This is a genomic window from Bradyrhizobium sp. ORS 375 (assembly GCF_000239775.1).
GTDB lineage: Bacteria > Pseudomonadota > Alphaproteobacteria > Rhizobiales > Xanthobacteraceae > Bradyrhizobium.
The window spans coordinates 1-56,584 of the sequence record NZ_CAFI01000156.1; the positions used below are offsets into that span (position 1 = coordinate 1).

Below are 56,584 nucleotides of genomic sequence, written 5' to 3' on the forward strand. Positions count from 1 at the left end.
TGTTTGCGAGGGACGAACTGATTGCAAAGCTCGGGCGATATGGCGCCGCGAGAATGCGATGTCACGTCGTCCTGATTGCGTTCGTGCTGATTGCGTTCGCCCGCGCTGTTTGAGATGTGAATCGGATGTCTCCCCATCGTCGTCCCGGACAAGCCGTGACGCGCGCCAGCGCGGCGCGGCGCCGATCCGGGACCCATACGCTGCGGCGATCGTGATGGGCAAAAAGCCAATGACCAGCCCTGCCTCAAACCACTCCCTGGGGGTATGGGTCCCGGCTCAAGGCCGGGACGACAGAGGTGTGCGTGGATGCAGCTCGGCGCTTCCCGAGCAATGATCAGGTCCAGACAGTTCTAATCAAACTTCTCTCCAGCTGTCGCGACCCCTGCGAGCGGCGAACAGCGTGACAACCGGATTTTCCGCAACGCTTAGTTGCCAGCAGATGCGCGCAACGACGATTGATCTCCGGCGCGTTCGATTGTCGGCATCGGCTTGCGGCAAAATTTACCACCCATATGCACGCCACTTGGCGCGGAGCGCGCTCACGCTAGAGTGAGAATAACAATCAGCTCTCAGCGAAACGCCCCATCATGTCGATCTCCGTCAAAGGCCGGCTGGCCATTGTCGCGCTCATTGCGCTTGCCTGTTTCGCAAGCTCGGTTCTGAAGCTTTATCTGGAGCTGCTTTGCATCTCGCTGCTTGCGAGCTTTGCCATCGTGGGCGTGCTCGCCTGGGTGTTGGACAGGCTCGCCAGCCCGCGCCATCGCGGCCCGGAGCGACGACGCCGGCACCGCCGCCGCTACGTCGGACTGGTCGAACAGTCTCAGCCGCTGTCAGTGACGCGGGCAGATCGTGTCGATCCCCCTTCGGCCGCGGAGCGCCTGTGATGGGCTGGAGGCGTGTGATCGGACCGGCGCTGCTCCTCTCCATGGTTGGCAACGCGGCAGCGGGCGGAGAGCGCCCTGCCTTCTCCGTCGTCGATCGTCCGTCCCAGGACGGCCGCTGCGTCGACGACACCGGCCGCGGCGATCTTGACCGATCGGAGGCGGCCTGCCTCGCACAGATTCCGGAGCTCGCGCAGCGCAGCGGAGCGAGCCTGAAACTGACCTTCCGCAATGGACGCACGCGCATCTATCGCAACCAGGATGCCAAATGCACCGACAGCAACGACCAAGGCTGCGTCAAGTATCAACTGACAGGTTACTTCCCTGATCATGGGCTGCTGCTGATCGAGCGTGGCCGGCCGGAGGGCATCGACTGGCTGCTGGTACGTGCCGATATCGGCGATGAGATCGGCCTCGTCGCGCCGCCGCATTATTCGCCGGAGCGGCGCTGGCTGGCAGCGGTCACATCGCGCCTCGGCTCTTCCGGGCCACCCGACGGCATCGACATCATCCCCGTCAAGCGTGATCGGACGCTGAAGGATTGGCACTACCGCACGCCGGAGGACAGCAAATGGCGCTACGAGTTCGACCATTGGGACGGCGAGGACCAGATCATCCTGTATGCGAAGCCGGTTGGGGACGAGGCGACGCCGCGGCCGGTGGCGATCCAACGGAAGAAGAGCGAGTGGCACTTCAAATAGCTTCGCTGATCGCGTCGATCCGCCGCCCCTATCTCAGCCCTTCGTCCGCGGCCGCTTCGCCTCGAGCGCCGTCAGATACGTCGCCATCATCTCAGGCAGAGCCGCAACCACCACGTCGCGGCTCCGCGGGTCCTGCTCGCGCGTGAACAGCAACGTGCCGAGCACCACAGCATCGAAGGTGGCGGCGGCCTGGGCGCCCAGCTCCACGCCAAGCTTCGCGCACATCACGCGGTCGATCACCGCCCTGAACTCGGCATGCATGGTCTTGTCGTGCAGATCGAGGGTGGCCAGCGCATCAGGATGGCGCACGAAATAGCGGATCGCCCAGCCGATCAGCTGCTCGATGACGTCTGCCGGCGACATGGCCGCCCACTCCGCATCGCTTCGCTGCTGCACGCGATCGAACGCCGGCTGCAGTTCGGCATCGTGTCGCTCGGCCAGCGCATCGAGCATCTGATCCTTGTCACGGAAGAAATGGTAGACCGAGCCGATCGAGGCGCCGGCGCGCTGGGCCGCGGCGTGCATGCTGACGGCGGCAATCCCGGACTCGGCGATGAGCGCAGCGGCCGCGTCGAGCAGCTGCTCGCGGCGCTCGCGTCCGCGCGCCTGGCGCGGTGCGCGCGCCGCGCTCCGTGCCGAAGCCTCCGAGGTCGTCTCATCTTTCCGCCGCACGTGGTCGCGCTCTCGTTCGGATCTTCCAGGCGCCCCGTACCGCGCCTTCTAGATCAGCCACGGGAAATTTACTAGACGATATTTTCTAGATATGTTTGTCTAATTCACGTGCCGTCAAGGGGATGATGCTCTGCTGGTTCCCGAAGCCGTGATCCCACCAGCGGGCAACCGCCGTCAGGGTTCGCTGGCGCTGATGTGTGCCGACCGTCCTCCAGACCCGGACGAAAGACGATCGACGGCGTTTGCCGCCGGTCGGATCCAACGACCGTCAACCCTGCCTCGGGCCAGAACGTGCAACCATGATCTCATCCACGCGATCTCCAAGCCTTCATCGGGCCCCCGGCCTCCGCCCGCTGGCATTGGCAGGCTGTGCCGCCATCGGGCTCCTGCTTGCGGGCTGTGACCAGAAGACGGCGGTGACGACGACGCCGTCCCGGATGGTTCGGACCGAGGTGGTCAAACTGTCTGAACGGCGGCAATCGATCACGCTGACCGGCGACGTGCAGGCGCGAGTGCTGGCCGAGCTGTCGTTCCGCGTCAGCGGTCGGGTGACCGAGCGGCTGGTCGAGGTCGGCGCGTACGTCAAGGCCGGGCAGGTGCTCGCCAGGATCGATCCGGCCGAGCAGCAGGCGGATCTCGATTCCGCGCAGGCCGCCGTGGTGGCCGCGGAGTCGCAGGTCAAGGTCGCGACCTCCAATTTCAACCGGCAGCAGACCTTGATCACGAGCGGGTTCACGACCCGCGCGTCGTTCGACCAGGCGCAGGAGACCTTGCGCACAGCGGAAGGATCATTGGAGGCCGCGAAGGCGCAGCTCGGCACCGCCAAGGACGCGCTGACCTACACCGAGCTGCGCGCCGACGCCGACGGCACCATCACGGCACGCAACATCGAGGTCGGCCAGGTCGCGCAGGCGGCGCAATCGGTGTTCACGCTGGCGCATGACGGCAACCGCGATGCTGTCATCGATGTCTACGAGGCGGCGCTGTCGCTGAAGTTCGACGACAGCAAGGTGGCGCTGGCGCTGCTGTCGGATCCGTCCGTCACCGCCAAGGGCACCGTGCGCGAGGTGTCGCCGACCATCGATCCGAAATCCGGCACCGTTCGCGTCAAGATCACCATCGAGAACCCGCCGCCGGAGATGGTGCTCGGCAGCGCCGTCAGCGCCACCGGCTTCATCAAGCCGGAGCAGCGCATCATTCTGCCGTGGAGCGCGCTCAACGCGTCCGGCAAGACACCAGCGGTGTGGCTGGTCGATGCCGCGAACAAGACCGTGTCGCTGAAGCCGATCACGATCGAGGATTACGAGACCGGCGCCATCGTCGTGTCCGGCGGGCTGAAGCCGGGTGATCGCGTGGTCACCGAGGGCGGCAAGCTCCTGAGCGTCGGGCAGCAGGTCAGCTTCAACGAGGAGGCGCGGTCATGATGATGCCGATGCGTTCGGTGTTTCCCCTGCTCGCGCTCGGCGTGCTCGCCGGCTGCAACGAGAAGGCCGAGGCGCCCGAGCCGGTCCGGCCGGTGCTGTCGATGAAGGTCGAGCCGCAGGCCGCCAACGCCGCCGCCGTCACCGGCACCATCGAGCCGCGCTACAAGGCTGATCTGAGCTTCCGCGTGCTCGGACGGCTGATCGCCCGTCCCGTCTATGTCGGCGACGCCGTCAAACAGGACCAGGTGGTCGCCGCGATCGATCCCGCCGCGCTCGAACTCGCGGTGCGCGCCTCTGCCGCGGAGGTCTCGCGCAGCCAGGCGCAGCTCACCAATGCCACGGGCACCGAGGGCCGCCAGCGCACCTTGCTGGAAACCGACGCAACGACCAAGGCTACGCTCGAAAGCGCCGAGCAGTCGCGCGCGGCCGCGCAGGCTTCGGTGATCAAGGCACAGTCCAATCTCGCCAAGGCGCGCGAGCAGCTCGGCTACGCCCAGTTGAAGGCGGATTTCGCCGGCATCGTCACCGCCGTCAGCGCCGAGGTCGGCCAGGTCGTGTCGCCCGGCCAGAGCGTGGTCACGGTGGCGCGGCCGGATATTCGCGAAGCCGTCATCGATGTCGGCGACGACATCGCGAGCGGCCTGCAGGCCGGCACGCCCTTCACGGTGCGGCTGCAGGTCGATCCGAGCGTCAGCGCCACTGGAAAGGTGCGCGAGATCGCGCCGCGCGCCGACGCCACGACGCGCACGCGCCGCATCCGCATCACGCTGGAAAACCCAGCTGAGATCATGCGCCTCGGAACCACCGTCACGGCCAGCATCGACGCCGAGCAGAAGATGGTCATCCGCCTGCCGCGCTCGGCCGTGCTGGAGCAGAACGACAAGCGCTTCGTCTGGCTGGTCGATGCCGCGAGCAAGACGGTGAAGCGGCAGGAAATCACGGTCGCCACCAACGAGGACGGCAGCCTGCGCGTCACCGGCGGCCTCGACGCCGGGCAGCGCGTCGTCACCGCCGGCGTGAACAGTCTCAAGGATGGCCAGCCCATCCGCATCGATCAGGAATCTCAGCCGTGAAGTCCTTCAATCTCTCCGACTGGGCGCTCGAGCACCGCTCGCTGGTCTGGTACTTCATGATCGCCTTCATGGCGGCGGGCCTGTTCTCCTACATCCACCTCGGACGCGAGGAGGATCCGTCCTTCACCATCAAGACGATGCTGATCCAGGCGAAGTGGCCGGGCGCCTCCGCCGAGGAGATGACGCGCCAGGTCACCGACCGCATCGAGAAGAAGCTCGAGGAGCTGCCGGCGCTCGACTACACCAAGAGCCTGACCGTGCCCGGCCAGACCACCGTGTTCGTCAATCTGCGCGACACCACCAAGGCGCGCGACGTGGTGCCGACCTGGCTGCAGGTCCGCAACCTCATCAACGACATCAAGGGCGACTTCCCCTCGGGCGTGATCGGGCCCGGCTTCAACGACCGCTTCGGCGACGTGTTCGGCAACATCTACGCCTTCACCAGCGACGGATTGAGCCAGCGTCAGCTGCGCGACCGTGTCGAGGAGGTCCGCGCCAAGGTGCTGACGGTGCCGAATGTCGGCCGCGTCGACATCGTCGGCGCGCAGAACGAGGTGATCTATCTCGAATTCTCGCCGCGCAAGGTCGCCGCGCTCGGCATCGACCAGCGCACGATCCTGAACGCATTGCAGGCGCAGAACGCGGTGTCGCCCTCCGGCGTGCTGCAGGCGGGACCTGAGCGGATCGCCGTGCGCGTCTCCGGGCAGTTCACCTCGGAAGAGAGCCTGAAGCAGATCAACCTGCGCATCAACGACCGCTTCTTCCCGCTCACCGATGTCGCGACCATCACGCGCGGCTATGAGGATCCGCCGACATCGCTGTTCCGCTTCAACGGCCAGCCCGCGATCGGGCTTGCGATCGGCATGAAGGCCGGCGCAAACCTGCTCGATTTCGGCGAGGCGCTGAAGGAGGAGATGACCAAGGTCGTGGCCGATCTGCCGGTCGGTGTCGGCGTGCATCTCGTCTCGGACCAGCCGAAGATCGTCGAGGAAGCGGTCGGCGGCTTCACCAAAGCCTTGTATGAAGCCGTCATCATCGTGCTCGCGATCTCCTTCGTCAGCCTCGGCGTCCGCGCGGGCCTCGTCGTCGCGATCTCGATCCCGCTGGTGCTCGCGATTACCTTCCTGTTCATGGCCTATACCGGGATCTCGCTGCAGCGCATTTCGCTGGGCGCGCTGATCATCGCGCTCGGCCTGCTGGTCGACGACGCGATGATCGCCGTCGAGATGATGGTGGCGCGGCTGGAGGTCGGCGATTCCTTGCGCAAGGCGGCGACCTACGTCTACACCTCGACCGCCTTCCCGATGCTGACCGGCACGCTCGTCACCGTAGCCGGCTTCATTCCGATCGGCCTCAACAACAGCGCCGCCGGCGAGTTCACCTTCACGCTGTTCGTCGTGATCGCGGTGTCGCTGGTGGTGTCGTGGATCGTGGCGGTGCTGTTCACGCCGCTGCTCGGCGTGACCATCCTGCCCGCATCGCTGCCGGCGCATCACGCCGAAGGCGGCCGTCTGACACGGACGTTCCGCGCCATGCTCAACGCCTGCATGCGGCATCGCTGGACGACGATCATCGTGACCGTTCTGATCTTCGGCCTGTCGGTGTTCGGCATGGGCTTCGTGCAGCAGCAGTTCTTCCCCTCCTCCGACCGCAACGAGCTGGTCATCGACTTCAACCTGCCGCAGAACTCCTCGATCGCCGAGACCAATGCGCAGATGGCGAAGTTCGAGCAGGAGGCGCTGAAGGGCGATCCCGACATCGACCATTGGTCGACCTATGTCGGCTCCGGCGCGCAGCGCTTCGTGCTGTCGTTCGACGTGCAGCCCGCCGACGTGTCGTTCGGCCAGATCATCATCGTCACTAAGAGCCTCGAGGCGCGCGACCGCGCCCGCGGCAAGCTGCAGGCGTATCTGACCAAGACCTTCCCCGGCACCGACGCCTATGTGCATCTGCTCGACATCGGCCCACCGGTCGGCCGCCCCGTGCAGTACCGCGTCAGCGGGCCCGAGGTCGCCAAGGTGCGCGAGATCGCGCAGGAGTATGCCGGCGTGATGCGCGGCAACAGCCATCTCGGCGCCGTCATCTTCGACTGGATGGAGCCGTCGCGGGTCGTGAAGGTCGACGTGCTGCAGGACAAGGCGCGCCAGCTCGGCGTCACCTCCTCCGACATCGCGAACGCGCTGAACGGCGTGCTCGACGGCACCTCGATCACCCAGGTGCGCGACGACATCTACCTGATCGACGTGCGCGGCCGCGCCCAGGCCAAGGAGCGGCAGTCGCTGGAGACCTTGCGCGACCTGCAGCTGTCGGGCTCCAACGGCCAGTCGATCCCGCTCGCCGCGCTCGCCACGCTGCGCTACCAGATCGAGCAGCCGGAGATCTGGCGCCGCTCGCGGCTGCCGACGCTGACCTTGAAGGCCAGCGTGATCGACCAGGTGCAGCCGAACACGGTGGTCGATCAGCTCAAGCCGGCGCTTGCATCGTTCAACGCCAAGCTTCCAGCCGGCTACAAGGTCGTCACCGGCGGCGCGGTCGAGGAAAGCGCCAAGAGCCAGGCGCCGATCGTTGCGGTCGTGCCGATCATGCTGTTCACGATGGCCACCATCCTGATGCTGCAGCTGCAGAGCTTCCACAGGCTGTTCCTGGTGTTCGCGGTGGCGCCGCTGGCGCTGATCGGCGTCGTCGCGGCGCTGCTGCCGAGCGGCGCGCCGCTCGGCTTCGTCGCCATCCTCGGCGTGCTCGCGCTGATCGGCATCCTGATCCGCAACTCCGTCATCCTGATCGTGCAGATCGAGCATCTGCGCGACGAGGGCCGGCCCCCCTGGGAGGCCGTGATGGAGGCGACCGAGCACCGCATGCGGCCGATCATGCTGACGGCCGCCGCCGCCTCGCTCGCGCTGATCCCGATCGCGCGCGAGGTGTTCTGGGGCCCGATGGCCTACGCCATGATGGGCGGCATCATCGTCGGCACCGTGCTGACCTTGCTGTTCCTGCCGGCGCTCTACGTCGCCTGGTTCCGCATCAAGGCGCCGGAGCAGACAGCGACACAGGAGGCCGAGCCGCACGGGGCGTGAATCGCGGATAATTGCACGGGATAATCCGCCGCGTGGGTTAACCGCCCCGCGGCGGCCGGTTAGAGTCGGTCTCCATGGAGAGATGCGAATCATGACCGATCCTCAGATCGTCTGCCCCTCCTGCCGCACCGAGATCAAGCTCACCGAGCAGCTCGCAGCGCCCCTGATCGCGGAGACGCGCCGGCAGTTCGAGAAGCAGCTTGCCGCCAAGGAAGCCGATTTCGGCCGCCGCGAAGCGCAGCTCAAGGCCGCGCAGGAACAGATCGCGCAGGCCAAGGCTGCGATCGACCAGCAGGTCGCCGCCAAGCTGAAGGCCGAGCGCGCGACAATCGCGCAAGCGGAAGCCGAGAGGGCGCGGCAGGCTGTCGCCGATGAGATGGGCAACCGCGACCGCCAGCTCGCGGAGTTGCATCAGGTCATCGTCAACAAGGACGCCAAGCTCGCCGACGCGCAGAAGGCCCAGGCCGAGATGCTGCGCAAGCAGCGTGAGCTCGACGAGGCCCGCCGCGAGCTCGATCTCACCATCGAGACCAAGGTGCAGGAGAACCTGGTCGCTGTGCGCGACAAGGCCCGGCTGGAGGCCGAGGAATCCCTGAAGGCGAAGGTCGCCGAGAAGGAGACCCAGATCGCCGGCATGCAGCGCCAGATCGAGGAGCTCCGCCGCAAGGCCGAGCAGGGCTCGCAGCAGCTGCAGGGCGAGGCGCTGGAGATCGAGCTGGAATCGCAATTGCGCGCGCGCTTCCCGCGCGACCTCGTCGAGCCCGTGCCGAAGGGCGAGTTCGGCGGCGACGTGATCCATCGCGTGGTCGGCCCCGGCGGCCAGGCCTGCGGCGCGATCCTGTGGGAATCCAAGCGCACCAAGAACTGGAGCGACGGCTGGCTGGTAAAGCTGCGCGACGACCTGCGCGCGGCCAAGGCCGACATCGCGCTGATCGTCTCGACCGCGCTGCCCAAGGGCGTCGACGGCTTCGACCTGATCGACGGCGTCTGGGTCGCCGAACCGCGCTTCGCGTTGCCGCTATCGCTCGCGCTGCGCCAGTCGCTGATCGACGTCGCCTGCAGCAAGCTCGCCCAGGAGGGCCAGCAGACCAAGATGGAGATGGTCTACGCCTATCTGACGGGTCCCCGCTTCCGCCACCGCATCGACGCCATCGTCGAGCGTTTCACCGAGATGCAGTCCGACCTCGACCGCGAGCGCAAGACCATGATGCGGCTCTGGGCCAAGCGCGAGGAGCAGCTGCGCGGCGTGCTGGATTCGACGGCGGGATTGTATGGCGACCTGCAGGGCATCGCGGGACGCGCCATGCAGGAGATCGAGAGCCTGGATGTGCTGCTGATCGAGAGCAAGAGCCAGGCGGCGGAGTAGCGCCGGCGCCGACCTACTTCACCGGCCGCTTCTCGAGCTTCCGCGCCAGCGTACGCCGATGCATGCCGAGCCTTCTCGCCGCCTCGGAGATGTTGAAGTCGGTGTCGATCAGGGTCTGGTGGATGCGCTCCCATTCGAGCGTCTTGATCGAGGTGGCGCGCTCGGCGAGCGCGACCTGGGCGTTGCCCTCGGCCTTGCGGAAGGCTTCCTCGATGTCGTCGGTATTCGACGGCTTCGCAAGGTAGTGGCAGGCGCCGAGCTTGATGGCCTCCACGGCCGTGGCGATGCTGGCGAAGCCGGTGAGCACGACAATCAGCATCTCCGGGTCGTGCGCGTGCAGCTTCTCGACGCAGACCAGGCCGGAGGCGCCGCCGAGCTTGAGGTCGACGACGGCATAGCCGAACGCCTTGTCCTTGATGATCTCATCGACCTGTTCGAGCGAGCTCGCGATCACGGCCTCATAGCCGCGCCGCTCGAAGGAGCGCTTCAGGGTGCGCGCGAAACCGTCGTCGTCCTCGACAATCAGAAGAGAGCGTTCAATCTCCACTGGGCTCTCCAATCGCAAGCATCGAGAGCGGCAATGACAGCCGCACCGTGGCCCCGCGTCCCCGGTGGTTCCAAGCTGAAACGCCACCGCCGAGCTTGCGGATCACATTGACCACCAGGAACAGGCCGAGGCCACGGCCCGGACGGCCTTTGCTCGACTGATAGGGACGGCCAAGCTGCGCCAGCATGGCAGGATCAAAGCCGGGCCCGCGGTCGCTGACGCTGAGCAGGAGCTGATCGCCGTCGCGCTCGACGACGAGTTCCACCCACTCGCGCGAGACTTCGAAGGCGTTGTCGAGCACGTTGACGATCGCCTGCTTGAGCGCGACGTCGGAGACGATCGTGGGATCCGAGCCGAACTCGTTACGGACCATCAGATTGCGTGCCGAGCGCGCGGCGCTCCATTCGGCGACCAGCGAGGTGAGAAACGCCTTCAAGGTCGTCGGCGCCGAGCCCTCGCCACGCGCCTGGCCGGCCGACACCAGGATGTCGGTGACGATCGACTTGCAGCGCTGCACAGCCGCTTCCATCTCGGTGAAATCCTCCGCCAGCGCCGGATCGGCCGAGATCGCCGTCATGCGCCGCCAGTCATTGAGGATGACCGAGATCGACGCCAGCGGCGTGCCAAGCTCGTGCGCGGCGCCTGACGCGAGCAGGCCCATGCGGATGATGTGGTCCTGCTCGGCGGCATGCTGGCGCAGGTCGGCGAGCTTGGCATCGCGCTCGCGCAAGTTCCGGTTGATGCGGGTGACGAAGACGACGAGCAGCACAGCATCGAGCGCGAAGCCGACGAACATGCCGGTGATATGCAGGGCGAAGGGATCACTGACGTGATGTTGCGGCAGCGCCAGCGGCCGGTACTCGATGGTGAGCCAGACGAAGCTGAGCACGGTCAGCGCGACCAGCGACCAGGACGAGCGCGCATCGAGCAGCACGGCGCCCAGCGTGACCTGCAGCAGATAGAGGCAGGTGAACGGATTCGACGCGCCGCCGGTGAGGTAGAGCTCCGACGTCAGCGCCACGACGTCGAGCATCAGCGCGATCAGCAGATGCCGGTTGCCGACGTCGTCGCGCCTGCGCAGCCAGATGTGGCTGGCGACATTGAGCGCCACCAGGGCGCAGATGATCGCGGCCATCGGCCGAACAGGGAGCGCGATGCCAAACCAATAGGTGACGAAGGCGATGGTGACGATCTGACCGACCACGGCGATCCAGCGCAGCTGGATCAGCAGCACCATGTTCTTCCGGTTGGTCGCGTCCTTGGTCGGGACGGGGGCGTGGATCTCGGGCGTGGCGATCGCCGCTACGGCGCCGATCGGCAGGTTCGGCGCTTCGTTCATGGCGCGGCGTCCAGGACCGGCGCTGATGTCAGCAGGCCGCGTCTGCTCACAATGGCGACGCCCCGCTCTTGCCGATGTCCCGCTGCCGTTGAGTCCATTCCGCATCCTGCGCTGTCGCCACCCTGGCATTGCCGCGCGCGCGGCGGAGCCGCTGCCCGCCGGCTGCGGCCAGCATCAGGGCCAATGTAAACCAGGTCAGCGCGTAAACCAGATGGTTGTTCGGAAACGCGATCACGGTCAGGCCACCGACCGGATAGCCGCCGGAATTGAACGTGGCGTCGGCATCGACGAAGAAGGGCGCGACGTCGGACAGGCCGCGCGCCGCCGCGATCGCCGCGACGTCACGTGAATACCAGCGATTGGTCTGGGGATCGTTGTAGCGCAAAAAGCCGCCGCCGGGTTCGGAGATACGCAGCAATCCGGTCACGGTGACCGGACCATCCGGGTTCCCGGCGCTGCGGCTCGCCGGATCGCGCCGCTCCGAGGGCACGAAGCCGCGGTTCACCAGCACGACACTGTCGGCCATCTGCAACGGCGTCAGCACCCAGTAGCCGGGCCCCTCGACCGTGAGCGCCTGGACCAGCGTCTCGCGGTCGTTGAGAAAGCGGCCACTCAAGGTCACCCGCTTGTATTCATCGTCGCTGCGATTGATCGTCGGCCACGCGGCGCGCTCGGGCAACGGCACCGGCGCGGCGTGAACGCGGCGCTCGACACGGTCGATCAGATCGAGCTTCCAGGCGCGGCGCTCGACCTGCCAGACGCCGAGCGCCAGCAGGATCACGACACACGCCACCCACGCCACGCCGATCGCGATCGTCGCCGGCCGCCACCCGCCCGGCGCGTCACTCTCCCCTGCCCCATCGGCAGGAGCTGACATCACGGCGTCGAACCCATCTCGTGCACCGGCATCATGTTGGTGGTCAGATGATGCATGACCCAGAGCGAACCCGAGAGCGCGATCACCACCATGATGATGGTGAAGATCAGCGCCATCATGGTCCAGCCACCCTCGGCCTTGGTGTTCATGTGCAGGAAGAAGATCATGTGGACGACGACCTGCACGGCCGCGAACGCCATGATGATGAGCGCCGTCACCTGCTTGTCGAGCGAGCCGTTCATGACCAGCAGGAACGGGATCGCGGTCAGGACGACCGAAAGGCCGAAGCCGATCAGCTGGCCCTGTCGCGTGCCGGCATGATCGTCGGCCGAGTGGTGTGCGTCCGCGTGGGCGTGGACATCCGAGCTCATCGCAGCATTCCCATCAGATAGACGAAGGTGAAGACCCCGATCCAGATCACGTCGAGGAAGTGCCAGAACATGCTGAGGCAGACCAAGCGGCGGCGGTTGGCCTCGATCAGGCCGAAGCGCTTGACCTGCACCATCAGGGTGACCAGCCAGACCAGGCCGAACGTCACGTGCAGGCCGTGGGTTCCAACCAGGGTGAAGAACGACGACAGGAAGGCGCTGCGCTGCGGCGTCGCGCCCTCATGGATCATGTGCGCGAACTCGGTCAGCTCGATGCCGAGGAAGGCGAGGCCGAACAGGCCGGTCACCACGAGCCACGCCTGCATCGCACCGACGCGGTTCTGCTGCATTGACAGCATCGCGAAGCCGTAGGTCAGCGACGACAGCAGCAGGAACGAGGTGTTGACCGCCACCAGCGACAGGTCGAACAGGTCCTTCGGCGCCGGGCCAGCGGCATATTTGGTACCGAGCACGCCATAGACGGCGAACAGGATCGCAAAGATGAGGCAGTCGCTCATCAGATAGATCCAGAAGCCGAGCATCGTGCTGCTGCCTTCCGGGTGGTCGTGCTCGTCGACGACGTAGAAGACCGGCTCGCCGGCCTTCATGGTGCCTGCTGCGATCGTCATGACTTGGCTCCTGCCGCGAGCAGCTCGGTGCGGGCGCGCTCGACGCTCACGACCTCATCGGCGGGGATATGGAAGCTGCGGTGATAGTTGAAGGTGTGGCCGATCGCGACCGCCAGCAGCGCGGCGAAGCTGCCGGCCGCCATCCACCACATGTACCAGATCAGGCCGAACGCCATCGTCGTGCTGAGGCCCGCCAGGATCACGCCGGTGCCGCTGTTGCTCGGCATGTGAATCGCCTTGAAGCCTGTAAGCGGACGGACGTAGCCGCGGCGCTTCATATCCCACCACGCGTCATTGTCGTGAATGACCGGCGTAAAGGCGAAGTTATAGGCCGGCGGCGGCGATGACGTCGCCCACTCCAGGGTGCGCGCATCCCAGGGATCGCCGGTGGTGTCGACAAGCTGTTCGCGGCGCAGCACGCTGACGGCGATCTGGATCAGGAAGCTGGCGATACCCAAGAGGATCATGAACGCGCCGATGCCGGCGATGATGAACCAGATCTGCAGGCTCGGATCATCGAAGGTGCGCAGGCGCCGCGTCACGCCCATCAGGCCGAGCACGTAGAGCGGCATGAAGGCGAAGTAGAAGCCGACGGTCCAGAACCAGAACGACATCTTGCCCCAGAACGGATCGAGCTTGAAGCCGAACGCCTTTGGGAACCAGTAGGCGATGCCGGCGAACAGGCCGAACAGCACGCCGCCGATGATCACGTTGTGGAAATGCGCGACCAGGAACAGGCTGTTGTGCAGCACGAAGTCGGCCGGCGGCACCGCGAGCAGCACGCCGGTCATACCGCCGATCACGAAGGTCAGCATGAAGGCGACCGTCCACATCATCGGCAGCTCGAAGCGGATGCGGCCGCGATACATCGTGAACAGCCAGTTGAACATCTTCGCGCCCGTCGGGATCGAGATGATCATCGTGGTGATGCCGAAGAACGAATTCACGCTGGCGCCGGAGCCCATGGTGAAGAAATGGTGCAGCCAGACGAGATAAGAGAGGATGGTGATGACGACGGTGGCGTAGACCATCGAGGTGTAGCCGAACAGCCGCTTGCCCGAGAAGGTCGAGGTGACTTCGGAGAAGATGCCGAACGCCGGCAGGATCAGGATGTAGACCTCCGGATGGCCCCAGATCCAGATGAGGTTGACATACATCATCGGATCGCCGCCGAAATCATTGGTGAAGAAGTTGGTGCCGACGTAGCGGTCGAGCGACAGCAGCGCCAGCACCGCGGTCAGCACCGGGAAGGAGGCGACGATCAGCACGTTGGTGCACAGCGAGGTCCAGGTGAACACCGGCATCTTCATCATGGTCATGCCGGGCGCCCGCATCTTGACGATCGTGCAGATCAGGTTGACGCCGGATAACAGCGTCCCGACGCCGGCCACCTGCAGGGCCCAGATGTAATAGTCGACGCCGACATCCGGACTGTAGGACAGGTTCGACAGCGGCGGATAAGCGAGCCAGCCGGTGCGCGCGAACTCGCCGACGAACAGCGAGCACATCACCAGCACGGCGCCCGCCGTGGTCATCCAGAAGCTGAAATTGTTGAGGAACGGAAACGACACGTCGCGCGCGCCGATCTGCAGCGGCACGACGTAGTTCATCAGGCCGGTGACCAGCGGCATCGCCACGAAGAAGATCATGATCACGCCGTGCGCCGTGAACACCTGATCATAGTGGTGCGAATTGAGATAGCCCTCGGAGCCGTTGAAGGCGATCGCCTGCTGCAGGCGCATCATCAGCGCGTCGGCGAAGCCGCGCAGCAGCATGACGATGCCGAGCACCATGTACATGATGCCGATGCGCTTGTGGTCGACCGTGGTGAACCACTCCTTCCAGAGATAGCCCCACAGGCGGAAATAGGTCAGTGCGCCCAGCAGCGCGAGGCCGCCGAGCGCGACCATCGCGAAGGTGCCGACGATGATCGGCTCGTGCAGCGGCAGCGACTCCAGGGTCAGCCGGCCGAAGATGAGCTTGGTGAGATTGGCAGTGTCGAACATGATGTGATCCTCGCGAATCCGAACGTCAGGAATTCGACTTGGAGGTCGGCAACGGGATGAACGATGCCTTGGAAGGCCGCATCAGGCCGGGCCGTTCCAGCCCGCGACCCTGCAGCGGCGTCCAGTCGAGCGGTGCCAGAACGGTGGGCGAGGAGTCCTCGGCCATGCGCGTGACCTGGTCGCCCGGCAGGCAGACGCCACCGGCGACGAAGCTCGGCTCGGCGCCGAACACGGCGCCGCGGCCGGCGAACTTGTCATAGGCGAGCGGCAGCGTGTTGCGGACACCGGCCATGCCCATGCCGCCCTTGGCGTCGATCGCCATCATCTCGCTCATGCACATCTTGCCGGTCTCGACGCACATGTTGAGGATGGCGCGGAACAGGTCGTTGTCGACGGAGGCGTAGTAGCGCACCGGCTCGTTGGCGCTCGGGCGCTCCAAGGTCAGATATTCCGGCTTGCCCAGCGAATTGCCGCTGGCCTTGGCGTTCTCGACCCAGCTCGAAAACTCCGCATCCGACAGGCCGTGGAAGGCGAAGCGCATGCCGGAGAAGCCGGCACCGCTGTAGTTCGCCGAGAAGCCGCGATAGACGCCGGGCTTGTTGATGACCGCGTGCAGCCGGCTCTGCATGCCCGGCATCGCATAGATCTGACCGGCGAGTGCCGGAATATAGAACGAGTTCATCACGGAGGACGAGGTGATGCGGAAATCCAGCGGCCGGTTCACGGGCGCGGCGAGCTCGTTGAGGCTGGCGATGCCGTATTCGGGATAGATGAACAGCCACTTCCAATCGAGCGCCACGACGTTGACCTCGAGCGGCTTGTCCTGCGGCGTCACCGCGCGATCCGCCGAGATGCGGCCGAGCGTCCGATAGGGATCGAGCAGATGCGTGCCCATCCAGGTCACGGCGCCCAGGCAGATGATGATCAGCAGCGGGGCGGCCCAGATCAACAGCTCCAGCTGGGTCGAATGGTCCCAATCCGGCGTGTACGTCGCGGACTGGTTGGACTGGCGGTAGCGCCAGGCGATCATGGCGGTGGCCACCATCACCGGGACCACGATCAGCAGCATCAGCACGGTGGCGATGATCACGAGATCGCGCTGCTGGGCGGCGACGTCACCGGAGGGCGAAAGCACCACCAGATTGCAGCCGCCGAGCGCGAGGCCCAGCGGTAGCAGAGCCAATATCTTCCAGTAACGCACGATTGACCTCGTCGAAGCACGGATCTCTGAACAAGGCCTCACGTAGCGACCGGACGTCACGCCCAACATTGGACAATTTGTCCAATACCGGACCAAGCCCCGGGCAGACATTTACGGGCTCAAATAGAGTGCGAGAGGACTGCGAGCAGCGATGACACAGGCAGCGGCCATGGACGACGAGACCGATCTCTCCCGCAGGCATGAGGCGAACCCGGGCGAGATCGCGATCGGGGTCATCATCGGCCGCACGTCAGAGTTCTTCGACTTCTTCGTCTACGCCATCGCCTCGGTGATCGTGTTTCCGCGGCTGGTCTTCCCGTTCGCCGACGAGCTGACGCAGACGCTGTATTCCTTCGCGCTGTTCGCGCTGGCCTTCATCGCCCGGCCGTTCGGCAGCGTGATCTTCATGGCGATCGACCGCCGCTACGGCAAGAGCGCCAAGCTGATCATCGCGCTGTTCCTGCTGGGCACCTCGACCGTCGCGATCGCCTTCCTGCCGAGCTATTACACCGTGGGCGCCGGCGCGATCTGGCTGCTGGCGCTGGCGCGCATCGGACAGGGCCTCGCCTGGGGCGGCGCGTGGGACGGACTCGCCTCGCTACTCGCGATGAACGCGCCGGAGCATCAGCGCGGCTGGTATGCGATGATCCCGCAGCTCGGCGCGCCGCTCGGGCTTATCGTCGCCAGCACGCTGTTCGCCTTCTTCGTCGGCCATCTCTCGGCGGCGGACTTCTTCGACTGGGGCTGGCGCTATCCGTTCTTCGTGGCGTTCGCCATCAATGTCGTGGCGCTGTTCGCGCGGCTGCGCATGGTGGTGACGCCCGAATATGACGAGCTGTTCCACTCCCGTGAACTGCAGCCGGCCAGCGTCGCCAACACCATCCGTCACGAGGGCCGCAACATCGTGATCGGCGCGTTCGCACCGCTGGCGAGCTTCGCGCTGTTCCACATGGTCACCGTGTTTCCGCTGTCCTGGGTGTTCCTGTTCACCAAGGAGACGCCGGCGCGCTTCCTAGTCATCGAGGCCGTCGGCGCGGTGTTCGGCGTTGTCGCGATCATCGCCTCCGGCATGCTCGCCGACCGCATCGGCCGCAAGTCGCTCTTGATCGGCTCGGCGATCGCGATCGCGGTGTTCTCCGGCTTCGCGCCGCAGCTGCTCGACGCCGGCCCGGTCGGCGAGACCGTCTACATGGTGCTCGGCTTCATTCTGCTCGGCCTGTCGTTCGGCCAGTCCTCGGGTGCGATCGCCGCCAACTTCGCCCGCACCTATCGCTACACGGCGTCCGCACTGACGGCGGATCTGGCGTGGCTGTTCGGCGCGGGATTTGCGCCGCTCGCGGCGCTGTTGCTGGCGTCGTATTTCGGCCTGCTGTCGGCCGGCGGCTATCTGCTGTCGGGCGCGGTATGCACATTGCTCGCGCTGTGGCTGAGCGCGCCAAGGCAGCTGCAGCAGACGTAAAGACGCGAGCGGCTCACGAGCCCCGCCATTTCCGCTCCGCCTCGTCCCACGCCGCCAGCGGCTGCAGGTCCGGCACCCACGCCAACCCAGTCTTGGCATCCGACGACACCGCCTCCGGCGTCACGACCATGTCGAGCAGCGCCGGGCGATTGGCCAGCGCGCGCTCGATCGCAGGGCCCAACTGCTCCTCCGTCTCGACGCGCTCGGCATGCATGCCGAAGGCGCGGGCCATGGCGGCGTGATCGGCGAATTGCAGTTTCGTGCCGACGACCTTGCCATGCGTGACCGTCTGGTCATGCACCTCGATCTGCCAGGCGCCGTTGTTGGCGACGACGATCAGCACCGGGGCCTTATGGCGCACGGCCGTATCCACCTCGATTGCATTGAAGCCGAACGCGCCGTCGCCGGTCGCGACCACCACCGGCTTGTCGGGACAAGCGAGGCTCGCCGCGATGCCATAGGGCACGCCGATTCCGATGCAGCCGAACGGGCCGGGATCGAGCATCACGGGCGCGCTGAGGCCGACGCGGGCGAATGAAAGGAAGTCGCCGCCATCGGTGATGACCACGGCGTCGTGGCCGATCGCCTCCTGCACCGCTGACAAGACCCGGTTCGGATGCAAGCGTCCGTCCGAGCCGGACGCCGCCGTCGCCATGCTCTGCTTCAGCTTGGCGGCGCGCTCCTGATGCGCCGCGCGGAGCTTGCTCGCCCACTGGCGGTCGACGGCCGATTCGCGATTGCCCGCGAGCGCTACGATCGCGCGGAGCGTCTCGGCTGGCGACGCCAGGATCTCGGCCGCGCCTCGCCGATTGTCGCGCAGCTCGCTGGCCGTATCGCTGATGCGTACGAACTTCGCATCCTTGAACACGGCGGGCGAGCCGTAGGCGAGCTGGAAGTCGAGCTTTCGTCCGACCGTGAGCACCACATCGGCATCGCCCATCACGGCGCCGCGCATCGCACCGACCACGGAGGGGTGATCGTCAGGCACGAGGCCCCTGCTCTCGCCGGTGTCGAGGTAAACAGCGCCGAGCCGGTCGAGCAAGCCGATCAGCTCCGGTCCGGCACCGCGCGCGCCGCGACCGGAGATGACGAGCACGCGCCGGGCCGACCACAGCAGCTCAACGGCCTTCTCGACCTCGGCCGGATCCGGCCGCATCGCCGCGCGCGGCTTCGGCGCGAGATGCTCCTCGAGCTGCAGCGCCTTCGGGACGAGCCCGCGCAACGTATCGACCGGAAAATCGATGAACACCGGTCCGGGCTCGCCGCCATCGCCGAACGCGCGCGAAATCGCTTCGTCGAGTTCCTGCAGAACCAACGAGGGCTCGCGCACGGTGCGGGCATAGCGGGTGATCGAGCGCACCAGCTGGGTGTGATCCATGTCCTGCAGGCCGCCGCGATTCTCTTGCGGCCGCGGGTTGCCGCCCGACATGACCAGCACCGGGGCGCGCGAAACGTGGGCATTGGCGATGCCCGTGATCGCATTGGTCATGCCGGGTCCCGCGGTGACCAGGGCGACGCCGAGCTCGCCGGTCAGCTCCGCATGCGCCTGCGCCATGTGGACGGCTGCGCGCTCGTCGCGCACGTCGATGATCTGGATGCCCTCGGCGTCGAGCCGCATCCAGATCGGCATGATATGGCCCCCGCATAGCGCGAACACGCGGCCAACGCCGCGGCGCTTCAGCAGGCGGGCGATCAGGGCGGCGGCACTGTCGGGAGAGATTGTCATCGGACCACTCCGGTGGACGAGATTGCGATCAGCCCGGCGCCAGCCAGGCCACGAGCAGCGAGACCGTGAGGACTGCAAAGATGTGCGAGACGAGGATCGCGCCCGAGGTGACACCGGCTTCGAGGCCGTAGAGCTTGGCGATCGTGAACGGCCCTGAGCCGATCGGCAGCGCGCTGAGGATGACGGCCGAATGCGACCACAGCGGCGGCATCGCGAACACATGGAAGGCGAACAGCGCGGTCACCGCCGGCTGCATCACGAGCTTCAGCGCGACAAGAATGGCGATCGATGTCGCGTCGTGCGTGACGACGCGCTCCTGCGCCAAGAAGAGACCGATGCAGACCAGTGCCGCTGGCGAGGCCGCGCCGCCGAGCAAGGTCGTGAAGCTCATGAACGGCGCCGGCAGCGCGAAGCCGCTGAGCCCCACTGCGAGCCCGGCCACAGGTGCGATGAACAGCGGGCTGGTCAGCAGCGAGCGCGCGACCTTGGCGATGGTCGCCCCGAGCGTCGCGCCCTTCTGCAGATCCATTTCGACCATGACGATGGCGAACAGGAACAGCACGCAGGCCGTGAACAGCGTCGCGATGATCGAGGCCGGCGCGCTGTCGGGACCGAACACCAGCAGGCACATCGGAATGCCCATGAAGCCGACATTGCTGTAGCCCGCGTCCAGTCCCCTCGATGCTGGCATTCGCAACACGGCGACCGCGCAGCCGGCTGATGATGAACCCGGTCGCAAACGTCGCGGCGATGCCGCCGCAGAACGCGCCGATGAATCCGAACTGGCTGACCTGCTCGACGCCGATCCTGGACATCGCCGTGAAGATCAGCGCCGGCAGCGCCAGGTAGACGGCGAAGCGGTTGAGATTGTCGGTCGCGGTGCGATCGAACACACCGAAGCGTCCACACAGGAAGCCGGTGAGGATCAGCGCGAAGATGGGAAGAGCGGAATTGAGAACGGCCTGCATCGCAGCTAACTATCAGACTGCAGCGCATCGCAGCCACTCACCTTACGAAAATCTCTTCTTCAATTCGCGATGCAGGATCTTGCCGGTGGCGTTGCGCGGCATCTCGGCATCGGTGATGAAGGCGTAGCTTCGCGGCCGCTTGAAGCCGGCGAGACGCTCCTTCGCCCAATCGACCAGCTCGCACTCCCTCAGGGTCATGCCGTCGCGCGGCACGATCACCGCATGGACGCGTTCGCCCCATTTATCGTCGGGCAGGCCGATCACGGCGATGTCCTTGACACCGGGATGCGCGCCGACCAGCGCCTCGACCTCGGAGGGGTAGATGTTCTCGCCGCCGGAGATGATCATGTTGCTCTTGCGGTCGGCAAGATGGATGTAGCCGTCGGCGTCGCGGCGCGCCATGTCGCCGACGGAGCAGTAATCCCCGCGGAACGCCTCTTTCGTCTTTTCCGGCAGCCGCCAATAGCAGTCGAAGGTATGCGCGTTGGAGGAATAGAGCTCGCCCGCCTCACCGTCCGGCACCTCATTGCCGGCCTCGTCGAGGATGCGGATCGGCGCGGCGCCGACGCATTCGCGGCCCACCGAGCCGAGCTTGGTGAACTGCTCGTGCGGATGCAGCATCGTCACCCAGCCGGTCTCGGTGGCGCCATAGAGTTCGTACAGACTCGACTTCGGGAACATCTCCATCACCTCGCGCTTGGTCTCCGGGCGCGCCGGCGCCGAGGAGATCATGAGCTTGGTGACCGCGCTGAAATCGTGCTGCGCGCGGACCGCGCGCGGCAGGTCGAGCATCATGATGTAATGCGTCGGGACCAGCGAGGTGAAGGTCGAGCCGCCGTCGGCCAGCGTCGATACCGCGTGCTCGGGATCAAAACTCTTGCGCGAATAGATCGAATTGACGCCGCCGATATAGCCGAACGCGCCGAAGAAGTTCAGCGAGTTGGCATGGCACATCGGCATGACCAGCAGCGTGCCGTCGTTGCGGCTGAGCTTCAGCTCGATCTCGGTCACCATCGACAGCAGCACAGCGCTGCGATGACTGCGCAGCACGCCCTTGGGCTTGCCGGTCGTGCCCGACGTGTACATCAGCGTCCAGGGATCGGACAGCGCGACCTGCTGGTCCGGCTCGCGCGACGACGCCGCCGCAATGATGTCTTCATAGCCGCGATAGCCGGCCGGACGCGGCCTCGTGCCGAAGTGGATGAAGCGGTCGTCCGCGATACCGAGATCCTTGCGCGTCTCTTCGACCAGACCGACGAGTTCGTCCTGGACGATGACGGCGGCCGCTTCGGCGTTCTGGACGATGAACTGCACCTCCGGCGCGGTCAGGCGGAAGTTGATCGGCAGCGCGACCAAGCCGGCCTTGGCGGTCGCCGCGTAGATCTCGCACCATTCGGCACAGTTGTAGGCGAGGATCGCGACGCGATCGCCCTTGGCGAGACCGAGGCCGAGCAGCGCGTTAGCCAGCCGGCAGGCGCGCTCGTTCCACAGCGCAAAGCTCATCGCGCGCTCGAGGTCGCGGGCACCGGTGCGCTCCGGCGACATGCGGGCGTGAGCGGACAGCATCTGACCGAAGTTCAAGAGATCTCTCACTGTCGGCTCCTCCCTGCCCCTTACGGCCGGTGAATTGCAGTCTCGACGCGTGGCAGCGACAACGAACCGAAGCCGCTGCCACGGGTCACGTCAGCTCTTGCGCTCGGCCTTCCGGCTCGCGCAGGCGTACATGTTGATTTCCATGCCGACGGGGACTTCGACGATCTTGGGGGCAGTCCAGCTCATGCTCGTTCTCCCGGAGAGGATGATCATCGCCGCGCAACCGACGGCCGCCTGCATCTCCGGCAACTCTCCGCACCCGGCGATCGCAGGCATGACACGCAAACCTCGCCACATTGGGCGATACACGGAATGGCTCGATCAGTTCGTCTGCTTGGTAATTCGGACCAGGGTCTGGTCGACGAAGCTCTTGATGTCCTGATCCGGCTTGCGAAACAGCTCGCGCTCAACCGTCAGCATCCGGCCCGGGATGTTCTTCTTGCAGACCTCTCGCAGGAAAACGCCGCCCACCGGCTGCTCGCCCGCCGTGGGCTGCAGCTCCTTGCAGTCCCAACCGTCAGCGCCATAGCGCGACTTCACCTGGTTGCCGAGCAGGAACGCCTTCTTGCGGATGTAGAGCCGCGCCTTTGGATCGGTCTCGATGTTGAGTCCGGACACCGTGGCCTTGTCGTCGATCACAGCCGTGAGCAGCACCGGGTGGCCGGCGACCTTGGTGCCGTCTTGGCTGGTTTCGGGATCGAACTCGAAGCGCACCGCGCGCCGCCCCTGCTCATCGGCCGGACAGTCGCGCCAGCCCGACCATGCATCGAGCTTGCGGTCTGGCGCCCCGGCGCAGCTGAGGTTGACATAGCCTTCGTTCGGCAGGTTGCCGACCGGCATGCCGACGGTGATGTCCCTGAGATCGTAGCTCGGCACGGCCTGCGCGGAGGCGGAGTGCATGACGAAGGTCAGCAGCAGTGTCGCGAAGATCGCAATGCAGGTGGAGCATTTCATCTCGATGGCTCGCTTGCAGGCTGGGTCGCATGGGCCTTGTAGATGTCGCAGACGCGCGAGGTGTTGCCGAAGAAGGCGGTGCACTCGTCGTAGGTCGGCTCGCCCCGTCCCTTGATGTGCGCGAGCACGTAGTCCGCGACCGCCTCGATATCATTGGGACGCAGGAAGGTGCCGCCCTCCGGGGGCATGCGCTCGCCGACATCCTGGCGATTCATCTCGTAGCACTTGGTCGTGTCGTAGGAGCCACGCGCGAAATACGGCATGCCCGTCCCCGGGCGTCCGCAGGTGACGGTCTCGATGATGTGCTGACGGTCGAGCTCGGTCTTGCGCAGCGACAGCGCATCGCCGCCATAACCGCCGCCGCCATTGCCATGCCATTTGTGGCAGCCGACGCAGTTGGCGCGCTTGAACACCGCCTTGCCTGCCTCGGTCGGATCGGTAGGCGCAGCAGACTGAGCCGAAGCGAGCGAGCTGGAGAAAAGAACGAAAGCCAACGCTGCCGCGGACGTGATCGCACTGAATTTCATCTGATCTTCTTTTCAAACGCGAAAACGGGAGGAGCGGAGGCCGAGGCCTCCGCTCCCTGATCGACTTACAGCGCGAAGACGTAGAGCATCGAGCCGGGCTGGATCTTCTTCAGTTCGGGCGTGGCTTCGATGAACCACTTGTCCCAGGCGCCGCCGAGACCGACGAGGATTGCGACATATTGCTTGCCGTCGACCATGAAGGTCACGGGAGGCGCGTTGACGCCGCCGCCGGTGTTGAACTCCCACAGCTTCTGCAGCGTCTTGGCATCGAGCGCCATCACCTCGCCCGAGGGCTGGCCGGTGAAGACGAGATCGGGCGTCGACAGCATGCCGCCGAGATTCGGGAACGGCGTCTCCATCTTGCCGGCGATCTTGCCGGTGGTGACGTCGATCGCGGTCACGCTACCCGTGATCTTGAACGGCTGGCTCGGCCCGCCGCCGGTCCAGAACTCGCGCGGCTTCAGCTTGTCCTTGGTCGCCTCCTCGACGGTGATCCGATTGCAGCTCTCGATCACCGGGATGTACCAGAGCTTCAGATCCGGATTGTACGAGGTCGGCGGCCAGTTCTTGCCGCCCATGTTGCCGGGACAGATGTCCGCGACCTTGTTCTCGCGATGCGGCGTCACCGACGCGTTGTAGCGCTGCACCGGGTTCTTCGGATCATACTCGATCGGCTTGCCGGTCTCGGGATCGAGGCCCTTGGTCCAGGTCACCTTCTTCACGAACGGCAGGCCCCACAGGAACTTGCCGTTGGTGCGGTCGATCGCATAGGCGAAGCCGTTGCGGTCCGCCTCCAACGCAAGCTTCTGGACCTGTCCGTTCGGCGTGGGCACGTCGACGAGGACGTTCTCGGCGACGCTGTCATAGTCATACGGATCGTTCGGCGTGTGCTGGTAGTGCCACTTGATCTTGCCGGTGTTGGCATCGAGCGCCAGCGAACTGTCGGTGTAGAGGTTGTCGCCCGGACGATAGGCGTTGTCCCAGTCCGGACCGGGGTTGCCGACGCCCCAGATGATGGTGTCGGTTGCCGGGTCGTAGGTGCCGGTTACCCAGGTCGAGCCGCCGCCGGCCGCAGCCGCATCGTTGCTGTCCTTCCAGGTCTCGCTGCCGGGCTCGCCCTTGGCCGGAATGGTGTGGGTGCGCCAGACTTCCTTCTGCGTGCCGAGATCGGTCGCAGCGATCCAGCCGCGGATGCCGTATTCGGCGCCCGCGACGCCTGAGATCGCCATGTTCTTTACGATCAGCGGCGCGCCGGTGATGACCTCGCCCTTGTCGGGATCGGCGACCTGGCGCTGCCAGGCGACTTGCCCGGTTTCCTTGTTGGTCGCGATCAGACGGCCGTCGAGCGTGTGCGAGACGACGAGATTGCCCCACAGCGCGACGCCGCGGTTGTCGACGCCGCAGCAGGCGATCGCGCCGGCCCAGTCATGGTCCGTCTTCGGATCCATCTTCCAGACCAGTTGGCCTTTGCCGCCGCGCGCATCGATCTTGTAGACCGAGCCCCAGCCGTCGGTGACGTAGATCATGCCGTTCTCGACGATCGGCGTGCCCTCGAGACCGCCATGGCTCCAGATGCCGCCGCCCTCGACGCCGCCGAGATGCATGGTCCAGGCGACCTTGAGGTTCTTGACGGTGTCCTTGTTGATCTCCTTCAGCGTGGAGAAGCGTGTGCCCGAATAATTCTTGTGATGGTGCAGCCAATTGCCGGCTTCCTTGTCGGCATTCAGCAAGCGCTCCGGCGTCATCTCGTCGGCGGCCTGCGCCGGCGCGGCAAGATTGAAACAGGCAAAGGCGGCGCTGGCCAGCAGCACCGCCCGCAGGGTTGTCCTGACGTTGATCCTCATCGTTTCCTACTCCCGTCTTGATGATGCGTTCGAACGAAAACCGCTCCGCCAACCGCGCAGCGAAACGGCAGCAGTCGACAAACAAGCTTCAGGGGGACTTGCGAACCTCGACCTCCGTTTCGATGGATCCTGCCTTCTGAAACACGATGGTGCATGTGAAGCGCTTGCCGGGCTCGAGCGGCTCCCGCGTCTGCAGCAGCATCACGTGATAGGCGGTCGGCAGCAGCACCAGCGTGCTGCCCGCGGCGATCGGAATATTGGGGATGGAGCGCATTGCCGGTGCGCCTTCGCCGCGGTCGACGGTGTGGCGCTCGGAAAAATTGGCGATCGGACAACGCACGCGCATCAACGCTTCGGGCGCCGAGGTCTCGTTCTTGATCGTGAGAGACAGAGGAATGTCGCGACCGACTTCGGGTGCTGCCGGCACCCAGGCATCGGACAGGCTCAAACCTTCTCCGGGCGCAGCCAATGCAGGCGCGAACGCAAGGCATGACGCGAACATGGACGCCAATCTCGCGCGCCGCACCGCCGGCATGAGCCGGGAGTGCACGCTGCCCTCCGAGGGAGCCGAGCAGCATTGGTCGCGCTTCGAACGAGCCGGTTGATCCGACACCGACGCCCTCCCCGGAATATCGGAGCCGTTGAAGCCTGGCTCCTTATTTCTGAATTCGTACTCTGAATTCGAATTCGTCGCAAATGGATTTTCGCGTTCGGCGTGGTATTGTTCCCTTGAACGTGATGCCCATGCGAATCGTGCACCCTGCCCCCTCCCTGGTCGACCAGGTCGTCGAAGCGATCACTGACGAGATCGTCAGCGGCGTGCTGACGTCCGGCTCGCGACTGATTCAGGATGATCTCGCGCGGGCCTACGGCGTGTCGCGACAACCGGTTCAACAGGCGCTGATCCTGCTGCGCGGCTGCGGCCTGGTGCAGAGCGCGCCAGGACGCGGCCTCATCGTGGCGCCGCTCGACCCGGCCTTCGTCCGTGACCTGTACGAGATGCGCGCCGTGCTGGAAGGCCTGGCGGCTCGGCTCGCGGCCGAGCGAGCCAGCGAACGCGCCGCGCATGAAGGCCCGGCCTATATCGCTGCCGGCCATGAGGCGGTCAAAAGCGGCCTGGTCAGCCGCAAAATCGAGAGTGACATCGCCTTCCACCGCTTCCTGAGCGGCCTCTCAGGCAACACGCTGATCGACGAGACGATGGCGCCGCATTGGCCGTACCTGAAGCGGGTGATGTCCGACGTGCTGCAGAAGGAGCAGAGCATGTCCCGGACGGTCTGGGACGAGCATGAGGACATTCTCGCAGCCATTATCGAGGGGCGCAGCGCCGAGGCCGAGCGGCTGAGCCGCGATCACATTGCGCGCGCGGCGGCAGTCTTCATCCATCATCTGGAAGCGCAGCAGGGCGACAGGCCGAAGCAGCGGCGCACGCTCGCTGGACGAAAGACGACGCTATGACGGATCGGACACGCGACATTCCCGATCTGACGCAGGAGGTCGCGTGCCGCCGCTGAAGGCCCAGCCGAACCTGACCGAGCGCGTCTACCAGCGCATCCTCTCCGACATCGTCGGCGGCGAGTTGCCGGAGTCCGCGCGGTTGATCCAGGACGATCTGGCGCGCGACCTCGGCGTCTCGCGTCAGCCGGTCCAGCAGGCACTGCTGCTGTTGCGCAACCAGGGATTCGTGCGCGACGCGCCGGGCCGCGGGCTCGAGGTCGCGCCGATCGACACCGACTTCATCCGCAATCTCTATGAAATCCGTGCCGTCGCCGAAGGCCTCGCCTGCGGACTCGCAGCGACCCGCGGCGCCGAGCGCGCGGCCGAGGAAGGTCCCAGGCTGATCGCGGAAGGCCGCCGTGCGGAGCGCGAGCACTCTGTCGAGAAGCTGATCGAGGCGGATGTGAAGTTTCACGAGTTCCTCTACGAGATCTCGGGCAACTCGGTGATCCAGGACACGACCCAGCCGCATTGGCTGCATCTGCGCCGGCTGATGGGCGAGGTGCTGATGCGCGACGAGACGCCGCGGCGGATCTGGGATCAGCACGAGGACATCCTCAACGCGGTGATCTCGGGCGACGCGCACAAGGCCGAGGACCTCGCCCGCCAGCACATCACGCGAACCGCCACGGTGTTGCTGGCGCGGCTGTCGAAGCAGCGCGACCGCGTGCCAGTCGCAACGCCGTCCTGACGCACTCCGCCGCGCCGGCGATCAGGAACTTCGCTGTCCGGTCGAACGTTCTGGCTAAAGCGAGATCTTCATCTCCAGATCTTGGATCTTCAAGGAGCGTCGGCAGCCGCCCACGCCAGCCGACGGATCATCCGACGTGAGCAGCAAGGCAACCGCACCGACGTTCAGCCCCGCCGCTGACATCGAGGGCGTCTCGGACCAGCAACGGCAGGAGATCAAGGCGCAGAGCCGGCCCAACGCGGCGCTGATCCACGAGACCATTCGCGCCGAAGGCGAGAGCGAGCTCGAGCGGCGCTGGTGGGCGATCTTGTTGTCGGGCCTCGCCGCGGGCCTGTCGATGAGCCTGTCGCTGATCGTCCAAGGCGAGTTTCACGCCTTCGTTTCCGACGAATCGGTGCGACGGCTGTTCGCGCCGCTCGGCTACACCGCAGGCTTTCTCGTCGTGGTGCTCGGCCGGCAGCAGCTGTTCACCGAGAACACGCTGACGCCGATCCTGCCGCTGCTGCATCATCGCGATCTGAAGACGCTCGGCCAGGTCGCCCGGTTGTGGGGTCTCGTGCTGACAGCCAATGTCGTGGGGACGTGGGCTGCGGCCGCTGCGCTGGCTCATACCGACGTATTCGAACCGCGGATCATCGACGCCTTCACCGAGATCAGCCGCCACACGATCGACGGGCCGTTCTCAACCACCTTCATGCGCGCCATCTTCGCCGGCTGGCTGATCGCGCTGATGGCTTGGCTGTTGCCGGCGATCCGCAGCGCCCGCCCACACATCGTCATCATCATGACCTATCTGGTCGCGCTGGGACAATTCGCGCACATCGTAGCCGGATCGGTCGAGTGCGCCTTTCTCGTGCTGAAGGGCGAGGCCTCGCTGGCCGACTATGTCGGCGTCTTTTTCGTCCCGACCCTGCTCGGCAATGTCGTCGGCGGAACGACCCTGGTGGCTCTCCTCAACTACGGCCAGGTCGCAGCCGAACTGGATCAGGATTCCTGACGACCAGCGCCTCAGGCCGCAGGCAGCGCGAATGAGAACGTGGCGCCCCCCTGGGGTTCGTTGCTCACGACCAGCTCGCCGCCATGCTCGCGGACGATGCCGTAGCTGATCCAGAGCCCGAGCCCCGTCCCCTCCCCGACGCGCTTGGTCGTGAAGAACGGCTCGAAGATGTGGCTGAGATGGTCCTTGTCGATGCCCGGACCATTGTCGGTGATCCGGAACGCAATCTCGCTGCCCTGACGCGAGGCCGCGACGACGAGACGCGGCAGCTCGGTCGATCGCATCGCATCGATCGCATTCTCGACCAGATTGACGATCACCTGATGCAGCTGGCCCTCATTGCCGGAGATCCACAGATCCGGCTCGACCTCGATCTGGATATCGACACGATGCTGCTTGGTGCGGCCGGCCCACAGCACGGCCGTGTTGATCAGCCGCTCGATGTTGACGCGCTCGACCTCGCCGAGCTTGGAGAACGACAGGCGCCGCAGGTTCTTGACGATCTCGCTGATCCGCACCGCGCCCTCCAGCGTGCCTTCGATCAGCGGTCCGAAATCCTCCAGGATGGCGTCGATGCGCAGGTCGTTGCGCAAGGCGGCGGCCTCGTCGGAGAGCGGCTGCTCGTGGACCGCGTCGAGGTAGCCGACCAGCGCGGTCCGGTAGCGCATCAAGGTGTGAACGTTGCCGTAGACAAAGCTGATCGGATTGTTGAGCTCGTGCGCGACGCCGGCGACGAGGCGGCCGAGGCTCGCCATCTTCTCCTGCTCGACGAGCTGCCGCTGCGCCCGCTGCAGCTCCTGATGCGCCTTGTGCAGCGCCTCGTAGGCGCGACGCAGCTCGCCGATCGGACGGCCTGTCAGCACCACACCGATAAACCGGCCGCGATGATCGTGGCGCGGCGAGCTGTTGATCGCGAACAGGTCGGAGCTGACCCCATCCGCGACAAATCGCAGCTCGCCATCGACCACCTCGGCGCTGCTGCGCGGCTTCAGGAGCGCCGCGAGTTTGCTGCGGTGATCGAGGTCGATCATCTCGGCGAGGTTGCGTCCGGCGATCTCGTCAAGGGTGCGGCCAGACGTCCGCTGGAACGCCGAGTTGGCCTGCTGCACGTGCCCCCGCGCGTCGCAGACGACGAGAATGTCAGAGACCGACTCGATGACATTGGTGACGAAGGCCTGGGCCTCCTCGAGCTCCGCATTCTTGTGCTCGAGGTCAACCTCGTAGCGCAGCAGGTCGGAATAGACCTCGTCCATCTTGCGGATCACTTCGATCCACACGCCCTCGCGCTCGCTGTCGAACTCCAGCGTGCTGCTGCTCGCGATCAGCTTCAGCAGCGTGTCGGCGCCGGATTCAGGAGAGTGCGTGGCCTTTGCCATTTTTCTTCAGATCGTATCTCGACAGCTTGTTGCGGAGGCCGACCCGGGACAGGCCGAGCTCGCTCGCGACGCGGCTGATGTTACCCTCGTATTTTTCGAGGCAGCTGACAATGATCGTCTTTTCGAGATCCTCGACCCGGTCCTTGAGGCTGCCGCTGCCGTTCAGCTTGCCGTTGACGGCGGCGGGTGCCGTGCGGCGGGCGCTGCGGCGACCCGCGAACGGCGTGCAGCGCAGCTCGTCGGCATCGGCGAGCACGGCCATGCGCTGGATCTCGTTCTGCAGCTCGCGGACATTGCCCGGCCAGTGGTATTTCGAGAACTCCTCCAGCGCCGCCGGCGCGAACCGCAGATGCGGTCGGTTGAACGAGGTCTTCACCGCGGACAGCACGCCCTCGGCGATCAGCGGAATGTCCATGGGACGCTCGCGCAGCGAGGGCATATGCACCGGGAACGCGGCGAGCCGATAATACAGGTCGCGTCGGAAGCGGCCGGCCTCGACCTCGGCTTCCAGGTCGCGATTGGTGGCGGCGACCACGCGGACATCGACCTTGCGCACGCGCTGCGCGCCGAGCGGCCGGATCTCGCTCTCCTGCAGCACGCGCAGAAGTTTGACCTGGAACGCCGGCGAGGTCTCGCCGATCTCGTCGAGGAAGATGGTGCCGCCGTCGGCGACCTCGAACAGGCCGATGCGGTCCTGATAGGCGCCGGTGAAGGCGCCCTTCTTGCAGCCGAACAGCTCGCTCTCCAGCAACTCGTCCGGCAGCGCGCCGCAGTTCTCGACCACGAAGGCCTTGCTGGCGCGGCCCGAGCCGTAATGGATCGCGCGCGCCAGCAGCTCCTTGCCGGTGCCGGACTCGCCGGTGATGAGCACGGAGATGTCGTAGTCCGCCGCCCGGCGGCCGAGCTCGATCACATTGCGCATCGGGCTTGCCGCCGAATGCACGATGCGGTCGAAATCATACAGCCTCTTCGCCGCGCCGCGTTTGACCGAGACGACCTTCTTGATGTGATCGGGCGTTGCCTTGACGTCGACGCCGGCGGTTTCGGTCTCCTTCTGCAGCCGATAGAGCTGCACCGCTTCGCGCACGATCTCGATCAGGCGATCCGGCTGCCAGGGCTTTGTAATATACTGGTAGATCCCGGCCTCGTTGAGGCCGGCGATGATGTCCTCGGAATCCGAATAGCCGGAAATGATCATCCGGACAGGGTCGGGCCACATCTCGCGGACGCGCTTCAAGAAGCTGACGCCGGATTCCTGCGGCATGCGCTGGTCGCAGATCACCGCATGCACGATCTCGCCTTCGAGCAGCTTCTCGGCATCGGCGGTGTTGCCGGCGCACAGCACTTCGAAGTCCTGGTTGAGGACGCGGCGCAGCGCCTCCTGCGACCGGACTTCGTCGTCGACGACCAATATGGTTCCCTGAATTCCCATGTCTCAGCAGATCCGCGGCAGCTGCTCGCCCGACAACCAGTCGACAATGCGGCCGCCGCCGAAGCTCGTCGCCATCTGGACGAAGCGATGGTCATCGGCCACGGCTTCGCCGATGTCGGCTGCGTCGCGTCCGAGCGGATGCGCCTTCATCACAGCGAGCACGGCTGCCGCTGCTTCGGGGGCGACCACCGCAACCAGCTTGCCTTCGTTGGCGACGTGCAGCGGATCGAGCCCGAGCAGTTCGCAGGCCGCGGCGACCGCCGGTTTCACCGGAATGGCCTCTTCCTGCAGCCGGAAACCGAGATTGGACTGCTGGGCGATCTCGTTCATCGTCGCCGCGAGCCCGCCGCGCGTCGGATCGCGCATCAGCCGGATACCCTGGCCGCCAGCCGCGACCATGGCGGCGACCAGACCGTGCAGCGACGCCGAGTCGGAGACGATCTCCGTGTCGAAGGTCAGGTTCTGTCGCTTCGACATGATGGCCACGCCGTGGTCGCCGAGGCTGCCGGACAGCAGCACGCGATCACCCGGGCGAGCCTTGTCGGCGGAGAGGTCAAGACCTTCAGGAAGCACACCGACGCCCGCGGTGGAGATGAAGACGCCGTCGGCCTTGCCACGCTCCACCACCTTGGTATCGCCGGTAATGATCGCAATGCCAGCTTCACGTGCGGCCTTGCCCATCGCGTCGGCGATCAGCCTCAGATCGGCGAAGCGGAAGCCTTCCTCGATGATGAAGCTCGCCGACAGATACAGCGGTCTCGCGCCGGCCATGGCGATGTCGTTGACCGTGCCGTGCACCGCGAGAGAGCCGATATTGCCGCCAGGAAAGAACAAGGGCGACACGACATAGCCGTCGGTCGTCATTACCATGCGGCCGGCGGCGACGTCGAACGCCGACTGGTCGTTGCCGCGCGCCAGCCATTCGTTGCCGAACGCCTCGTGGAACAGGCCCGAAATCAGCTGCGCCATCGCGCGGCCGCCGGCGCCGTGCGAGAGGTCGACACAGCCGTTCTTCAGGTCGAGCCGACGCTGATGCATGCTCATGAGGCGAGCCTCCGCTGATGGTCGCGAAAGCGGCCATAGGTCCAATGCGCCGCGCAGGCGCCTTCCGACGACACCATGCAGGAGCCGATCGGCGTCTCCGGCGTGCAGGCGGTGCCGAACAGCTTGCAATCCACCGGCTTCTTCAGTCCACGCAGAATAGCGGGACATTCGCAGGCCGGATTGTCGGCAACGACGAGCTCCGCCATCGCGAACCGGAGTTCTGCATCGAGATGCGCGAACGCCGGCCGCAGCTTCAAGGCGCTCGCTGGGATGCTGCCGAGGCCGCGCCACTCGAACTGGTCGCGCAGCTCGAAGATCTCGGCCACTTCCCTGATCGCGCGCTGGTTGCCGCTGCCGTTGACGGCGCGGCGATACTGGTTCTCGACCTCGTGGCGGCCGTCATTGACCTGCTCGATCAGCATCAGGATCGCCTGCATCATGTCGAGCGGCTCGAAGCCGGCGATCACGACCGGCTTGCCATCGTCACGCGCAAACGGCGCATAGGGCTCGGTGCCGATCACGGTCGAGACGTGGGCGGGACCGACGAAGCCGTCGATCTCGATCGGGGTATCGCTGTCGAGAATCGCGCGCATCGCCGGGGGCGTCAGCACGTGGTTGCAGAATACGCTGAAGTTTGCGAGCTGCTTTTTCTCTGCCGCGCGGATCATCACCGCGGTGGGCGGAGTTGTGGTCTCGAAGCCGATGGCGAAGAACACGACTTCGCGGCCCGGATTCTGCTCCGCCAGCGCAATCGCATCCAGGGTCGAATAGACCATGCGGATGTCGGCGCCGCGCGCCTTGGCCCTCAGCAGCGAGGAGCCGCGCGAGCCCGGGACGCGCATCAGGTCGCCATAAACGCACAGGATGATTTCGGGCCGCTCGGCCAGCGCGATCGCCATGTCGATGCGCCCGGCCGGCAGCACACAGACCGGACAGCCGGGGCCATGGATCATGCGCACGTTGTCCGGCAGCATGTCCTCGAGGCCATAGCGCGCGATCGCATGGGTGTGGCCGCCGCAGAACTCCATGAAGCGGTAGGCCCGCGCAGGATCCGCCTTGGCGCGGATGGCACGGGCGAGGCCGACGGCCAGCTCCTTGTCGCGAAACTCGTCGGCGTATTTCATGATGCCACCTCCGTTACCGCCGCGCCCATCTGCCGGAGCAGGTCGAGCGTCTCGCGCGCCTCCTCCGGATCGATCTTGGTCAGCGCATGGCCGACATGAAGAATGACGTAGTCGCCGACGGCGATCTCCTCGATCAGCGCGACCGAGACCTCCTTGCTGACGCCGTCGATCGACACGATCGCCATGTCGTCAGGCAGCAGCTTGATCACCTCGGCAGGAATGGCCAGGCACATCAGACGATCCCTCCAGATTGCTTTTCTTGCTCGATCACTTGCAGACCCGCGACCCAGGCCTGCCCAAGGCTCAGGCCACCATCATTGGGCGGCAGCCGCCGCGGCAGCCGCGCATCGACGCCGACGGCGCGACAGCCCCGCACGATCTGCTCCGACAAATGCGCGTTGAGGAAACAGCCGCCGCCCAGTACGACCGTGCTAAGAGCGGTCGCACGGGACGCTGCCGCGATCCAATCGACACAGGCGGCAGCCAGCGTGCCGTGAAACAGGCCTGCGGCCTCGACCGCGTCCAACTTGCTGTTGATCAGATGAGCAAGGAGCGGGCCCAGCGACAGCACGCGATCGACGATGGTCCAGCCGTGCTCCAAGACCGCGGGGGTGCGCACCAGCGCCTCGAGCTTCATCGCGGCTTCGCCTTCAAAGCTCTGTTTCGCGCAGACTCCAAGCAATCCCGCCACGGCATCGAACAGCCGCCCGGCGCTGCTGGTGACAGCAGCATCGGCGCGGCCGAGCAGCATCGGCAGATGGCACGCCTGCGGCTGGCCCGGGAAGCGCATGACGATCTCGTCATCGCGTCCGAGATCGTGCAGCACGGACGCCGCCATCCGCCACGGCTCGCGCGCGGCGCGGTCGCCGCCTGGCATCTTCAGCGGCGCCAGATGGCCGAGGCGTTGGAAACTGGCACCGTCACACAACAGCAGCTCACCACCCCAGGCGCCGCCATCGCTGCCGTAACCGTAGCCGTCGAGCACCAGCGCAAGCGCAGGTGTCCGCAAGCCGCGCTCTGCGATCACGGACGCGGCATGCGCATGGTGATGCTGCACGGCGAATGTCGGCAGACCGGACCCTTGCGCGTACCGCGTCGATGCCATGTCGGGATGCAGGTCGTGCGCGATCGCCACCGGCGTGACGTCGAGGATGGAGGTGAGATGGGCGATCGTCTCCTCGAAGAAGCGCACCGCCGCCGCAGTGTCGAGATCGCCGAGATGCTGCGACACGAACGCCTCGTCGCCGCGGATCACCGTCACCGTCGCCTTCAGCTGTGCCCCCACCGCAAGGAGGGGCGGCAGGACGCGGGGCAGCCGGATCGGCTCCGGAACATAGCCGCGTGCGCGGCGGATGAACCGCGGCGTCCCCGCTACCACGGCCACGACGGAATCGTCGGCGCGGATGACAATGTCTCGGTCGTGCGTCACGATCAGATCCGCGATGCCAGCAAGATCGGCCAGTGCCTCGCGATTGTCGGTCAGCAGCGGCTCGCCGCTGGGATTGGCGCTGGTACAGACCAGCGCCCATGCAGTGCCGTCACCACAGGCTTTCAGCGCGTGAAAGATCAGATGATGCAGCGGCGCGACCGGCAGCATCACGCCGAGTTTGGCAAGGCCGGGCGCAATCGATGGCGCTAGGCACTGGCGCGAACGCACCAGAACGATCGGCCGCGCCACCTGCTCCAGCACCCTACGCTCGACGTCATCAAGCTCGGCAATCTCGGTCGCTGCATCGCCCGACGCCAGCATCACGGCAAATGGCTTGCCGTCGCGCTGCTTGCGTGCGCGCAGCCGCTGGACGGCGCGCTCGTCGCGCGCATCGCACAGCAGCTGATAGCCGCCGAGGCCCTTGATCGCGACGATCCCACCATCTGCCAGCGCCGCCGCGATGTCGCGGATCTCGTGGCTGAGACGCGGTCCGCAGTCCGGGCAGGAGATCGCCTCGGCATGGAAGCGCCGCCCACTCTGATCCTCATAGTCCACGCGACAGGCCCCGCACAACGGGAACCGCTTCATCGCCGTAGTCCGACGATCGTAAGGCAGGCGCTCGGCGATCGTGAACCGCGGACCGCAATGGGTGCAGTTGACGAAGGGATAGAGGTGGAAGCGGCTGTCGGGATCGAACAGCTCCGACAGACAGGCCGGACAGGTCGCGGCATCCGGCACGATGCGGGTGGTCACCCGGCCACCGACGCTCTCGCCGATGCGAAAATCCGCGCTGGCCTCGGTTGCGATCGTTTCGACGGCGATGTCGTCGATGCGGGCCAAGGGCGGCGCCTGCCGCGGCAGCGCCTCGACGAACGACACGACGTTCTCGCCCTCGACCTCGATGACGACGCCATCAGCGTCGTTGACGACGAAGCCGCCGAGGCGGTGTCGCGTCGCGAGCCCATGCACATAGGGGCGGAAGCCGACGCCCTGCACGGCGCCGCGAACGCGGAGCCGGAGGCGCGTGCGATCCGCCGCCAATGTCGGGCCGGCCGTGCTCATCCCTGCACCGCGCCCAACGCGCTCGCTCGCATGCGGTCTGCCTGTTTGCGGATCCAGGCATAGAAGGCGGAGAAGCCTTCGCCGGTCTTGGCCGAGATCGTCAACACCTCAATTCTGGGATTGACGCGGCGGGCATATTCGACCGTCTGCGCCAGATCGAAGTCGAGCACCGGCGCGAGATCGATCTTGTTGATCAGCATCAAGGCTGACGCCGCGAACATGTCGGGATATTTGAGCGGCTTGTCCTCGCCCTCGGTGGTCGAGAACACCACGATCTTGCAGGCCTCGCCGAGATCGAATGCGGCCGGGCAAACGAGATTGCCGACATTCTCGATGAACAGGAGACCGCCGCGCAGCGACGGCAGCCGGCCATAGGCCTCGCCGACCATGGCCGCATCGAGATGGCAGCCCTTGCCAGTGTTGATCTGGATCGCCGGCACGCCCGTCGCGCGGATGCGCTCGGCATCGTTCGAGGTCTGCTGATCGCCCTCGATCACCGCAACCGGGCGGCTCTGCTTCAGATCGGAGACGGCGCGCACGAGCACCGATGTCTTGCCCGCGCCCGGGCTGGAGACGAAGTTGAAGGCCAGCACATCCTGCGCCGCGAAGCGCGCGCGGTTCTCCGCGGCGAGGCGGTTGTTCTTGCCGAGAATGTCGCGCTCGATCTGGATGATGCGCCCGCTCGACAGCCCGGCGATCTCCTGCCCCGCCGGATTGGCCGCGCAGTCGATGTGATCGGCAGTGCCATGGGCGTGATGGTGATCATGCGCATGATCACCGTGGTGATGGTGGTGGCCATGGTCATGGTCATGATCATGGTGGTGATGGCCGTGATGGTGATGATGCCCGGCATGATCATGTCCGTGATCATGTCCGTGGGCATGATGATGATCGTGATCACTGTGATCATGATGATGATCGCCCGCTTCGATCGCGGATTTGCCGTCGCCGCAGCCGCACACCGTACACATCACTCGACCTCCAGCTCCTTGACCCGCATGTCCTCGCCGCCCGTCACCTGCAGCTGATGGCTGCCGCATTCGGGGCAGGCATCGTAGCGCTGGCTGATCTCGACGCTGCGCGAGCAGCCGAGACACCAGGCCGTGCCCTTCTGTTCGATGATCTCGAGCGCCGCGCCGCGCGCAATCGTGTTGGTGGTGACCGCCTCGAAGCAGAACCGCAGCGCCTCCGGCGCGACATGGCTGAGCGCGCCGATTTCGAGCCACACCGTCTTCACCTTGGAGAACGTGCCCTTGCGCGCCTCGGCCTCGACGATCTCGACAATGCCCTCGCACAGCGCCATCTCATGCATCGGCCAGCTCCTGCACCGTCAGGCTGAAGCCGACACAGGGATCGAACGATCCGACCATACCGTGCACAGCATCCCGGTCCTCGGCGCCGCGCAGCACGGCGCCGGTGAGGCTGGTCGCGACCGGTCCGCGCGGATGGAAGTTCCACTCCGTCGGCGCGAGATACTCGAATCGTGAGATCTGCCCTTGCGTATCCAGCTCGACAACATGATGCAGCCGCCCGCGCGCGCATTCGACCGCAGCGGCGCCACGGCGTGGACCGAGCGTGTAGCCCGCGACAAGGTCCTCTTCGCAGGCGTCGTCATCCGTCTCACCGTGCTCCATCCATCGTATCAGCACGGCCAACTCTGCGATCCTGGCCGACAGTCGCTCGGCCGGACCAGCGGGCAGCCGGCTGCGCGCATGCCGCGCCCAGACACCTGTCTCGGGAATACGGCCATCGAGCTCAGGCGCGTCGGCGAACGCGGCCCCCTCGTCCATCAACCGGGTGACGACGGCGCGATCGTCTGCGGCCGACAGGACGCCATGCACCGATGGCATGTGCCTCCATCCTCCCTCTTCGGCAGCCTTGCGGGCCGCCGCCATCAGCCTTGCGACTGGAGTTCCCGGCGCAACGATCTCCAGTGTGGAGCCTATCCCCAGTTCGTCCAGCGCCATCTTGATCTGTGACAAGGTTTCCGAGCGGGACTGCCCCGGCGCCTTGTCGGGACGATCAGCCTGCAGCGAGCTGACCGCCTGTAACAGCCGCTGCGCCAGGGACAGCACGGCGCGGTCCCCGGCCATCGTCCCGAGCAGCAGCCCACGCAACAGCTCGGCGAGACGCTCCGCAAGCACGGCCTTGATGCGCCGATGGCGGGTCAATGGGGCCGCCTGCTCACCGCGCGCAGCTTCGATTGCCGTCAGCAGCGCAACCTGATGCGCCCCAGCGCACAGCGAGAACAGCCGCGGCAGCCCTGCCAGCAGCATCTCGGCTGGCTTGCCGGCGGCCAGCCGGCCCAGCGGCGGCCGCGTGCGTGGCTGGATGTCGACGCGCGTGATCCGCTCATCGGTGACCGACAGCGTCAGGTCGATGCGATTGCGGAAGGCGAGCGTCATGGGCGACGCTCCGAGAAGGTGCCGCGCAGGAAGGCGCGGCGATCGACGGCACGCGATGCCTGCGCGGCGTTGGCTTCGTCTTCGGGAGCGGCCAGCATCACCGCCAGAGCGGCCTCGGCTGCGACCCGCGCAGCCGCCATGTCCTCGAACTCGGACATCGGCGAGAACAGCGAGCAACTGGCGATACGTCCGCCCCCGGCAACATCACCGATCGTGAATTCGAACCAGCCGGCGGGCAGCGCGATCTTGATGGTCGATCCGACATCGCCCTGCCCGACCGGAGTGACCACATTCATGAACCAGGGTGTGACGATGATGCCGATCGTCCGCTCATGGACTTTGGTGAAGCCGATGGCCTCGACCTCGAGCGCATCATGATAGATCGGCAGCTCGCGCACCGCCCGGTCGCCGATCTCACGAAAGACCCCGGCGAGGCGCTCGCCCCACGCGGCCGGCGCGAGCTCGTCCGTTCCATGCCCGGCCGCGGCTGCGCTCATGGCTCGACCACCATGAACTTGGCCTTCGGCGCGTCGCAGTTCGGGCAGTGCCAATCCTCGGGCAGCACCGAGAACGGCGTGCCCGGCGGAACCTGCGCAACGCTGTCGCCCTCGGCGGGATTGTAGCGCGTCCAGCAGATGCCGCATTCCAGCGATACGTCATCGGCGAGATCGCCGCGAACGCCGAAATTCTCGAAGCCGCCGCTCATGTGAAATAGGCCTCGATGATCTGCCTGAGACGCTCGGCCGAGTCCTCGAAATCCTCGGGCGCAGCAAGCGCGACCACCGGCACGCCGCCGACCTCAAGCGTGTCCAGGATGATCGTGTCCATGGCGTTGAAGAACTGCACCGACCAGACATGGCGCACGCCGGTCGCGAGCACACGGCAGGTGCCATAGCCGCGCGACATCAGCTGGATCGGCCCGTTGCCGAGCGTCTCCTGCAGGAAGCTCATGTCGGCTGGGCTCATCGGCAGCAAGGTGAAGTTGATGGTCTGCGAGCGCTGGCCAGGACGCCAGGACAGCGCGCGCTCGCGAATCTCCGCCAGCACCGGCATCGCATTCATCGTGCCCTCGGGCGCTGGCCCGATCACGACGTCGTCAGCCGTCAGATCGACCGCGGCGCGCGCGACGATCTCGGGCACGGCGCCGACCTCGATGTAGTCATGGCTCTCGTCACGCTCGAGCCTGACACGCCAGATGCCTGCGAGCACGGATTCCTGGATCTGCGCGAGCGAGCCGTCGGGCAGCGCCACCACGCCGGCAACCTCGCCTTCTCCGAGCACGTCGTCGATCAGACGGCGTTCGAGGTCGTTGAGACCGGCAAGCCGGAACAGCTGGGTCGGCGCATCGGCGGTCTGCGCTGCGACGGCTGATGCGATCGTCGACAGCAGCTCGACCGCGCGCGGACAGCTGCGCGCGAGCGCCTCCGAATCCAGCGAGGCAAGCTTCGCCAGCGCGCCCGAGGCCGTCAGCCCCTTGTACTGCGCCTCGAGCGCCTCTTCCCCGATCGGAAACACGCTGACCGGCTGCTCCGCACCTTCGGGCGCGATCCAGAATCCGGGCTTCATCGGTCAACTCCTGAAGGCTGATGTGATGGAAGGATGCTGGCGACCACCGACGCAGTCGCGCCTGCCGGGCGATCGATCAGGCGCGAGATGCGGTCGACATAGACGGACCAGTCCTGGATCTTCGCGATCAGTCCGAGCGTATCGGTCCCGCGGCAGAGGATCAGACTGGGCTGCACACGAACACCGAACCGCGTCCCGAGCTCGGCCTCCGCGTCGCGCGCAATGACCGCACCGCGCAGCCGCCCCTGAAACGCCGTGATCAGCTCCGGCAGCACGATCGCCACATCGAGCGCTTCGGGAAATCGCGCAGGGTCCCCGGCTGACAGCAGCACGGCAATTGCGCCAGCGCCATGCGCGTCGTGAAGGAAGTCGTCGACCGTCGAGGCATCGACTTCCGGCAATCCGTTTCGCCTGCGCGCGGGCTCACGCTGCAGCATCTCCATCGACGTCTCCCCCTGACCAGTTTTCGTTGACGTGTTCTGGATGGTCAGCAATCAACGTGCCAGATGCCGTCTCAGCGGATCCATTTTCAAGTTATTGAAAACGATAAGCATTTTTTGATGCCCGAGGCAGCGCGAAGCGCCTTGCCAAGGAACTTTGCAGAGGCATGCTGCCAACTTTCTTTACTCATGGCAATCTTGTTTTCAGGCTGGTGCGGGGGCACTGCGCTAGCGCAGATGCTCCGGCAGCTGCGGCTCGCGTCCGATCAGGTCCGCGAAAAAATCGTCGCAGTTTTCACCATTCATCGCTGCGTGCAGCCCCCGCAGCGCCTCGCTGATCAGCCGGGCTTCCTCGTCGTCGAGAACGCGGACGGCGTTGTCGAGATAGACCAGAACCTTTGCGCCGACCGGTGGATCAGACAGCAGCAGCACCGAGACGCGGCGTTGCTCGCCATCGAAGCTGCACAGCGCCGAGACGCCGTCGGTCTCCACGATCGTCATCGGCAGACCCAGACACATGTCACTCTCCCTCGCGGCGGCCGGCGCTTCACTCTGCCGCGTCCGCCCGCATCTCGTAGCTGTGATGATCGATGTCGTTGGCGAGCAGGCGTTCGTCGCCGGCGAGCGGCTCGGGTCGCAAAGCCGCCGAGATGCCCCATTCGGCCAGCACGGCGTTGGCCAGCTCGATCGCGGGAGCGATCTGCGCGCGCACCGGAGGGGTGAGCGGTCCGCCCCAATCCTCGAGGTCGAGCGGCTGGCAGCCGATCAGCGCGAGGCGTTGCGGATAGCGGCCGAGCAGATCGGCCGCGCTCAGCACCTCTTGAAAGCCCGTCTGGTGCAGGCTCATCTTCTTGGCGCCCGTGAAGCGCGGCACTTCCTCGTCGCGGACGAGCTTGAGCTCGCCCGGCACAAGGCCATAGTCGATGGCATCGAACACGATCAGTCCTTGGGCCTCCTCGACGTAGTTGACGAGATAGAGCCCTTGCGTGCCGCCATCGAGAATCGTGACGTTGTCGGGCACGGTGTAGCGGCGGTGAAACTCCTCCACCACGCGCACGCCGAAACCTTCATCCGCCCACAGGATATTGCCGATGCCGAGCACCAGGATGCGGTCAAGCTTCGCGTCGTCGGCCATCTCGGCGCTTCCTTTCATTCGCGGAACTGCCGCTCGCCCGATATCATCGACGAGATGATGCTCTGGCGGGACATGATGTCCTCGCGGATCGCTGCATAGACGTGCACCATCACGAACATCACCAGCGCCCACATGCCAAGGTGATGCCAGGTGTGGACGTCCTGGCTGTTCGGCCAAATCGCAAACACCCAGCCGAACAATTTGTGCTGCCAGCTGTCGATGCCCGTGCCCTCCGAATAGAGCGCAAAGCCGGTGACGATCATGAAGGCGACGAACACCGTGAACCCGGTGAACATGGCCGTCTGCGCCAGCGGGTTGTGACCGACATACATCTTCGGCTCGCGTTCCAGGAACGCGTACCAGCGAATCTCGTGCAGCACTTCCTTCCAGAACTGCTTGCGATGCACCGGAATGTAGAAGATCTGCCGCGAGTGGTGATTGCCGACGAACGCCCAGAGAATGCGGGCGAGGAAGAACACCGCCAGCACCTGCCCGGCTGCGAAATGGGCGAAGCGGATGTAACCCATCACGAAGTTCGCCGACGCCTCTCCCGACACCGTCGGGAGCGGCGTTCCGATCAAATAGCCGGTGACCATCAAGATGAGGATCGCGAACGCATTCACCCAATGGCAGATGCGGACGGGCGCCTCGTAGACATAGACCGTGGGCCGACCGACCGCATGCTCACCGGCGGCGTCAGCCGCAATCGCGCTCAGATTTGGCTCGGCTTCCGTGGGACGTGCAACTGCATCCATCATGACGCTCCTCCCGCCCTACCTGACCTTGACCTCGGCCAGCTCCTGGCCGTCCGGACTCATGACATGCGTGGAGCACGCCAGGCATGGATCGAACGAATGGATCGTGCGCAGGATCTCCAGCGGTTGCTCGGGATTGACCATCGGCGTGTTCATCAGCGAGGCCTCGAAGGCGCCGATGTTGCCCTTGGGATCCCTGGGCGAGCCGTTCCAGGTCGTTGGCACGACGCACTGGTAGTTGTCGATCTTGGTGTCCTTGATCTTGATCCAATGCGCCAGCGCGCCGCGCGGCGCCTCGGTGAAGCCGACGCCCTTGGCCTCCTTCGGCCAGCTCTCCGGCTTCCATTTGTCGACATTCGCCGTCGAGCTGTCGCCCGCCTTGATGTTGGCGATCAGCTTGTCCTGGAAGTAGCGCATCTGGCGTCCCGCCCACACCGACTCCAGCGCGCGCGCCGCGGTGCGGCCGAGCGTGGAGAACAATGCCGTGAGAGGCAGGTCGAGATCCTTGAGGAACTTGTCGACCGGGTCCTTGAACTCCGCCTTGTTCTGCGCGTAGCCCACCACCCAGCGCGCCAGCGGACCGACCTCCATGGCATGCCCGCGCCAGCGCGGCGCCTTGATCCAGGAGTACTTGCCGCCCTCGTCGAGCTCCTTGATGTCGGTCTTGGTGCCCTTGGCGTTGGGGCCGAGCACGTAGTTCGGCTCGGTGATGCCGTCCCAGGGGTGCAGCCCCTTGGTCTCGTCGGGATATTTGTACCAGGAATGAACGACGAACTCCTGGATCTCGTCCGGGTTGGCGTGATCGACCGGAAACACCTCGGACAGGTTGCCGTTGATGATCGCGCCTCGCGGCAGCTTCAGGCTCTTCGCCGAATAGTCGTTGGCATGCTCCGGCACGTCGCCATAGGCGAGGACGCTCTTGCTGGACAGGCCACCGCCGTAGAGCCAGTCCTTGTAGAACGATCCGATCGCCGCGACGTCAGGCAGGTAGACCAGCTCGTTGAATTCGATCAGACGATCGATGATCGATGAGACGAGATTCAGCCGCTCGATGTTGATGGCGCCGACCGCACCGGTACCGTCGATGTTGATCGGACACGGCACGCCGCCCACGAGCCAGTTCGGGTGCGGATTCTTGCCGCCGAAGATGGTGTGGATCTTGACAATTTCCTTCTGGAAATCGAGCGCCTCCAGATAGTGCGCCACGGCCATCAGGTTGGCTTCGGGCGGCAGCTTGTAGGCCTTGCTGCCCCAATAACCGTTCTTGAACGGGCCAAGCTGTCCGGATTCGACGAACTTCTTGAGGCGGGTCTGCAGATCGCGGAAATAGCCCGGCGAGGACAGCGGCCAGCTCGAGATCGACTGCGCCAGCGTCGACGTCGCCTTCGGATCAGCCGAGAGTGCCGAGACCACGTCGACCCAGTCGAGCGCGTGCAGATGATAGAAGTGCACGACGTGGTCGTGCACCTGCAGCGCCAGCTGCATCAGGTTGCGGATCGAGTTGGCATTCTCCGGGATGGTGATGCCGAGCGCGTTCTCGACCGCGCGCACCGATGTGAGGGCGTGCGTTCCGGTGCACACGCCGCAGATCCGCTCGGTGAACGCCCAGGCATCGCGCGGATCGCGGTTCCTGAGAATCACCTCGATGCCGCGCCACATCGTTCCGGTAGAAACCGCGTTGCGGATGACGTTGTCGGAATCGACATTGACCTCAACCCGCATGTGTCCCTCGATGCGGGTGACCGGATCGACGACGATGCGCTTGCCGGAATTGTCGAGATTGAAGCCGTTGGGTGTCTGGATGCCCATCGTAACCTGCCCTGAATCCAATTAATGATCTTGCTTGGTGTCGTCGCGCTTGGTCGCGAGCCGCTTGACCGCAGTGACCGCCGCATGCGCTGCGACTGCCGCGCCGACCGTACCCGCAGCCACCATGCCGACCTCGTCGGCGTTGCGCTCGATGCCGAACTGCTTGATGTTGGTGAGGCGGTCGTAGAACGAGCCCTTGTCCCAGAAGCCGTCCTCTGAGCAGCCGATGCAGCCGTGACCGGACTGGATGGGGAACGACACGCCGCCATTCCAGCGCACCGTCGAGCAGGCATTGTAGGTCGTCGGGCCCTTGCAGCCCATCTTGTAGAGACAGTAGCCCTTGCGCGCGGCCTCGTCGTCCCATTCCTCGACGAACTGACCGGCGTCGAAATGCGGCCGGCGATAGCATTTGTCGTGGATGCGCTGCGAGTAGAACATCTTCGGCCGGCCCTGGCGGTCGAGCTCCGGCAGCTTGCCGAAGGTGGTGATGAACGTGACGACACCCGTCATGACCTCTGCGATCGGCGGGCACCCCGGCACCTTGATGATCGGCTTGTTGGTGATCACCTTGTCGATCGGGGTGGCCTGCGTCGGGTTCGGCTTCGCCGCCTGCACGCAGCCCCACGAGGCGCAAGCGCCCCAGGCGATAATCGCCATGGCGTCCTCGGCCATCATCTTCAGCTTCTCGACGAACGGTTTGCCGCCATCGATGCAGAACATGCCGCCTTCGTTGAGCGGCGGGTTGCCCTCCACCGCGAGAATGTATTGTCCTTTGTACTTCGCTCGCGTCTCTTCCAGGATGGCTTCGGCCTGGTGGCCGGCCGCCGCCATGATCGTGTCGTCATAGTCGAGCGAGATCATCGACAGCACGGCGTCCTTCACCAGCGGGTGCGCGGAGCGGATGAAGCTCTCGGAGCAGCAGGTGCATTCGAGCCCGTGCATCCAGATGACCGGCGTGCGCGGCTTGGCCTCCAGCGCATTGGCGATCCGCGTGGCCGCGAGCGGGCCCAGTCCGAGACTCGTCGCCGTGAGGCTGCAGAATTTGTGGAAGCTGCGCCGCGTGATGCCCTGGCGCCTGATCACGCTATAGAAAGTTTCCGCGCCCATGAGTCCTCCCCCTGTCATCACCTTGGCAACCGTTGTGGTCGCTATCTGACAGAGGGGGACAGCAAGAAGCAGGCCAGCGCCCAAGCTGATTTTGAATCATAATGATTCCAGATGCTTGGAGTTGGAAGCTTGGCGCGGTCTCCAGCTCAGACCGTGATCTCGCGTGACAATCGGAAATCAAGCGCTTTGCACCCGGCAAGCTGGTTTCCGCTCGCGTACGGCGCGCTCAATGCGCGGTGCAGACCATGCAAGGGTCGAAGGATCTGACGACATGCTGGATGCTGACGGCGCGCGCGCCGGCATCTCCGACCGTGGTGCCGACCAGCGCCTGCTCCAGCGGACCGGCGACCCCATCCGCATCGCGCGGTGAGAAGTTCCAGCTGGTCGGCGCGATGATCTGATAGCGCGCGATGCTGCCGGAGCGCACCGCGAGCCAATGACCGAGGCTGCCGCGCGCGGCTTCGACGAGGCCGACGTAGTTGCCGTCGGCCGCTTCGCCGCAGGTCTCGCAGAACGGCTCGCTCAATCGCAGCGCCTTGATCCAGCCTTCGATCGAGACCGCGAGCTGCGCCGTCTCGATCAGGCGAGCGATGACGCGGTTGCGGACGTTGCTTCCGCTCTCGGACACGAGCGCGCTGATCAGCGTCTGGCCGTCAACGGCCTGCCGCGCCAGCGCACCGACTTCGACAGGCTGTCCCGCAAGCCGCGGCGCCTTGCACCAGCTATAGGCGTCGGCCTTGTCGGCATCGGGCTCGGTGCGGCTCTCGGCCGGATCAAGCGAGCTCTCGCGCATCCAGGCGTGCGACACGTCCTCCGTGATCCGGTCCGATGGCAGAGCCTCGACCCTTCCATCGCTGGTGCGAAGCCCGGCGCGGAAGCGGGCGCCGTCAGCATCGTGATACGCCCCGAAGCTCATCAGCAGGCCGGGACCCGCTCCAAGATGCGCCAGATCGAGTGCATCGGCGATGCGCAGGAACTGCGCGAAGTCGCCGCTACGTCCCTCCCGCCAACGATCGAGCTCGTTCGGCGTCGCCAGCGCGAGCACGTGTTCGAGCTTGTCCGCAAACACCACGCGTTCGAGAAAACCGCGAAACGAGGCCGCGATCGCGTTGAGCCGGATGCGCTCGCCAAGCTCGACCGCACGCGTCGTGCCACCCGGTTGGAACGCGAGGCTGTGCGGCCATTTGCCGGCGATCACGCCCATGATCTCCAACAGCCGCGCCCGCGCCGGCAATGCGTCACGCGCCGCCGATCCCTTCGTCGCAGTAAAGCGCTCGGCGGCCGCGCCATGCCACGCGTGGGACGCGTAGGCCTCGCGGGCGAAGTCGGGCATGAAGAAGATGTAGAAGTGGGTGAGATGATCCGCGGCATTCTCGGCCGCGTGCGCGATGTTGGTCGCGAGCACGCCGTTGGGCGCGGTCACCACGCCCATCGCCTGACGCAGCGCGGCTGCGGCGGCGATCGACTGCGAGACCGAGCAGATGCCGCAGATGCGCGGCGCGATGACCAGGGCGTCGAGCGGCGGCCGTCCTTCCAGGATCTGCTCGAAACCGCGATAAAGCGGCGCCGTCACCTCGGCGCGCGCGACGCGGCCGCTCTCGATGTCGAGGCGGACCTCGAGGTCTCCCTCGACGCGATTGAACGGACCGACCGTGATCCGCGTCATGAGCTGCGCTTGTCGCCGGACCGGCCCGGCGGCACCACGACGTGGTCAGCGGTGGCGTTGACGCGAACGCGGCGCGGTGTCGCCGATTTCGACAGCGCGGCGAGCGCGACGAACCACGCCTTGGGCATGTCGGTCGGAAGCCCCACGGGAATGCCGGCGAGCTTGGCGGTCTGCAGATAGTTCTGCGCGCTCTCGAAGCCCGGCGAGGTACAGGCGATGCAGGCGTAGCCGCCCTTGGTGCAGGAGCCGCCACCGTTCCACGAGCGTTGATTGCAGTCGCCGACCGCCTGCGTCGCGCGGCAGCCGAGATGCTCCATCAGACAGCCGCGCTCCGACATGGTCTCCGCGCTCGCCTTGAACTCGTAGAACTCGTTGCGCGAGCAGCCATGGTGCGCGAGGTGGTTGGCGATGAAGGTCGGTCGGCCGACCGCGTCGAGGCCGTCGGCGGTCAGGTCGCCCGATGTGAGCGCCAACAGACTTTCCATCATCCAGCCCGGATGCGGCGCGCATCCGGCGATGTTGATCACCGGCAGCCCGCGCTTCGAGCGAAATCCGGCGCCGAGCGCGCCGCCGGCATCGCTGCCTTCGAACTGCAAGCCTACTGCATCGGTCGGGTTGATGCCGGCGGCGGGAATACCGCCATAGGCGGCGCAGCTGCCGACCGCGACCACGAAATCGGCGAGCGGGGCGAGGTCGAGCAGCCAGTGATAGATCGAGCGGTTGGTGCCGGCGAGCATGTTGAAGCGGCCGCTCAGATGCGGCCCGCGCGCGACCGAGCCTTCGAGCACCAGGAGATCGAGCCGCTCGCGGCCGTCGCGGATCGCCTCCAGCAGCTCGACCACCTCGTCACCGGTCTCCTCGCTGACGGAGGGATGCCAGATCAGGTCGATGCCGGATTGGCGCAGCTCGTCGAACCAGCCGGACGCACCGCTTTCCAGGATCGACATGGTGCAGCCGCCGCAGCTCGCACCCTGCAGCCACAGCATCCTGGTCATGTTCTCCGCGCCGGCCATGATCCGTACCCGTGCGTTCCGCCCTACTTCGCCGTCGGGTTTAGCGCCCCGGCGCGAACGGTGGCAAGCTCACCGCCCGACGTATCCGCGGTACTACTGGAGCGGCGGCCGAGCAGCACGGCGCCCACCCAGATCAGGCCGAACAGACCGATGGCCAAGAGACCGAGATTGCCGAGGTCGTCCCCGAGGGCAGCCACGACATCGGCCCAGCCTCCAGAGAAGCCAAGTCGCGGAGCCAGCAGCGCGACCGCCTCGACGCCGCCGATCACCAGCGCAATTGCAACCGAGACGCCGGTGATCACCAGATTGTAGCGCCGCTTGCGCGCGGGATCGGTGAGCGCCCAGCGATAGGCGCCGACCATCAGCATGCTGTCGGCGGTGTCGACGGTGGCCATCGCCGCGGCGAACAGAGCGGGGAACACAAGCACATGGGCCAGGCTCGCGCCACGCGCCGCCTCGGTGGCGGAGAGGCTGAGCAGACCGATCTCGCTGGCGGTGTCGAAGCCGAGGCCGAACAGGAAGCCGAGCGGGTACATGTGCCAGGCGCGCGAGACGATTCGGAGCACGGGCCGCAGCAGACGAATGAGCAAGCCGCGCCCCACCTCACCGGCCGCTTCGCTGCCGGGATGGGGATGAGACGGGCGGCGCCAGAGGTTCACGAACAGGATCAGGTTGGCGACGGCGATCAGCAGCAGGAACCCTGCCGAGACCGACGTGCCGATGGCTCCACCGATCGCCCGGATCGTGCTGTCCTCGCTCAACAGGTCGGCGCCGGCCACGAGGCTCACCACGATGGTGGCGATCACGACGACGCTCGAATGGCCGAGCGCGAAGTAGAGTCCCGCGGCGCGCGGCCGGTCACCATCCTGCACCAGCTTGCGCACCACATTGTCGATCGCCGCGATGTGATCCGCGTCGACGGCGTGGCGCAGACCGAGCAGCCAGGCCAGCAGCGCGGTGCCGACGATGGCGGGCCGTTCGGCATAGAGCGCAAAGGCCCACGCCCAGGCGAGCGCGTTGGCCAGCACGAGGCCGGCCAGCATCACGAGGTTCCGGCCGCCGTCGGTGCGGAGCCGGGCCGCGAGCGCGGCGGCAGGCCGGGGATGATCAATTGGCAAAATCGTCATACTGGGACAGGAGAGCAAGAGCCGCGCCAAAAGGCAAGGCTCGCGCTCCCGCGGCCAAATCACCCCGAAATCAATCGGCGCGGCTCGCTTGAACCGGATCGACCTCCTCCCCTTGGCAAGACGCTATCCGGTCAAGCACAAACATTGACCAGCCGGCGACCAACTCATTTCCTCCCTGCTCCCGCCTCATCGCGCCGACGCGCTCTGCGCGGCGATCTCGCGGCGCACTGTCGCCTCGAACTGGCTCGCGGGCGCGGCGAACATCAGCCGGGTCTCCTCATGGAACGCCGAGAAGATCCCGACCACGGCCGGCTCGCCGCCGATCTCGGCGAGGATCGGCGAGCCCGAATAGCCGAAATTGGCGAGGCAGTGCACCGTCAGCAGCCTGGCATCCTTGGTCATCCCTGCGCTGCAATGGCGCTGGCCGGTCGGCGAGTAGCGCCGCTCCTGGCCATAGCCGATCTCGGAGATGGTGCCGGCCTTGGTCGCGGCCGCGAGCTCGTCGCGGCTCATGGCCTTGACCGCCACCGGCTTCGACGGCAGCGCGTCCTTCAGGATGATCAGCGCCCAGTCGGCCGGAGAGCGGTCGAGCGACCATCTGTCGTGCTGGGTCGGGACGAAATCCGGCGCCACGATCAGCCGCTCGGCTGCGGAGGTCGCTGCCGGCGTGCCCTTGTTCATGCCGGCGAGGAAGCGGACATTGCCCGGGCTGACCTGCGCGAGGCCATTGAACACGCAATGCGCGGCGGTGAGCACCACGCGTGGCGCGACCAGCGTGCCGGTACACCAGCCGCCGGTGGAGTATTGCGCCACGGTGACCACGCCGATCGACGCAGCCGGCCAGGAGGTCGGGTCCACGACCTCGCCGATGTGCCGGTCGAGCCCAAGCAGCTGCTCGGGGCGCGGATTGGCGACGCCGGCGTCCGCCGATTCGAATTTCGGCTTCCAGCTCGCAATCGCGTCCTGCGCCTGGGCACGCTGCGCCTCGGTGAGCTTGACCCGCTGCACGTCGCGACCGGCCGAGCGCACGCCGTTGCGGCCGGCCATCACCAGCCAAGCATAGCCCTGCACGACATCCTGGGTCACGCCCCGGCCATCGAGCATCATCAGGCCGAGCATGTACTGCGACTGCGCGAAGCCCTGCGCCGCTGCGCGGCTGAACCAGCGGCCGGCTTCGACGTAGTTGCTCGCGACGCCTTCGCCATTGATGTAAGCGATGCCGAGATAGTGCTGGGCGACGGCAAGCCCCTGATCGGCGGCCTTGCGGTACCAGGCCAGCGCTTCGGCCGGGTTGCGCGGCTGGCCCCAGCCGAAGGCGTGCATGAAGCCGAGGTCGAACTGCGCCCGCGCATCGCCCCTGGCGGCCAGCGGCGTGAGCCGCTTGAGGGCAGCGGCGTGCTGGCCATTGCCTGCCGCGGTGACGGCGTCCTCGAGCTCGGCGGCCGCGGCGCCCGCGACGCTGCCGAGCAGAACGGCGAAACTTATGAGGATGGTCTTGATCAAGGGCGTTCGCTGAGACCGGAACATCGGCCGCCAAGCAGGCACGATCAAGACGGCGGCGGCGTGGCGGAAAGCGGACCGCGATGTCCTTATTCCGGCCCACTCGCGTCTCACGCCTGCTCCAACCTCCGCCAGGTCGTCCCTTACGCCTGCTCGCTCTTGGCGAACCGGTCGTCCAGCGCGTAACCCGCGCCGCGCACGGTGCGGATCGGATCCTGCTCGCGGCCCGGATTGAGCAGCTTGCGCAGCCGGCCGATGTGCACGTCCACGGTGCGTTCGTCGATATAGATGTCGCGGCCCCAGACGCTGTCGAGCAACTGCTCGCGGCTGAACACGCGGCCGGGATGCTCCAGGAAGAATTCCAGCAGCCGATACTCGGTCGGGCCGAGATCGATCGGCCGGCCCGAGCGTGCGACGCGGCGCTTCTCACGGTCGAGCTCGATGTCGCCGTAGGACAGCACGGTCGCCAGCCGCTCCGGGCTGGCACGCCGCAACAGGCCCTTCACGCGCGCCAGGAGCTCCGGCACCGAGAACGGCTTGACGATGTAGTCGTCGGCGCCAGTGGCAAGCCCCCGCACCCGCTCGCTCTCCTCACCGCGCGCGGTGAGCATGATGATCGGCAGCTGCTTGGTCTCGGACCGCGCCCGCAGGCGGCGGCACAGCTCGATGCCGGAGAGTCCCGGCAGCATCCAGTCGAGCACGACGAGGTCGGGAACGCGCTCCTTCAGCCGCGTGTCGGCCTCGTCGCCGCGCGCCACGGTCTCGACCTCGTAGCCTTCGGCCTCGAGGTTGTAGCGCAGCAGCGTCGTCAGCGCCTCCTCGTCCTCAACCACCAGAATTCGCGCGCCCATGATGGAATCGTCTTTCTCAGTTGCCGGGGATCGTGGCTGCGAAGCTGGTCATGTCGCCCTTCGGGCGCTTGTCCATGATCTGCTGGCCCTCGATCATATAGAACACGGTCTCGGCGATGTTGGTGGCGTGGTCGCCCATCCGCTCGATGTTCTTGGCGCAGAACATCAGGTGGATGCAGAACGAGATGTTGCGCGGATCTTCCATCATATAGGTCAGGAGCTCGCGGAACAGCGAAGTGCAGATCGCATCGACCTCCTCGTCGCCCTTCCAGACCGTCATCGCCGCCGGCAGGTCGTGCGCGGCATAGGCGTCCAGCACCGTCTTGACCTGCGACTGCACCAGGTCGGTCATGTGCTCCAGGCCGCGGATCAGCTTCAGCGGATGGAAGTCGCTCTCCAGCGCCGCGACGCGCTTGCCGATGTTCTTGGCAAGGTCGCCAATCCGTTCCAGATCGGTCGCCACGCGCATCGCGCCGACGATCTCGCGCAAATCCACCGCCATCGGCTGGCGGCGGGCGATCGTCAGCACTGCGCGCTCCTCGATGATGCGCTGCAGCTTGTCGACCTCGACGTCGGCGGCGACCACCTTCTGGCCGAGCGCCACGTCGCGCCGCACCAGCGCGTCGACGGAATCGACGATCAGCCGCTCGGCGAGGCCGCCCATCTCCGACACCAGCCGGGTCAGGTCCTGCAGATCGCTGTCGAACGCCTTGGCGGTATGTTCACTGGCCATGATGATCTCCTGAAGAATGCTGTCGGCGTCAGCCGAACCGGCCGGTGATGTAGTCCTGGGTCCGCCGATCGCTCGGCGAGGTGAAGATCTTGCTGGTCTCGTCGAACTCGATCAGCTCGCCGAGATACATGAAGGCGGTCTTGTCGGACACGCGCGCCGCCTGCTGCATGTTATGGGTGACGATCGCGATCGTATAGTTCTCCGCAAGCTCCTGGATCAGCTCCTCGACCTTGGCGGTCGAGATCGGATCGAGCGCCGAGCACGGCTCGTCGAACAGGATCACCTCCGGGCGGACGGCGACCGTGCGCGCGATGCACAGGCGCTGCTGCTGGCCGCCGGACAGCGACAGGCCGGAGGCGTTGAGCTTGTCCTTGACCTCGTTCCACAGCGCGCCGCCGCGCAGCGCCTTCTCGACCCGGTCGTCCATCTCGGACTTCGAGATCTTCTCGTAGAGGCGGATGCCGAAGGCGATGTTCTCGTAGATCGTCATCGGGAACGGCGTCGGCTTCTGGAACACCATGCCGACCCGCGCACGCAGCAGGTTGAGGTCGAGCTTGGGGTCGAGGATGTTGGTGTTGTCCAGCATCAGCTGGCCGGTGGCGCGCTGGCCCGGATAGAGGTCGTACATCCGGTTGAAGATGCGCAGCAGCGTGGACTTGCCGCAGCCGGACGGGCCGATGAACGCCGTGACACGGTTGGTGCCGAGCGTCAGGTTGATGTTCTTCAGCGCATGGTGATCGCCGTAATAGAAGTTCAGGTTGCGCGCGGTCACCTTGGCCGGCGCCTCGGGGAGCGGCTGGCCGTGAAGGGCGTGAGCGGGCTGACTGACGGAGACGGACAGTTCGGTCATTTCGTTTTCCTCTCGGCGCCGAGAATGCGTGCACCGACGTTCAACGCGAGCACGGCCAGAGTGATGAGAAGGGCTCCGCTCCAGGCCAGCTGCTTCCAATAGGCATACGGGCTCTGGACGAAGTTGTTGATGGTGACGGGCAGGTTCGCCATCGTCTTGGAGAGGTTGAGGCTCCAGAACTGGTTCGACAGCGCGGTGAACAACAGCGGTGCGGTCTCGCCGGCGACGCGGGCGGTGGCCAGCAGCACGCCGGTGATCAGGCCGGAACGCGCCGCGCGGTAGGCGATGCGGCGGATCACCAGGGAGCGCGGCAAGCCGAGCGCCGAGGCTGCCTCGCGCAGCGGGTTGGGCACCAGCAGCAGCATGTCCTCGGTGGTGCGCAGCACGACGGGGATGACGATGACCGCCAGCGCCAGGGCGCCTGCGATGGCCGAGAAGCCGCCCATCGGCACCACCACGGCGCCATAGATGAAGAGACCGATGATGATCGACGGCGCCGACAGCAGGATGTCGTTGATGAAGCGGATCACCGAAGTCAGCCGGTCGTTGCGGCCGTATTCGGCGAGGTAGGTGCCGGCGAACAGGCCGAGCGGCGCGCCGATGCCGACGCCGATGATGGTCATCATCACCGAGCCGACGATGGCGTTGCGCAGGCCCCCCTCGCTGGCGCCGGGCGGCGGCGTGTCGGCGGTGAAGACCTGAAGGCTCAGGCCCGCGAGGCCGTTGTAGAACAGCGTGAACAGGATCAGTGCCAGCCAGGTGACGCCGAAGGCCGCGGCGGCGATGCACAGGCCACGGACGACGATGTCCTTGCGGCGACGGCGCGCATAGATCGGATTGATTGGATTGACCGGCGTATCGACGGTGGACATCTCGACGCTCGACATGGGTTATTCCCCGCCCTTTACTTTCCGGCCTTGGCTTCGAGTCGCGCCAGCATCAGCCGGGCGCTCGCCAGCACGAAGAAGGTGAGGACGAACAGAAGCAGGCCGAGCAGGATCAGGCTCGACTGGTGCAGGCCGTCGCTCTCCTGGAATTCGGAGGCGATCGCGGCCGAGATCGTCGTGCCCGGGGCAAAGATCGAGGACGAGATCCGGAACGAGTTGCCGATGATGAAGGTCACGGCCATGGTCTCGCCGAGCGCGCGGCCCAGCGCCAGCATCACGCCGCCGATCACGCCGACCCTTGTGTACGGGATCACGACGCTGCGGACGACCTCCCAGGTGGTGCAGCCGACGCCGTAGGCAGCCTCCTTCAGCACCGGCGGCACCGTCTTGAACACGTCGACCGAGATCGAGGTGATGAAGGGCAGCACCATGATCGCCAGGATCAGGGACGCGTTGAACAGGCTGAGATAGGACGGGGGACCAGCGAAGATGTCCTGCAGCACCGGGATGTTGGCGCAAAGGTTGATCATGAAGGGCTGGAACGTGGTGGCCAGGAACGGGCCCAGCACGAAGAAGCCCCACATGCCGTAGATGATCGAGGGGATGCCGGCGAGCAGCTCGATGGCGAGGCCAATCGGACGGCGCAGCCATTGCGGGCACAGCTCGGTCAGAAAGATCGCGATGCCCAGACCGACCGGAATGGCGATCAGCATGGCGATGAAGGAGGTCACCAGCGTGCCGTAGATCGGACCGAGCGCGCCGAGCACCGGCGGATCGGCCGAAGGCGCCCAGCGCTTGGTGACGAGGAACTGGAAGCCATACTCCTTCATCGCCGGCCAGGCGCCGATGACGAGGGAGATGATGATGCCGCCGAGGATCAGCAGCACCGAGATCGCCGACAGGCGGGTGATCCAGTAGAAGGTGATGTCGCCGAGCTTGAACGCGCTCAGCGCGCGGGCGCGGTCATAGGGCCCTGCGGCCGACATGTCGCCGACTTCGGATTGAACCGCCATCTCCGCCAAGTCCGCCCCCTGTTTCCTGGTCACGCTTCAACCTTGAGAAAAGCCCCTCTCCCGGGACGGGAGAGGGGTATTCGTTAGCAGAGAGCTCAGCTCTTGATGTCGGCCGACCAGGTCTTCTCGATCAGCTTCACGACGCTGTCGGGCATCGGGATGTAGTCGAGCTCCTCGGCCATCTTGTCGCCCTTCTCGAACGACCACTTGAAGAACTTGATGGCCTCGGCGGACGCCGCCTTGTCGGTCGGCTCCTTGTGCATCAGGATGAAGGTTGCCGCCGTCATCGGCCAGGACTTGTCGCCCGGCTGGTTGGCAAGGATCACATAGTAGCCCGGAGCCTTGGCCCAGTCAGCATTCGCGGCGGCGGCCTGGAAGGCCTCGACCGTCGGCTGCACGGTCTTGCCGGCCTTGTTGATCATGCCGGTATAGGTCAGCTTGTTCTGCTTGGCATAGGCGTACTCGACATAGCCGATCGAGTTCTTGGTCTGGCTGATGTTGCCCGACACGCCCTCATTGCCCTTGGCGCCGACACCGACCGGCCATTCGACGGCAGTGTTGAAGCCGACCTTGCTCTTCCAGTCGGCGCTCGCCTCGGAGAGATAATAGGTGAAGTTGAAGGTGGTGCCCGAGCCGTCGGAGCGGCGAACGACGGCAATCGCGTCGGACGGCAGCTTGACGCTGGGGTTCAGCTTCTTGATCGCGGCGTCATCCCACTTGGTGATCTTGCCGAGATAGATGTTGGCGAGCGTTTCGCCGTCCAGCACCATCTCGCCCGGCTTCACGCCCTCGAGGTTGACGACCGGCACGATGCCGCCCATCACCATCGGCCACTGCACCAGGCCGTCCTTGTCGAGCTGCTCGGCCTTGAGCGGCGCGTCGGTGGCGCCGAACGTCACGGTCTTGGCCTGGATCTGCTTGATGCCGCCGCCGGAGCCGATCGACTGGTAGTTCAGACCGTTGCCGGTCTCCTTCTTGTAGGCGTCGGCCCACTTCGAATAGATCGGGAACGGGAACGTCGCGCCCGCGCCGGTGATGTCGGCGGCAAATGCCGACGTCGATGCGGCGACCAAGCCGGCAGCGACGAGTGCTTTGACGAATTTCATAGCTGGTCTCCATGCTTGGGAAGCGAAGCGCCATATGCACCCGATTGCGCTTCCCGGGCCGCTTTAAGGGGCCTCGATGCCGCTTTTATAAAGGTTCGATGACAGCTGGATGACAGTCACAACCCATTGATTAATATTGAAAATCAGACTTCGTCCCGAATTTCTACGGTCGATCTGACCGTGTTCTCTGAGACTTCCACACCATCCTTGAGAGAGCGGCGCTCACGGGCTCTGCGGAGGTATGATGCAGGCCGTTATTACTGGACAAGAGATGCTGGGTGCTCCGCGCGTTTGCCACGATGCGCGCATCACATTCGGTGTCGTCCCGGCCCTGAGCCGGGACCCATAGCCACAGATCGATGTGGCGGGCGGGATCTGTCCACCCGCGTGCCTCAAACATCTCCCCTGGGGTTATGGGTCCCGGCTCAAGGCCAGGACGACAGCGGAGGTCCTGGTCGGCGCCTTTCATCTCACTGCCGAGCTGAAGAAAGATCATCGACAAGCCATGAAGATCGGACAAGCCACGGAGACGCGAGATTGCCGTCCCGCGGCACGGCGTGCCCGAGGCATGCATCGGTCATATCCCTCCTGAATCGAGAGGGCGCGGAGAAGGCCGGGAGCCTGCCGCCCCCATGGCCCGCCTGCAGAAAGAAAAGCAGGCGGCAGTCACCACAGGTTCGGCTGGGACATCCCGGCCTTCCCCGCGCGATTGGTTTTACGGTGTCCTTCGTGCTCTCCCT

The 56,584-nt window shown here is 65.8% G+C and carries 54 protein-coding genes and 1 pseudogene; 10 read left to right on the forward strand and 45 right to left on the reverse strand.

Features of this window, described 5'->3' with window-relative positions; translation table 11 throughout:
- The first annotated feature begins 587 nt into the window (after positions 1-587).
- Complete coding sequence (locus tag BRAO375_RS13345; RefSeq protein WP_009027998.1) at positions 588-884, forward strand: hypothetical protein; 297 nt, start codon at positions 588-590, stop codon at positions 882-884.
- Positions 884-1,582 carry a hypothetical protein gene (locus BRAO375_RS13350; protein ID WP_035640209.1) on the forward strand — a complete coding sequence of 233 codons (699 nt, stop codon included), beginning with the start codon at positions 884-886 and terminating at the stop codon, positions 1,580-1,582. Before BRAO375_RS13345 ends, BRAO375_RS13350 begins: the two co-directional genes overlap by 1 nt.
- Positions 1,583-1,615: 33 nt before the next feature.
- Here BRAO375_RS13350 and BRAO375_RS13355 read toward each other — a convergent pair whose 3' ends face one another.
- Complete coding sequence (locus BRAO375_RS13355) at positions 1,616-2,254, reverse strand: TetR/AcrR family transcriptional regulator (RefSeq protein ID WP_009028000.1); 639 nt, start codon at positions 2,252-2,254, stop codon at positions 1,616-1,618.
- A gap of 299 nt (positions 2,255-2,553) precedes the next feature.
- Here BRAO375_RS13355 and BRAO375_RS13360 point away from each other — a divergent pair, with 299 nt between their 5' ends.
- The 4 genes from BRAO375_RS13360 (at position 2,554) to BRAO375_RS13375 (ending at position 9,191) form a co-directional block, all read left to right on the forward strand.
- Entirely contained in the window at positions 2,554-3,678 is a 1,125-nt protein-coding gene (locus tag BRAO375_RS13360) for an efflux RND transporter periplasmic adaptor subunit (RefSeq protein ID WP_009028001.1), read from the forward strand.
- Positions 3,675-4,751, forward strand: a complete 1,077-nt coding sequence (locus BRAO375_RS13365) for an efflux RND transporter periplasmic adaptor subunit (protein WP_009028002.1) — start codon at positions 3,675-3,677, stop codon at positions 4,749-4,751. Before BRAO375_RS13360 ends, BRAO375_RS13365 begins: the two co-directional genes overlap by 4 nt.
- A complete protein-coding gene (locus BRAO375_RS13370; RefSeq protein WP_009028003.1) occupies positions 4,748-7,825 on the forward strand; it encodes an efflux RND transporter permease subunit in 3,078 nt (1,025 codons plus the stop codon). The genes BRAO375_RS13365 and BRAO375_RS13370 overlap by 4 nt, the downstream gene beginning before the upstream one ends.
- 91 nt (positions 7,826-7,916) lie before the next feature.
- Positions 7,917-9,191 (forward strand): DUF2130 domain-containing protein, encoded by a 1,275-nt coding sequence (locus BRAO375_RS13375; protein WP_009028004.1) that lies wholly within the window; start codon positions 7,917-7,919, stop codon positions 9,189-9,191.
- Positions 9,192-9,204: 13 nt separating this feature from the next.
- Here the strand turns inward: BRAO375_RS13375 and BRAO375_RS13380 are convergent, their stop codons facing one another.
- From BRAO375_RS13380 to cyoA, 7 genes are read right to left on the reverse strand one after another with little or no spacing between them, the layout of a single operon-like run.
- Positions 9,205-9,738, reverse strand: a complete 534-nt coding sequence (locus BRAO375_RS13380) for a response regulator transcription factor (RefSeq protein ID WP_009028005.1) — start codon at positions 9,736-9,738, stop codon at positions 9,205-9,207.
- Positions 9,728-11,077: an ATP-binding protein gene (locus BRAO375_RS13385; protein ID WP_009028006.1), complete on the reverse strand. Its 1,350-nt coding sequence runs from the start codon at positions 11,075-11,077 to the stop codon at positions 9,728-9,730. The genes BRAO375_RS13380 and BRAO375_RS13385 overlap by 11 nt, the downstream gene beginning before the upstream one ends.
- A 46-nt stretch (positions 11,078-11,123) precedes the next feature.
- A complete protein-coding gene (locus tag BRAO375_RS13390) occupies positions 11,124-11,954 on the reverse strand; it encodes an SURF1 family protein (RefSeq protein WP_009028007.1) in 831 nt (276 codons plus the stop codon).
- Positions 11,954-12,325 (reverse strand): cytochrome o ubiquinol oxidase subunit IV, encoded by a 372-nt coding sequence (gene cyoD / locus BRAO375_RS13395; protein WP_009028008.1) that lies wholly within the window; start codon positions 12,323-12,325, stop codon positions 11,954-11,956. Before cyoD ends, BRAO375_RS13390 begins: the two co-directional genes overlap by 1 nt.
- Positions 12,322-12,951, reverse strand: a complete 630-nt coding sequence (gene cyoC / locus BRAO375_RS13400) for a cytochrome o ubiquinol oxidase subunit III (RefSeq protein ID WP_009028009.1) — start codon at positions 12,949-12,951, stop codon at positions 12,322-12,324. The genes cyoD and cyoC overlap by 4 nt, the downstream gene beginning before the upstream one ends.
- Positions 12,948-14,957 carry a cytochrome o ubiquinol oxidase subunit I gene (cyoB, locus tag BRAO375_RS13405; RefSeq protein ID WP_009028010.1) on the reverse strand — a complete coding sequence of 670 codons (2,010 nt, stop codon included), beginning with the start codon at positions 14,955-14,957 and terminating at the stop codon, positions 12,948-12,950. Before cyoB ends, cyoC begins: the two co-directional genes overlap by 4 nt.
- Positions 14,958-14,982: 25 nt before the next feature.
- Positions 14,983-16,158 (reverse strand): ubiquinol oxidase subunit II, encoded by a 1,176-nt coding sequence (gene cyoA, locus BRAO375_RS13410; RefSeq protein WP_009028011.1) that lies wholly within the window; start codon positions 16,156-16,158, stop codon positions 14,983-14,985.
- A 151-nt stretch (positions 16,159-16,309) separates the two neighbouring features.
- Between cyoA and BRAO375_RS13415 the strand changes: the two genes are divergently transcribed.
- Complete coding sequence (locus BRAO375_RS13415) at positions 16,310-17,617, forward strand: MFS transporter (RefSeq protein ID WP_009028012.1); 1,308 nt, start codon at positions 16,310-16,312, stop codon at positions 17,615-17,617.
- Positions 17,618-17,630: 13 nt separating this feature from the next.
- Here BRAO375_RS13415 and BRAO375_RS13420 read toward each other — a convergent pair whose 3' ends face one another.
- From BRAO375_RS13420 to BRAO375_RS13455, 9 genes and pseudogenes are all read right to left on the reverse strand, one after another.
- A complete protein-coding gene (locus BRAO375_RS13420; RefSeq protein WP_009028013.1) occupies positions 17,631-19,343 on the reverse strand; it encodes a 2-hydroxyacyl-CoA lyase in 1,713 nt (570 codons plus the stop codon).
- Between the two features lie 28 nt (positions 19,344-19,371).
- Complete coding sequence (locus BRAO375_RS13425; RefSeq protein WP_244423180.1) at positions 19,372-20,034, reverse strand: AEC family transporter; 663 nt, start codon at positions 20,032-20,034, stop codon at positions 19,372-19,374.
- Positions 20,035-20,116: 82 nt separating this feature from the next.
- Positions 20,117-20,311: pseudogene (locus BRAO375_RS38560) on the reverse strand (AEC family transporter); the annotation flags it as partial.
- Positions 20,312-20,353: 42 nt separating this feature from the next.
- On the reverse strand, positions 20,354-21,904 hold the full coding sequence (locus BRAO375_RS13430) for an AMP-binding protein (protein WP_009028015.1): 1,551 nt from the start codon (positions 21,902-21,904) through the stop codon (positions 20,354-20,356).
- A gap of 90 nt (positions 21,905-21,994) precedes the next feature.
- On the reverse strand, positions 21,995-22,090 hold the full coding sequence (gene pqqA, locus BRAO375_RS38860) for a pyrroloquinoline quinone precursor peptide PqqA (RefSeq protein WP_009028016.1): 96 nt from the start codon (positions 22,088-22,090) through the stop codon (positions 21,995-21,997).
- A gap of 135 nt (positions 22,091-22,225) precedes the next feature.
- On the reverse strand, positions 22,226-22,858 hold the full coding sequence (locus tag BRAO375_RS13440; protein WP_009028017.1) for a hypothetical protein: 633 nt from the start codon (positions 22,856-22,858) through the stop codon (positions 22,226-22,228).
- Entirely contained in the window at positions 22,855-23,352 is a 498-nt protein-coding gene (locus tag BRAO375_RS13445) for a c-type cytochrome (protein ID WP_009028018.1), read from the reverse strand. Before BRAO375_RS13445 ends, BRAO375_RS13440 begins: the two co-directional genes overlap by 4 nt.
- A 98-nt stretch (positions 23,353-23,450) precedes the next feature.
- The gene (locus BRAO375_RS13450) at positions 23,451-25,229 is read right to left on the reverse strand and encodes a PQQ-dependent dehydrogenase, methanol/ethanol family (RefSeq protein WP_009028019.1); all 1,779 of its coding nucleotides are present in this window, start codon (positions 25,227-25,229) and stop codon (positions 23,451-23,453) included.
- Between the two features lie 88 nt (positions 25,230-25,317).
- The gene (locus BRAO375_RS13455; RefSeq protein ID WP_052536085.1) at positions 25,318-25,731 is read right to left on the reverse strand and encodes a copper chaperone PCu(A)C; all 414 of its coding nucleotides are present in this window, start codon (positions 25,729-25,731) and stop codon (positions 25,318-25,320) included.
- Between the two features lie 242 nt (positions 25,732-25,973).
- On the opposite strand from BRAO375_RS13455, the gene BRAO375_RS13460 reads away from it, so the two are divergent.
- From BRAO375_RS13460 to BRAO375_RS13470, 3 genes are all read left to right on the forward strand, one after another.
- Complete coding sequence (locus BRAO375_RS13460) at positions 25,974-26,687, forward strand: GntR family transcriptional regulator (RefSeq protein ID WP_009028021.1); 714 nt, start codon at positions 25,974-25,976, stop codon at positions 26,685-26,687.
- 43 nt (positions 26,688-26,730) lie between these two features.
- Entirely contained in the window at positions 26,731-27,417 is a 687-nt protein-coding gene (locus BRAO375_RS13465; protein WP_009028022.1) for a GntR family transcriptional regulator, read from the forward strand.
- Between the two features lie 136 nt (positions 27,418-27,553).
- Positions 27,554-28,414, forward strand: a complete 861-nt coding sequence (locus tag BRAO375_RS13470; protein ID WP_009028023.1) for a formate/nitrite transporter family protein — start codon at positions 27,554-27,556, stop codon at positions 28,412-28,414.
- Between the two features lie 11 nt (positions 28,415-28,425).
- On the opposite strand, the gene BRAO375_RS13475 is transcribed toward BRAO375_RS13470, so the two are convergent.
- The 28 genes from BRAO375_RS13475 to pstS form a co-directional block, all read right to left on the reverse strand.
- On the reverse strand, positions 28,426-29,790 hold the full coding sequence (locus tag BRAO375_RS13475) for a sensor histidine kinase (protein WP_009028024.1): 1,365 nt from the start codon (positions 29,788-29,790) through the stop codon (positions 28,426-28,428).
- Positions 29,765-31,222 carry a sigma-54-dependent transcriptional regulator gene (locus BRAO375_RS13480; RefSeq protein WP_035640211.1) on the reverse strand — a complete coding sequence of 486 codons (1,458 nt, stop codon included), beginning with the start codon at positions 31,220-31,222 and terminating at the stop codon, positions 29,765-29,767. The genes BRAO375_RS13475 and BRAO375_RS13480 overlap by 26 nt, the downstream gene beginning before the upstream one ends.
- Before the next feature lie 3 nt (positions 31,223-31,225).
- Positions 31,226-32,266, reverse strand: a complete 1,041-nt coding sequence (hypE, locus tag BRAO375_RS13485) for a hydrogenase expression/formation protein HypE (protein WP_009028026.1) — start codon at positions 32,264-32,266, stop codon at positions 31,226-31,228.
- Entirely contained in the window at positions 32,263-33,390 is a 1,128-nt protein-coding gene (gene hypD / locus BRAO375_RS13490; protein ID WP_009028027.1) for a hydrogenase formation protein HypD, read from the reverse strand. Before hypD ends, hypE begins: the two co-directional genes overlap by 4 nt.
- Positions 33,387-33,623: a HypC/HybG/HupF family hydrogenase formation chaperone gene (locus BRAO375_RS13495; protein WP_035640213.1), complete on the reverse strand. Its 237-nt coding sequence runs from the start codon at positions 33,621-33,623 to the stop codon at positions 33,387-33,389. The genes hypD and BRAO375_RS13495 overlap by 4 nt, the downstream gene beginning before the upstream one ends.
- Entirely contained in the window at positions 33,623-35,881 is a 2,259-nt protein-coding gene (gene hypF, locus BRAO375_RS13500; RefSeq protein ID WP_009028029.1) for a carbamoyltransferase HypF, read from the reverse strand. The genes BRAO375_RS13495 and hypF overlap by 1 nt, the downstream gene beginning before the upstream one ends.
- Positions 35,878-36,852 carry a hydrogenase nickel incorporation protein HypB gene (hypB, locus tag BRAO375_RS13505; protein ID WP_009028030.1) on the reverse strand — a complete coding sequence of 325 codons (975 nt, stop codon included), beginning with the start codon at positions 36,850-36,852 and terminating at the stop codon, positions 35,878-35,880. The genes hypF and hypB overlap by 4 nt, the downstream gene beginning before the upstream one ends.
- Entirely contained in the window at positions 36,852-37,193 is a 342-nt protein-coding gene (gene hypA / locus BRAO375_RS13510) for a hydrogenase maturation nickel metallochaperone HypA (RefSeq protein WP_035640215.1), read from the reverse strand. Before hypA ends, hypB begins: the two co-directional genes overlap by 1 nt.
- Complete coding sequence (locus BRAO375_RS13515; RefSeq protein ID WP_009028032.1) at positions 37,186-38,286, reverse strand: nickel-dependent hydrogenase large subunit; 1,101 nt, start codon at positions 38,284-38,286, stop codon at positions 37,186-37,188. The genes hypA and BRAO375_RS13515 overlap by 8 nt, the downstream gene beginning before the upstream one ends.
- Positions 38,283-38,783: a [NiFe]-hydrogenase assembly chaperone HybE gene (hybE, locus tag BRAO375_RS13520; RefSeq protein WP_009028033.1), complete on the reverse strand. Its 501-nt coding sequence runs from the start codon at positions 38,781-38,783 to the stop codon at positions 38,283-38,285. Before hybE ends, BRAO375_RS13515 begins: the two co-directional genes overlap by 4 nt.
- Positions 38,780-38,992: a rubredoxin gene (locus BRAO375_RS13525; RefSeq protein WP_009028034.1), complete on the reverse strand. Its 213-nt coding sequence runs from the start codon at positions 38,990-38,992 to the stop codon at positions 38,780-38,782. The genes hybE and BRAO375_RS13525 overlap by 4 nt, the downstream gene beginning before the upstream one ends.
- Complete coding sequence (locus tag BRAO375_RS13530; protein WP_009028035.1) at positions 38,989-39,852, reverse strand: hydrogenase expression/formation protein; 864 nt, start codon at positions 39,850-39,852, stop codon at positions 38,989-38,991. The genes BRAO375_RS13525 and BRAO375_RS13530 overlap by 4 nt, the downstream gene beginning before the upstream one ends.
- Positions 39,849-40,295 carry a thioredoxin domain-containing protein gene (locus BRAO375_RS13535; protein ID WP_009028036.1) on the reverse strand — a complete coding sequence of 149 codons (447 nt, stop codon included), beginning with the start codon at positions 40,293-40,295 and terminating at the stop codon, positions 39,849-39,851. Before BRAO375_RS13535 ends, BRAO375_RS13530 begins: the two co-directional genes overlap by 4 nt.
- Before the next feature lie 225 nt (positions 40,296-40,520).
- Positions 40,521-40,811 (reverse strand): HypC/HybG/HupF family hydrogenase formation chaperone, encoded by a 291-nt coding sequence (locus tag BRAO375_RS13540; protein WP_009028037.1) that lies wholly within the window; start codon positions 40,809-40,811, stop codon positions 40,521-40,523.
- 28 nt (positions 40,812-40,839) lie between these two features.
- Positions 40,840-41,427 carry a HyaD/HybD family hydrogenase maturation endopeptidase gene (locus tag BRAO375_RS13545; RefSeq protein ID WP_009028038.1) on the reverse strand — a complete coding sequence of 196 codons (588 nt, stop codon included), beginning with the start codon at positions 41,425-41,427 and terminating at the stop codon, positions 40,840-40,842.
- A 14-nt stretch (positions 41,428-41,441) separates the two neighbouring features.
- Complete coding sequence (cybH, locus tag BRAO375_RS13550) at positions 41,442-42,185, reverse strand: Ni/Fe-hydrogenase, b-type cytochrome subunit (RefSeq protein WP_035640216.1); 744 nt, start codon at positions 42,183-42,185, stop codon at positions 41,442-41,444.
- Between the two features lie 15 nt (positions 42,186-42,200).
- Complete coding sequence (locus tag BRAO375_RS13555) at positions 42,201-43,991, reverse strand: nickel-dependent hydrogenase large subunit (protein WP_009028040.1); 1,791 nt, start codon at positions 43,989-43,991, stop codon at positions 42,201-42,203.
- Positions 43,992-44,012: 21 nt separating this feature from the next.
- On the reverse strand, positions 44,013-45,098 hold the full coding sequence (locus tag BRAO375_RS13560; RefSeq protein WP_009028041.1) for a hydrogenase small subunit: 1,086 nt from the start codon (positions 45,096-45,098) through the stop codon (positions 44,013-44,015).
- A 226-nt stretch (positions 45,099-45,324) separates the two neighbouring features.
- Positions 45,325-46,764 carry a nickel-dependent hydrogenase large subunit gene (locus tag BRAO375_RS13565; RefSeq protein ID WP_009028042.1) on the reverse strand — a complete coding sequence of 480 codons (1,440 nt, stop codon included), beginning with the start codon at positions 46,762-46,764 and terminating at the stop codon, positions 45,325-45,327.
- Positions 46,761-47,777, reverse strand: a complete 1,017-nt coding sequence (locus tag BRAO375_RS13570) for an NADH-quinone oxidoreductase subunit B family protein (RefSeq protein ID WP_009028043.1) — start codon at positions 47,775-47,777, stop codon at positions 46,761-46,763. Before BRAO375_RS13570 ends, BRAO375_RS13565 begins: the two co-directional genes overlap by 4 nt.
- Before the next feature lie 23 nt (positions 47,778-47,800).
- Positions 47,801-48,904 carry a HoxN/HupN/NixA family nickel/cobalt transporter gene (locus BRAO375_RS13575; protein ID WP_035640217.1) on the reverse strand — a complete coding sequence of 368 codons (1,104 nt, stop codon included), beginning with the start codon at positions 48,902-48,904 and terminating at the stop codon, positions 47,801-47,803.
- Positions 48,905-49,090: 186 nt separating this feature from the next.
- The gene (locus BRAO375_RS13580) at positions 49,091-50,407 is read right to left on the reverse strand and encodes a trypsin-like serine protease (protein WP_009028045.1); all 1,317 of its coding nucleotides are present in this window, start codon (positions 50,405-50,407) and stop codon (positions 49,091-49,093) included.
- A gap of 140 nt (positions 50,408-50,547) precedes the next feature.
- Positions 50,548-51,255, reverse strand: a complete 708-nt coding sequence (gene phoB, locus BRAO375_RS13585) for a phosphate regulon transcriptional regulator PhoB (RefSeq protein ID WP_009028046.1) — start codon at positions 51,253-51,255, stop codon at positions 50,548-50,550.
- Positions 51,256-51,271: 16 nt separating this feature from the next.
- Positions 51,272-51,988 (reverse strand): phosphate signaling complex protein PhoU, encoded by a 717-nt coding sequence (phoU, locus tag BRAO375_RS13590; protein WP_009028047.1) that lies wholly within the window; start codon positions 51,986-51,988, stop codon positions 51,272-51,274.
- Between the two features lie 28 nt (positions 51,989-52,016).
- On the reverse strand, positions 52,017-52,838 hold the full coding sequence (gene pstB / locus BRAO375_RS13595) for a phosphate ABC transporter ATP-binding protein PstB (RefSeq protein WP_009028048.1): 822 nt from the start codon (positions 52,836-52,838) through the stop codon (positions 52,017-52,019).
- Positions 52,835-53,680 carry a phosphate ABC transporter permease PstA gene (gene pstA / locus BRAO375_RS13600; protein ID WP_035640224.1) on the reverse strand — a complete coding sequence of 282 codons (846 nt, stop codon included), beginning with the start codon at positions 53,678-53,680 and terminating at the stop codon, positions 52,835-52,837. Before pstA ends, pstB begins: the two co-directional genes overlap by 4 nt.
- A 62-nt stretch (positions 53,681-53,742) precedes the next feature.
- Positions 53,743-54,738, reverse strand: coding sequence for a phosphate ABC transporter permease subunit PstC (gene pstC, locus BRAO375_RS13605; RefSeq protein ID WP_035640220.1), 996 nt, complete (start codon positions 54,736-54,738; stop codon positions 53,743-53,745).
- Positions 54,739-54,833: 95 nt separating this feature from the next.
- Positions 54,834-55,844 carry a phosphate ABC transporter substrate-binding protein PstS gene (pstS, locus tag BRAO375_RS13610; protein WP_009028051.1) on the reverse strand — a complete coding sequence of 337 codons (1,011 nt, stop codon included), beginning with the start codon at positions 55,842-55,844 and terminating at the stop codon, positions 54,834-54,836.
- Positions 55,845-56,584: the final 740 nt, after the last annotated feature.

Excerpts from the sequence above, each read along its gene's own strand:
- BRAO375_RS13575 (WP_035640217.1), bottom strand. The coding sequence starts at position 48,904 with ATGACGATTTTGCCAATTGATCATCCCCGGCCTGCCGCCGCGCTCGCG.
- cybH (WP_035640216.1), bottom strand. The coding sequence starts at position 42,185 with ATGATGGATGCAGTTGCACGTCCCACGGAAGCCGAGCCAAATCTGAGC.
- phoB (WP_009028046.1), bottom strand. The coding sequence starts at position 51,255 with ATGGGCGCGCGAATTCTGGTGGTTGAGGACGAGGAGGCGCTGACGACG.
- BRAO375_RS13560 (WP_009028041.1), bottom strand. The coding sequence starts at position 45,098 with ATGGGCGCGGAAACTTTCTATAGCGTGATCAGGCGCCAGGGCATCACG.
- BRAO375_RS13390 (WP_009028007.1), bottom strand. The coding sequence starts at position 11,954 with ATGTCAGCTCCTGCCGATGGGGCAGGGGAGAGTGACGCGCCGGGCGGG.
- hypA (WP_035640215.1), bottom strand. The coding sequence starts at position 37,193 with ATGCATGAGATGGCGCTGTGCGAGGGCATTGTCGAGATCGTCGAGGCC.
- BRAO375_RS13375 (WP_009028004.1), top strand. The coding sequence starts at position 7,917 with ATGACCGATCCTCAGATCGTCTGCCCCTCCTGCCGCACCGAGATCAAG.
- hypB (WP_009028030.1), bottom strand. The coding sequence starts at position 36,852 with ATGTGTACGGTGTGCGGCTGCGGCGACGGCAAATCCGCGATCGAAGCG.
- BRAO375_RS13350 (WP_035640209.1), top strand. The coding sequence starts at position 884 with ATGGGCTGGAGGCGTGTGATCGGACCGGCGCTGCTCCTCTCCATGGTT.
- cyoD (WP_009028008.1), bottom strand. The coding sequence starts at position 12,325 with ATGAGCTCGGATGTCCACGCCCACGCGGACGCACACCACTCGGCCGAC.
- BRAO375_RS13455 (WP_052536085.1), bottom strand. The coding sequence starts at position 25,731 with ATGTTCGCGTCATGCCTTGCGTTCGCGCCTGCATTGGCTGCGCCCGGA.
- BRAO375_RS13540 (WP_009028037.1), bottom strand. The coding sequence starts at position 40,811 with ATGTGTCTGGGTCTGCCGATGACGATCGTGGAGACCGACGGCGTCTCG.
- BRAO375_RS13495 (WP_035640213.1), bottom strand. The coding sequence starts at position 33,623 with ATGTGCCTGGCCATTCCTGCCGAGGTGATCAAGCTGCTGCCTGACGAC.
- BRAO375_RS13535 (WP_009028036.1), bottom strand. The coding sequence starts at position 40,295 with ATGGAGATGCTGCAGCGTGAGCCCGCGCGCAGGCGAAACGGATTGCCG.
- BRAO375_RS13360 (WP_009028001.1), top strand. The coding sequence starts at position 2,554 with ATGATCTCATCCACGCGATCTCCAAGCCTTCATCGGGCCCCCGGCCTC.
- BRAO375_RS13570 (WP_009028043.1), bottom strand. The coding sequence starts at position 47,777 with ATGGCCGGCGCGGAGAACATGACCAGGATGCTGTGGCTGCAGGGTGCG.
- BRAO375_RS13345 (WP_009027998.1), top strand. The coding sequence starts at position 588 with ATGTCGATCTCCGTCAAAGGCCGGCTGGCCATTGTCGCGCTCATTGCG.
- hypF (WP_009028029.1), bottom strand. The coding sequence starts at position 35,881 with ATGAGCACGGCCGGCCCGACATTGGCGGCGGATCGCACGCGCCTCCGG.
- BRAO375_RS13555 (WP_009028040.1), bottom strand. The coding sequence starts at position 43,991 with ATGGGCATCCAGACACCCAACGGCTTCAATCTCGACAATTCCGGCAAG.
- BRAO375_RS13440 (WP_009028017.1), bottom strand. The coding sequence starts at position 22,858 with ATGAAATGCTCCACCTGCATTGCGATCTTCGCGACACTGCTGCTGACC.
- cyoB (WP_009028010.1), bottom strand. The coding sequence starts at position 14,957 with ATGTTCGACACTGCCAATCTCACCAAGCTCATCTTCGGCCGGCTGACC.
- BRAO375_RS13530 (WP_009028035.1), bottom strand. The coding sequence starts at position 39,852 with ATGAAGCCCGGATTCTGGATCGCGCCCGAAGGTGCGGAGCAGCCGGTC.
- pstS (WP_009028051.1), bottom strand. The coding sequence starts at position 55,844 with ATGAAATTCGTCAAAGCACTCGTCGCTGCCGGCTTGGTCGCCGCATCG.
- hypD (WP_009028027.1), bottom strand. The coding sequence starts at position 33,390 with ATGAAATACGCCGACGAGTTTCGCGACAAGGAGCTGGCCGTCGGCCTC.
- pstB (WP_009028048.1), bottom strand. The coding sequence starts at position 52,838 with ATGACCGAACTGTCCGTCTCCGTCAGTCAGCCCGCTCACGCCCTTCAC.
- hybE (WP_009028033.1), bottom strand. The coding sequence starts at position 38,783 with ATGAGCGCAGCCGCGGCCGGGCATGGAACGGACGAGCTCGCGCCGGCC.
- BRAO375_RS13415 (WP_009028012.1), top strand. The coding sequence starts at position 16,310 with ATGACACAGGCAGCGGCCATGGACGACGAGACCGATCTCTCCCGCAGG.
- BRAO375_RS13480 (WP_035640211.1), bottom strand. The coding sequence starts at position 31,222 with ATGGGAATTCAGGGAACCATATTGGTCGTCGACGACGAAGTCCGGTCG.
- BRAO375_RS13425 (WP_244423180.1), bottom strand. The coding sequence starts at position 20,034 with ATGCCAGCATCGAGGGGACTGGACGCGGGCTACAGCAATGTCGGCTTC.
- BRAO375_RS13365 (WP_009028002.1), top strand. The coding sequence starts at position 3,675 with ATGATGATGCCGATGCGTTCGGTGTTTCCCCTGCTCGCGCTCGGCGTG.
- BRAO375_RS13385 (WP_009028006.1), bottom strand. The coding sequence starts at position 11,077 with ATGAACGAAGCGCCGAACCTGCCGATCGGCGCCGTAGCGGCGATCGCC.
- BRAO375_RS13475 (WP_009028024.1), bottom strand. The coding sequence starts at position 29,790 with ATGGCAAAGGCCACGCACTCTCCTGAATCCGGCGCCGACACGCTGCTG.
- BRAO375_RS13450 (WP_009028019.1), bottom strand. The coding sequence starts at position 25,229 with ATGAGGATCAACGTCAGGACAACCCTGCGGGCGGTGCTGCTGGCCAGC.
- pqqA (WP_009028016.1), bottom strand. The coding sequence starts at position 22,090 with ATGAGCTGGACTGCCCCCAAGATCGTCGAAGTCCCCGTCGGCATGGAA.
- BRAO375_RS13565 (WP_009028042.1), bottom strand. The coding sequence starts at position 46,764 with ATGACGCGGATCACGGTCGGTCCGTTCAATCGCGTCGAGGGAGACCTC.
- BRAO375_RS13515 (WP_009028032.1), bottom strand. The coding sequence starts at position 38,286 with ATGACGCTCGCCTTCCGCAATCGCATCGACCTGACGCTGTCGGTCACC.
- pstC (WP_035640220.1), bottom strand. The coding sequence starts at position 54,738 with ATGGCGGTTCAATCCGAAGTCGGCGACATGTCGGCCGCAGGGCCCTAT.
- phoU (WP_009028047.1), bottom strand. The coding sequence starts at position 51,988 with ATGGCCAGTGAACATACCGCCAAGGCGTTCGACAGCGATCTGCAGGAC.
- BRAO375_RS13460 (WP_009028021.1), top strand. The coding sequence starts at position 25,974 with ATGCGAATCGTGCACCCTGCCCCCTCCCTGGTCGACCAGGTCGTCGAA.
- BRAO375_RS13420 (WP_009028013.1), bottom strand. The coding sequence starts at position 19,343 with ATGACAATCTCTCCCGACAGTGCCGCCGCCCTGATCGCCCGCCTGCTG.
- cyoC (WP_009028009.1), bottom strand. The coding sequence starts at position 12,951 with ATGACGATCGCAGCAGGCACCATGAAGGCCGGCGAGCCGGTCTTCTAC.
- hypE (WP_009028026.1), bottom strand. The coding sequence starts at position 32,266 with ATGAGCATGCATCAGCGTCGGCTCGACCTGAAGAACGGCTGTGTCGAC.
- BRAO375_RS13525 (WP_009028034.1), bottom strand. The coding sequence starts at position 38,992 with ATGAGCGGCGGCTTCGAGAATTTCGGCGTTCGCGGCGATCTCGCCGAT.
- BRAO375_RS13545 (WP_009028038.1), bottom strand. The coding sequence starts at position 41,427 with ATGGCCGACGACGCGAAGCTTGACCGCATCCTGGTGCTCGGCATCGGC.